46 protein-coding genes and 1 riboswitch (2 of these 47 cut by a window edge) are annotated in these 57,671 nt (G+C 73.5%); of the genes, 22 read left to right on the top strand and 24 right to left on the bottom strand.

Annotated features, from left to right (window positions below; genetic code table 11):
* Positions 1-384 carry the 3' portion of an NADPH-dependent FMN reductase gene (locus tag IGA62_RS04905; protein WP_176737974.1) on the top strand. Its footprint begins 210 nt before the window's first position, so only the last 384 of its 594 coding nucleotides appear in the window; the start codon falls outside the window, past its left edge; the stop codon is at positions 382-384.
* A 31-nt stretch (positions 385-415) separates the two neighbouring features.
* Positions 416-1,309 (top strand): methyltransferase domain-containing protein, encoded by an 894-nt coding sequence (locus IGA62_RS04900; protein ID WP_145816058.1) that lies wholly within the window; start codon positions 416-418, stop codon positions 1,307-1,309.
* 72 nt (positions 1,310-1,381) lie between these two features.
* Here the strand turns inward: IGA62_RS04900 and IGA62_RS04895 are convergent, their stop codons facing one another.
* From IGA62_RS04895 to IGA62_RS04865, 7 genes are all read right to left on the bottom strand, one after another.
* A complete protein-coding gene (locus tag IGA62_RS04895) occupies positions 1,382-3,313 on the bottom strand; it encodes a cytochrome c oxidase assembly protein (protein WP_145816059.1) in 1,932 nt (643 codons plus the stop codon).
* Entirely contained in the window at positions 3,310-3,879 is a 570-nt protein-coding gene (locus IGA62_RS04890) for a copper resistance CopC family protein (protein ID WP_145816060.1), read from the bottom strand. Before IGA62_RS04890 ends, IGA62_RS04895 begins: the two co-directional genes overlap by 4 nt.
* 15 nt (positions 3,880-3,894) lie before the next feature.
* Positions 3,895-5,001, bottom strand: a complete 1,107-nt coding sequence (locus IGA62_RS04885; RefSeq protein ID WP_222433299.1) for an HAD-IIA family hydrolase — start codon at positions 4,999-5,001, stop codon at positions 3,895-3,897.
* Complete coding sequence (locus IGA62_RS04880; RefSeq protein ID WP_145816061.1) at positions 4,998-5,963, bottom strand: L-tyrosine/L-tryptophan isonitrile synthase family protein; 966 nt, start codon at positions 5,961-5,963, stop codon at positions 4,998-5,000. The genes IGA62_RS04885 and IGA62_RS04880 overlap by 4 nt, the downstream gene beginning before the upstream one ends.
* A gap of 163 nt (positions 5,964-6,126) precedes the next feature.
* A complete protein-coding gene (locus IGA62_RS04875; RefSeq protein WP_145816062.1) occupies positions 6,127-7,353 on the bottom strand; it encodes a cytochrome P450 family protein in 1,227 nt (408 codons plus the stop codon).
* 1,658 nt (positions 7,354-9,011) lie between these two features.
* Entirely contained in the window at positions 9,012-9,662 is a 651-nt protein-coding gene (locus IGA62_RS04870; protein WP_145816063.1) for a sulfotransferase family protein, read from the bottom strand.
* A gap of 42 nt (positions 9,663-9,704) precedes the next feature.
* Positions 9,705-11,156, bottom strand: a complete 1,452-nt coding sequence (locus tag IGA62_RS04865; RefSeq protein WP_145816064.1) for an MFS transporter — start codon at positions 11,154-11,156, stop codon at positions 9,705-9,707.
* 334 nt (positions 11,157-11,490) lie between these two features.
* Here IGA62_RS04865 and IGA62_RS04860 point away from each other — a divergent pair, with 334 nt between their 5' ends.
* The 11 genes from IGA62_RS04860 (at position 11,491) to IGA62_RS04810 (ending at position 25,549) form a co-directional block, all read left to right on the top strand.
* Entirely contained in the window at positions 11,491-12,459 is a 969-nt protein-coding gene (locus IGA62_RS04860; protein WP_186499742.1) for an ABC transporter substrate-binding protein, read from the top strand.
* Complete coding sequence (locus tag IGA62_RS04855; RefSeq protein ID WP_198501202.1) at positions 12,456-13,547, top strand: FecCD family ABC transporter permease; 1,092 nt, start codon at positions 12,456-12,458, stop codon at positions 13,545-13,547. Before IGA62_RS04860 ends, IGA62_RS04855 begins: the two co-directional genes overlap by 4 nt.
* Positions 13,547-14,380: an ABC transporter ATP-binding protein gene (locus tag IGA62_RS04850; protein WP_145816066.1), complete on the top strand. Its 834-nt coding sequence runs from the start codon at positions 13,547-13,549 to the stop codon at positions 14,378-14,380. Before IGA62_RS04855 ends, IGA62_RS04850 begins: the two co-directional genes overlap by 1 nt.
* A gap of 373 nt (positions 14,381-14,753) precedes the next feature.
* Complete coding sequence (locus IGA62_RS04845) at positions 14,754-15,959, top strand: cytochrome P450 (RefSeq protein ID WP_145816067.1); 1,206 nt, start codon at positions 14,754-14,756, stop codon at positions 15,957-15,959.
* An 11-nt stretch (positions 15,960-15,970) separates the two neighbouring features.
* A complete protein-coding gene (locus IGA62_RS04840; protein WP_145816068.1) occupies positions 15,971-16,201 on the top strand; it encodes a ferredoxin in 231 nt (76 codons plus the stop codon).
* Positions 16,202-16,372: 171 nt separating this feature from the next.
* Positions 16,373-16,561, top strand: a complete 189-nt coding sequence (locus IGA62_RS04835; protein WP_145816069.1) for a hypothetical protein — start codon at positions 16,373-16,375, stop codon at positions 16,559-16,561.
* A complete protein-coding gene (locus IGA62_RS04830) occupies positions 16,561-18,816 on the top strand; it encodes a heavy metal translocating P-type ATPase (protein WP_145816070.1) in 2,256 nt (751 codons plus the stop codon). Before IGA62_RS04835 ends, IGA62_RS04830 begins: the two co-directional genes overlap by 1 nt.
* An 80-nt stretch (positions 18,817-18,896) precedes the next feature.
* Entirely contained in the window at positions 18,897-19,826 is a 930-nt protein-coding gene (locus IGA62_RS04825) for an LLM class F420-dependent oxidoreductase (RefSeq protein WP_145816071.1), read from the top strand.
* Positions 19,827-19,967: 141 nt separating this feature from the next.
* Entirely contained in the window at positions 19,968-21,236 is a 1,269-nt protein-coding gene (locus tag IGA62_RS04820) for a D-arabinono-1,4-lactone oxidase (RefSeq protein WP_186499743.1), read from the top strand.
* Positions 21,237-21,287: 51 nt separating this feature from the next.
* Entirely contained in the window at positions 21,288-24,605 is a 3,318-nt protein-coding gene (locus tag IGA62_RS29920; RefSeq protein WP_145816073.1) for a BTAD domain-containing putative transcriptional regulator, read from the top strand.
* Positions 24,606-24,763: 158 nt separating this feature from the next.
* Entirely contained in the window at positions 24,764-25,549 is a 786-nt protein-coding gene (locus IGA62_RS04810; RefSeq protein ID WP_232624876.1) for a DUF2306 domain-containing protein, read from the top strand.
* A gap of 108 nt (positions 25,550-25,657) precedes the next feature.
* Here the strand turns inward: IGA62_RS04810 and IGA62_RS04805 are convergent, their stop codons facing one another.
* A complete protein-coding gene (locus tag IGA62_RS04805) occupies positions 25,658-26,797 on the bottom strand; it encodes a site-2 protease family protein (protein WP_145816074.1) in 1,140 nt (379 codons plus the stop codon).
* 135 nt (positions 26,798-26,932) lie between these two features.
* A complete protein-coding gene (locus IGA62_RS04800; protein WP_145816075.1) occupies positions 26,933-28,381 on the bottom strand; it encodes an alpha-amylase in 1,449 nt (482 codons plus the stop codon).
* 399 nt (positions 28,382-28,780) lie between these two features.
* Here IGA62_RS04800 and IGA62_RS04795 point away from each other — a divergent pair, with 399 nt between their 5' ends.
* Positions 28,781-30,550, top strand: a complete 1,770-nt coding sequence (locus IGA62_RS04795) for an NAD(P)/FAD-dependent oxidoreductase (RefSeq protein WP_232624875.1) — start codon at positions 28,781-28,783, stop codon at positions 30,548-30,550.
* 58 nt (positions 30,551-30,608) lie between these two features.
* On the opposite strand, the gene IGA62_RS04790 is transcribed toward IGA62_RS04795, so the two are convergent.
* The 4 genes from IGA62_RS04790 to IGA62_RS04775 form a co-directional block, all read right to left on the bottom strand.
* Positions 30,609-31,682, bottom strand: coding sequence for a DNA polymerase III subunit beta family protein (locus IGA62_RS04790; RefSeq protein ID WP_377464347.1), 1,074 nt, complete (start codon positions 31,680-31,682; stop codon positions 30,609-30,611).
* Positions 31,683-31,717: 35 nt separating this feature from the next.
* Positions 31,718-32,923, bottom strand: coding sequence for a saccharopine dehydrogenase family protein (locus IGA62_RS04785; protein ID WP_190289257.1), 1,206 nt, complete (start codon positions 32,921-32,923; stop codon positions 31,718-31,720).
* 111 nt (positions 32,924-33,034) lie between these two features.
* Positions 33,035-34,177: an alcohol dehydrogenase catalytic domain-containing protein gene (locus IGA62_RS04780; RefSeq protein WP_145816076.1), complete on the bottom strand. Its 1,143-nt coding sequence runs from the start codon at positions 34,175-34,177 to the stop codon at positions 33,035-33,037.
* Positions 34,174-34,569, bottom strand: coding sequence for an SRPBCC family protein (locus IGA62_RS04775; RefSeq protein WP_232625041.1), 396 nt, complete (start codon positions 34,567-34,569; stop codon positions 34,174-34,176). Before IGA62_RS04775 ends, IGA62_RS04780 begins: the two co-directional genes overlap by 4 nt.
* A gap of 188 nt (positions 34,570-34,757) precedes the next feature.
* Between IGA62_RS04775 and IGA62_RS04770 the strand changes: the two genes are divergently transcribed.
* Positions 34,758-37,379, top strand: a complete 2,622-nt coding sequence (locus IGA62_RS04770; protein ID WP_145816078.1) for a LuxR C-terminal-related transcriptional regulator — start codon at positions 34,758-34,760, stop codon at positions 37,377-37,379.
* Between the two features lie 153 nt (positions 37,380-37,532).
* Here IGA62_RS04770 and IGA62_RS04765 read toward each other — a convergent pair whose 3' ends face one another.
* Both IGA62_RS04765 and IGA62_RS04760 read right to left on the bottom strand, forming a co-directional pair.
* The gene (locus IGA62_RS04765; protein ID WP_145816079.1) at positions 37,533-38,084 is read right to left on the bottom strand and encodes a DsbA family protein; all 552 of its coding nucleotides are present in this window, start codon (positions 38,082-38,084) and stop codon (positions 37,533-37,535) included.
* A 111-nt stretch (positions 38,085-38,195) separates the two neighbouring features.
* The gene (locus tag IGA62_RS04760) at positions 38,196-38,885 is read right to left on the bottom strand and encodes a BON domain-containing protein (RefSeq protein WP_145816080.1); all 690 of its coding nucleotides are present in this window, start codon (positions 38,883-38,885) and stop codon (positions 38,196-38,198) included.
* A 207-nt stretch (positions 38,886-39,092) separates the two neighbouring features.
* Here IGA62_RS04760 and IGA62_RS04755 point away from each other — a divergent pair, with 207 nt between their 5' ends.
* The 3 genes from IGA62_RS04755 to IGA62_RS04745 all read left to right on the top strand — a co-directional run bounded on the left by IGA62_RS04755 (position 39,093) and on the right by IGA62_RS04745 (position 44,594).
* Positions 39,093-40,928: a hypothetical protein gene (locus tag IGA62_RS04755; protein ID WP_186499744.1), complete on the top strand. Its 1,836-nt coding sequence runs from the start codon at positions 39,093-39,095 to the stop codon at positions 40,926-40,928.
* A 227-nt stretch (positions 40,929-41,155) separates the two neighbouring features.
* Entirely contained in the window at positions 41,156-43,870 is a 2,715-nt protein-coding gene (locus IGA62_RS04750) for a cellulose binding domain-containing protein (protein WP_190289256.1), read from the top strand.
* 85 nt (positions 43,871-43,955) lie between these two features.
* Positions 43,956-44,594 (top strand): maleylpyruvate isomerase N-terminal domain-containing protein, encoded by a 639-nt coding sequence (locus tag IGA62_RS04745; RefSeq protein WP_145816081.1) that lies wholly within the window; start codon positions 43,956-43,958, stop codon positions 44,592-44,594.
* A 57-nt stretch (positions 44,595-44,651) separates the two neighbouring features.
* Here the strand turns inward: IGA62_RS04745 and IGA62_RS04740 are convergent, their stop codons facing one another.
* A complete protein-coding gene (locus IGA62_RS04740) occupies positions 44,652-45,059 on the bottom strand; it encodes a hypothetical protein (protein ID WP_145816082.1) in 408 nt (135 codons plus the stop codon).
* A gap of 215 nt (positions 45,060-45,274) precedes the next feature.
* Entirely contained in the window at positions 45,275-45,421 is a 147-nt protein-coding gene (locus IGA62_RS04735) for a hypothetical protein (RefSeq protein ID WP_186499745.1), read from the bottom strand.
* A 333-nt stretch (positions 45,422-45,754) separates the two neighbouring features.
* On the opposite strand from IGA62_RS04735, the gene IGA62_RS04730 reads away from it, so the two are divergent.
* Positions 45,755-46,126 (top strand): STAS domain-containing protein, encoded by a 372-nt coding sequence (locus IGA62_RS04730; protein ID WP_091459581.1) that lies wholly within the window; start codon positions 45,755-45,757, stop codon positions 46,124-46,126.
* A gap of 62 nt (positions 46,127-46,188) precedes the next feature.
* On the opposite strand, the gene surE is transcribed toward IGA62_RS04730, so the two are convergent.
* From surE to IGA62_RS04695, 7 genes are all read right to left on the bottom strand, one after another.
* A complete protein-coding gene (gene surE / locus IGA62_RS04725; RefSeq protein WP_145816083.1) occupies positions 46,189-47,028 on the bottom strand; it encodes a 5'/3'-nucleotidase SurE in 840 nt (279 codons plus the stop codon).
* Complete coding sequence (locus tag IGA62_RS04720) at positions 47,025-48,011, bottom strand: PfkB family carbohydrate kinase (protein ID WP_232624874.1); 987 nt, start codon at positions 48,009-48,011, stop codon at positions 47,025-47,027. The genes surE and IGA62_RS04720 overlap by 4 nt, the downstream gene beginning before the upstream one ends.
* 167 nt (positions 48,012-48,178) lie before the next feature.
* Positions 48,179-49,252 (bottom strand): coiled-coil domain-containing protein, encoded by a 1,074-nt coding sequence (locus tag IGA62_RS04715; protein ID WP_145816084.1) that lies wholly within the window; start codon positions 49,250-49,252, stop codon positions 48,179-48,181.
* Between the two features lie 4 nt (positions 49,253-49,256).
* A riboswitch (cyclic di-AMP (ydaO/yuaA leader) is annotated at positions 49,257-49,388 on the bottom strand.
* Between the two features lie 153 nt (positions 49,389-49,541).
* Positions 49,542-50,456: a cation diffusion facilitator family transporter gene (locus IGA62_RS04710; protein WP_145816085.1), complete on the bottom strand. Its 915-nt coding sequence runs from the start codon at positions 50,454-50,456 to the stop codon at positions 49,542-49,544.
* Between the two features lie 141 nt (positions 50,457-50,597).
* Positions 50,598-52,715 carry a HelD family protein gene (locus tag IGA62_RS04705; protein ID WP_145816086.1) on the bottom strand — a complete coding sequence of 706 codons (2,118 nt, stop codon included), beginning with the start codon at positions 52,713-52,715 and terminating at the stop codon, positions 50,598-50,600.
* A 122-nt stretch (positions 52,716-52,837) separates the two neighbouring features.
* Entirely contained in the window at positions 52,838-53,764 is a 927-nt protein-coding gene (locus IGA62_RS04700; protein WP_145816087.1) for an alpha/beta fold hydrolase, read from the bottom strand.
* Between the two features lie 212 nt (positions 53,765-53,976).
* Positions 53,977-54,306 (bottom strand): hypothetical protein, encoded by a 330-nt coding sequence (locus tag IGA62_RS04695; RefSeq protein WP_145816088.1) that lies wholly within the window; start codon positions 54,304-54,306, stop codon positions 53,977-53,979.
* Between the two features lie 336 nt (positions 54,307-54,642).
* Between IGA62_RS04695 and IGA62_RS04690 the strand changes: the two genes are divergently transcribed.
* From IGA62_RS04690 to IGA62_RS04680, 3 genes are all read left to right on the top strand, one after another.
* Positions 54,643-55,134 (top strand): DUF3145 domain-containing protein, encoded by a 492-nt coding sequence (locus tag IGA62_RS04690; protein ID WP_145816089.1) that lies wholly within the window; start codon positions 54,643-54,645, stop codon positions 55,132-55,134.
* Positions 55,135-55,359: 225 nt separating this feature from the next.
* Entirely contained in the window at positions 55,360-57,087 is a 1,728-nt protein-coding gene (locus IGA62_RS04685; protein ID WP_145816090.1) for a glycoside hydrolase family 3 protein, read from the top strand.
* 114 nt (positions 57,088-57,201) lie between these two features.
* A protein-coding gene (locus IGA62_RS04680) for a glycosyltransferase family 2 protein (RefSeq protein ID WP_280526145.1) crosses the window boundary here: on the top strand, positions 57,202-57,671 show its 5' portion. 586 nt of this gene lie beyond the right edge of the window; 470 of the gene's 1,056 nt are visible here — the first part of the coding sequence; it begins with the start codon at positions 57,202-57,204; its stop codon lies beyond the right edge, outside the window.

The following is a 57,671-nucleotide window of genomic DNA, read 5'->3' as shown; positions in this document are numbered from 1 at the left end:
GCCGACGGCCTGATCGTCGTGACACCCACCTACCACGGTGGCATGTCCGGCCTGCTCAAGAACGCCCTGGACCACCTGGAGGACCTGGCCTCCGACCGGCCCGCCTACCTCGACGGGAAGGTGGTCGGATCGGTCGCCGTGGGTTGGAGCGAGCACGGCGCGGCCACCGCGGTCGCCGCGCTGCGCACCACCGTGACGTCGCTACGCGGCTGGGTCACGCCGATGGCCGTCGGCGTGAACTCGATCGAGCTGGCCGCCCTCGAGGACGTGGACGCGGGTATCCGCGCCGACGCCCGACTGATGCGCCGGCTGACGATCCTGGTCGGCCAGGTCACCGACTTCGCCGGCCGGGGCTCCGCCGCCCGCCTGGTTCCCAGCGCCTGACCCACCCCACTCGCGACAAGGAGAGCGCCACGTGAGCACCCAGACCACCGACACCGGCATGAGCCAGGAGGGCTCGGTCGAGGACCTGCACCGGGCCGTGCGCGACCACTACGACAAGCTGGTCGACCTCTACGAGGACCTGTGGGGCGAGCACATCCACCACGGCTACTGGGACCTCGACGCGCCGAACGTGTCCCGGGACGTCGCGCAGCGGCGTACCAGCCAGGAGCTGATGCGGTTCGGCGGCATCCCGCAGGGCGCGAGGGTGCTCGACTCGGGCTGCGGCATCGGCGCGTCGGCGGTGATGCTCGCCGCCGACCTCGGCTGCACCGTCGAGGGCATCACGCTCAGCCACGAGCAGGTCAAGCGGGCCACCGCGAAGGCCGCGGAGGCCGGCGTCGGCGACCGGACGTCGTTCCGGGTGCTGGACGCCATGCACACCGACTACCCGGACGACACCTTCGACGTGGTCTGGTCGATGGAGAGCTGCGAGCTGATGCCGGACAAGCGGGCCTACCTGGCGGAGAACCTGCGCATCCTCAAGCCGGGCGGCCGGCTCGTGGTGGCCACCTGGACCAGCCGCGACGACCGGCTGGACCCGAAGGAGGTCAAGCTGCTGCGCCGGCTCTACCGGGACTTCGCCATCTCGCACGTGCTGCCGCTGGAGCACTACGCCCGGCTCTGCGGTGAACTCGGCTACACCGACGTGCGGACCGCCGACTGGACCGAGAACGTCCGGGCCACCTGGGCGCTGTCGGCCGACATCGTCAAGCCGCTGATGCGCGACCCGTCGTACGTGTGGAAGCTGGTGCGGGCCAAGGGCGCCGACATCTTCCGCTTCCTCAACTCCGTCCCGCTGATGAAGCAGGCGTACGACAAGGACGTCATGCACTACGGCGTCTACACCGCCGTCAAGCCGGGCTGACCGGCACCGCCGCGCCATCGCACCGGCCTCCCGTCGGGACGCGCTCGCGTCGCCCGCGGGAGGCCGGTGTGGTCATCCCCGTTCGTCCGCCCCGCTCGCCCCGCCGCGCCCGCCGTCGGTCGGCGCGGCGGCGCCTCGCCCGAGCCGGGCGAGCCCGGCGGCCACCAGCACCACCGCCGCCACCAGCGCCGTCCAGGCCGCGTACCCGTGGTCGACGGACGTCACCGGCGCCCAGTCCGTCCGCACCAGGTCGAACCACTCGCCCGAGCGCAGCCGGTCGCTGCGCCGTACCAGGAGGGCGAAGAGCAGCAGCGCCGCCGTGTTGAGCGCCAGGACGATCCCGCCGACGCGGCGGGGCCGGTGGCGCAGCACCGTGGTGACCGCCCCACCGGCGAGCAGGAACGCGGTGAGCATTCCCAGGTGTCCCACGTGGCGTTGCATCAGCCAGCTCAACACCGGGGCGAAGTAGGGCAGGTAGAGGCAGGCCACGAAGGCGACCACCGCGGTGACCGGGTGACCCAGGCCCCGGGCCGGACCGCTGCGGCGCAGCGTCTCCCACCACTCGAGCGCCCCGTGGAGGTCGGGCGTGGGCCCGGACCGCAGCGTCGCCCCGGCCAGGGCACCGGGCGCGCCGCCGCCGACCAGCAGCGGGACGACCACCAGCAGGGCCAGGTGCTGGGCGATGTGGTGGGCGTGGGTCACCGCCGCGTACCGGGCGAAGCCCAGGCAGGTCGCCGCCACCAGGACCAGCATGCCGGCGAGGAAGCAGAGCGTACGGGCCGGTGGCCAGACCCGGCCGGTCCGCCGCAGCCGGCGCACGCCGGCGAGGTACAGGCCGCCGCCGATCACGGCGATGAGCAGGAAGTACGCGTCCGGGACGGGTTGCCCCAACAGCCGGGCCACGGTCGGCGCGGCCGGCAGCGGGAAGCCGAGGAGTTCGGTGTAGACGTCCGGCTCCGCCGGGTCGACGGTGACCGGCGACGGGGCCCGGGACATGGCGACCCCGACGGCGACGATCCCGGCGAGCACCAGGATCTCGACCGCGGCGAGCCGACGGAAGGCCCCCGCACCACCGGCGGCGAGCCGGGGCAGGGTGCGCCGGCGGTGCGCGGCCCCGAAGGCACCCAGCGCCACCAGCACGACGCTCTTGACCAGCACCAGCACGCCGTACCGGGTGCTCCACAGCTCGTCGGGCCGGTACAGCCGGATCACGGTGTTGGCGATCCCGCTCAATCCCATCAGCACGAAGCACCAGAGCGCCATCGTGCTGTAGCGCCGGGCCGCCCGGGGCAGGTCACGGGTGCCGGGAAGGGTGAGCAGCGCGGCCAGGCCCCCGACCCAGAGGGCCGCCGCCGCCGTGTGGACGCCGACGCTGCTGACCGCGATCGCGTGGTTGCCGGAGCCGGCCGAGTGGCCGGTCAGCACCACCGGGAGGGTCGCCGCCACGGCGAGCAGTGCGGTGACTGCGGCACCGGTACGGGTGATCGCCCAGCGGGTCGCGGCGAGCACCACGGCGATCATGGCCGCCGCGATGACCAGGCCCTGCCCCTGGGACACCGACATGGCGAGGCTGAGCACGGTGACCGCGGTGACCTGGTCGACCGGGTTACCGAGCAGGCTGGAGGCGGTGAGCGGCAGCGCGACCAGGGTCGCCGCCAGCCAGAGCGCCGCCGTCCAGGACGCCCGGCGCATCAGCCGGTACCCGGCCGGACCGACGAGCCGGTCCAGGCCGGGCAGGAGGAAGGCCGCGGCGACCGTCCAGCCGACGGTCAGGACCGCCCCCACGTAACTCAGGGCCCGGGCGACCGGCAGGGCCCAGGCGGTGAACGCGCCGCCGTCGGGCAGGCCGAGGATCTGCTCGCGGTCCGTGCCGCCGCCGAACCAGAGCGCGACGGCGAGGACCACGGAGGCGACGGCCGCCGTCGCGGCGACGAGGGTGCCGACGCCGGGGGCACGCCGGACGACGACCGGCGGGTCGGCCGGGCGCTGCTCGATCCGGGTCACCTCGGGAGCTTCCCGGTCCAGCGACGGGGACCCCGCGTACGGGAGGCCAGGGCCACGCCGACCGCCAGCAGCACCAGCCCGCCGCCGGCCACCAGCGGCCAGGGCGTGCCGGAGCGCGAGGTGCCGTCCTTCTCCGTCTCGGCGGGTGGCAGCACCGCCGGCTCCTGGCCGGGAGGCAGGGCCACCTGGAAGCGGAACTCGCCCTGGACCGGGTGCCCGTCGGAGCCGACCACGCGCCAGGCGACCCGGTACGAGCCCGAGCCGGTCGGGTAGACCGGCTGGCGCAGCCGGAACTGGTCGACCTCGACCGCGCCCCGCAGGTACGACCGCCCCTCCGGACCGGCCACCACGATCGTGACGAACCGTTCCCGGACGCGGTCGTCGAAGGTGAACTCCACCGTCTCCAGTGGAGTCGAGATGGTGGAGCCCTCGGCGGGGGAGGTGGTCACCAGGCGGGCATGCGCGCTGGCCGGGGTCGCGGAGACCGTCAGCACGACCGCCACGGCGGCCACCGCCGCTCCCACCTGTCGGATCACCAGGCCGGCCGGGCCGGACCATCGGGGCATTCGGAACTCCTCTACTCAGGCCATACGAGTAGGAGTCGTTCCTCGTGCCCCTCCGGTTCCATCGTGAGTCGAGATCACGTTCGCCAGGCTCTCCCGGTGTCGTGGTCGGAGCAGGTCCCGGGAGCCGGCCGCGACGACGGCGGGACGCCCCTCGCCCCGGGCGGTCCACACCGCGTGGCACAGCACCCGGACGCCGTCGGCGGGGTCCCCGGGGCCACCGGTCAGCACGATCTCGTCGCCCTGCCGGCGGGTGCGCCAGGGACCGCAGGCGTACCGGTCGTCCGCGCCCCGCACCGGCGGCGGTGCCCGGAAGAGACCGCGCAGGTCGGTGACGACGTGGGTCGGCCGCTGCGGGGGCGGCGCGTCGAGCAGGTCGTCGACGCGGGTGACCCCGGTCAGGACGAGCACGCTGTCCAGGCCGCTGCGCCGGGCGCCCTCGACGTCGGTGGTCAACCCGTCGCCGACCATCACGTGCGGGCCCGGCCCGCGGCGGCGGGCGTACCCGAAGATCGCCGGCTCCGGCTTGCCGGCGACCAGCGGCACCCGCCCGGTGGCCAACGTCACGGCGTGCACGAGCGCGCCGTTGCCCGGTGCCATCCCGCCCTCCCGGGGCACCGCGAGGTCCATGTTGGTGGCGATCCAGGGCAGCCCCCGGGCCACGGCGTAGGACGCCTCGGCCAGTTGCCGCCAGTCGACCTCGGGGGCCGACCCCTGGACCACCGCCACCGGGTCGTCGGCGGCGGTGCGGACCGGGGTCAGCCCCTCCTCGCGCAGGGCCGCCAGCACCGCCGCCCCGCCCACCGCGAGCACCCGGGACCCGGCCGGCACGGTGGCCGCCGCCATCGCCGCCGCGACCTGCGCCGAGGTGACCACCGACGAGGCCGGCACCGGGACGCCGAGCCGGCCCAGCAGGGCGGCCACCTCGGGTGGCGTCCGGGAGGGGTTGTTGGTGACGAAGATCCGCTCCCGTCCGCGCCCGGCCAGTTCGGCGATGGCCGACGGGGCGTGGTCCACGGCGAGGGCACCGCGGTAGACCACGCCGTCCAGGTCGAACAGCATCGTCCGGTAGCGCTCGACCAGCGGGCGGTCGTCACGCCACGGACCGGTCTCCACAGTGGTCACTCAGAGGAGTCAACCACGAAGTGGCTCGGCCGGCCGTCCTGGTGCACCAGCTTGCCGATCTTCTCGGCCTCGGCCCGGGGCATCAGCGCGAACCGGCCGTCGGTCCGCAGCACCGCCACCGAGTGCCAGGGGGTCAGCCACATGTCCCGGATCTCCAGCAACCGGATGCCGAACTTCGCCGCCCCGCAGGGCTGCGGGTGGATGGAGAGCCGGACCGACACCGGGTAGTGGTCGGCGATCAGGTCGCCCCAGGCGCGGCTGCGCTGGATCACGCCGTACGCGCGCTGGCGGCAGTCCCGCTGGAGGGCGGCCTTGCTGTCGTGCCACTCGCTGACGTCCTCGACCAGGAACCGGGTGATCCCCCGGTAGAGGCTCAACGTCTTGTCGTCGGAGCGGACCTCCTCGCGCAGGCTCTCCAGCGACTGGGCGTACTGCTCGGTGAGCAGCTTGCGCTTGCCGTCGTAGTCGTGCCCCGGGTAGACGTCCTGGAGGCTGAACGCCTCGATGTGGGACAGCCCGTGTCGCTCGACCATCGCCTGGATCTCGTCGCCGTACTCGGTGATGTGGTCGTCCGGCACGCGGATCAGGTCGCCGAAGACGTGCCCGTCGGAGCAGAGCAGCATCCGCGCCCCGGGGGTGTGCACCTTGGCGACCTGGTCGCAGAGCTGGTTGAGGAACTGCAGGGAGAGCAGTTCCCCCATGTCGGGCAGGTGACCGAGGACCTTGCGCCGGTTGGGCGATTTGCACGGGAAGGCCGGCAGGGTGAACAGGATCGGTTCCTGCCGGTCGACGAAGTGTCGGATGGCGGCGAGCTGCTCGGCGAAACAGTCGGTGTGCTCGTGCTCGCCGGCCTCGGACCGGCGGTGCGGCAGGAGGAACCGCAGGATGACGTTCGAGATCAGCTCGGCACTGTCGTTGCCGACGGTGTGGCCCTGCGGCACGGTGGGGGTGGAGCTTGGCATGGTCTTCTCCCAGCTGACATCACGCTATTGAAGGGGAGGGGCCCGAGCCGACGGTCGTCGGTGACCAGGCGTGGGTGGCCTGGTGGCTCGGGAACGCGCGCGTTCGCGCACGGCCGACCGGCGTCGGCCGCGTGGGATGGTCGTCGGACGGGATCCGGGTGGTTCAGGGCGTCGCGGTGAAGGTCACCGGCAGGCGTTCCACGCCCCGGCCGAGGACGGCCGGGATCCACCCCAGCTCGTCCGGGTCCGCGGCGAGCTTCAGGTGCGGCAGGCGCCGGAGGATCGTCTCCAGCGCGATCTGGAGTTCGGTACGGGCCAGACCGGCGCCCGGACAGAAGTGGATGCCGTGCCCGAAGGCGATGTGCGGGTTGGGCGAGCGGTCGAAGTCGAGTTCGTCCGCCCGCTCGAACCGCGCCGGATCCCGGTTGGCGGCGGCCAGGGACACGATGACCGAGTCACCGGCGGGGATCCGGGTGCCGAACAGGTCGCTGTCCTCCCGGAAGAACCGCCAGGTGGTCAACTCGAAGGCACTGTCGTATCGCATCAGCTCCTCGGAGGCGCGGGGCAGCAGTGCCGGATCGGCGGTCAGTTGTTCCAGCGCCTCCGGATGCGTCAGCAGGGCCACCATCGCGGTGTTGATCTGGTTGGTCATCGGCTCCTGACCGGCCACCAGGAGCTGGAAGATCATCGAGGAGAGTTCCTCGTTGCTCAGGCGGCCGTCGTCGTTGGCCTCGACCAGCTTGGAGAGGAGGTCGTCGCCGGGATTCGCCCGCCGGTCCGCCTCCACGTCGGCGATGTACGCCTGGAGGCCGTGCAGGAGGCCGATGTAGTGCGCCCGCTGGGGCGAGCGGGGGCCGACCGGCTGGACCACCCGGCACCACTCCCGCCGGAACCGGCGCGCGAGGTGGGGCGGCAGGCCGATCACCGTGCTCAGCACCAGGAACGGGAACCGGGCGCTGAAGCCCTCGACCAGGTCGCCGTGCCCGACCGGCGCCAGCTCGTCGAGGAGTTCGTCGGCCATCGCCTGGAACTGCGGCCGGAGCGCCTCGAGACGCCGTGGGTGGAGCGCCTCGGTGACCAACCGCCGCATCTCCGTGTGCTTGGGCGGATCCTGGTGCAGCAGGTGGACCTGGAGCTGCGAGTGCTGCGGCTCGGGCATGATGGCGGCGAGCCGGCGCCAGGCGTCGTTGCCCAGATCGTGGTTCTTGCCGAGCCGTGGGTCGGTCAGGGTGCGCACCGCCGCGTCGTATCCCGTGACGAGCCAGCCGGTCACCCCGCTGGGAAACTCGACGGGATGGACCTCGCCTTTGTCACGTAGCTGCTGGTAAGCGGTGTACGGGCAGCGTTTGAACTCCGGCCCGTAGAGCGGATACGGCTTTTCTGAGGTCATCGATGTCTCCAGGGAAGGAACTGGCGGCGCGGATGGTGTTCGTCCGGATCGCCCGTGGGTCACCGACGTCACGGGCGACGCCGGCCGCGATCGGCCCAGCTCGGGAAATGGTTTTTTCTGCGGCGTCGTCGGTGCGATGTGACATGCGGTACGTCACACCTGTTCCTGACTCCAGGAAGTAACCAGGCCTGCTTCGCAGATCGGTCCTCCGGGGAAGGAAGCAGCTGGCCGGACGGCGTTCGACCTCGGGCTGTCCTCAGCGATCACGCACCCTGACCTGCGGCGTTGTTGCTGCTTCGGCCTGCCCGTCCGCGCGCCGGAAGGGGTGTCGCCGCGTCGGACCGGTCGGATGTGCGAGCGCGGTCACGACCGCGGAAAGCCCCGTTCCTGTCGTCGCCGTGGTGGCGTCCCATCCGTTCGAAGTGCTGCCCCCGTGCGGCGGGCGACGCCTCGACCGGAGGCCGTGGCTGCACGACGTCCGCCGCTTGATTTTGTGCATCCGATCTCCTCTGATATCGGCGCAAGTCTATCTATTAGGTGGACTCCAACCGAACCGACGGATCATCTGTCGGGCGGAGCCGTCCCCCAGGGAATGTAACGCTCCATCACGAGTTAATCACTCACTTAATGACCTTGATCGAGGTGACGGAATCTTCACACGAGGGCTTGAGGTGAATGTTCATTCGGCAACGTTGCGCCCAGCGCGCCGTCTTTGCCGCATTTTGCACGCGTTTTTTGTCGTCCACCGGCGATGACTCGGCGCGGGCCGTGCGCGATTGTGTCTGTCGCGCCGGAGGGCGGAGTCTGTAGTGTCCGATGTTCCTATGGCGGAAGATGTGTGCGGGAACCTTTTGTAGGTCATCAACGACTGCCCGATATAAAATGAAATATGTGAATATGTAAAGAGATGCGGGCAGTGTCGGGAAATCTCGCCATCATCACCGTCAGGCGTCTGTGGGACGGCCTCCGGGACACGGGGAGACGTGCTCGGGGCTCCGTGGCGGGGCAGGGGCGTCACAGGCGGCAGCCGGCGGCCGGCCTGCGGCGTCCAGTTGGCCCTCGGTGTGGACCGACCGGCCGGGGCCGACAGGAAGCCCGGTCGAGTCGTCCGGTGCCGGACGGTGCCCAGTCTCGGGTGGACGCGTCGAGCGCGGCTCGCGCCCGGGTCGAGGGACATTCCGTGGCTGCGCGGGGACGCCGCCGGCTCCGACCGGAGCGGCCCCTGGTGATCACGGTACGGTCGCGCCGGCGGACGCGGTGGGCGGTGTTCCGCTGTCAGGGTGGCCGACGCGGGCGCCTGCCCGGGGTGTGTCCCGTCCCGCCGGCCGGGGGTCGCCCGTCATGGTCGGGGGTTCGGCAGCCCAGGGACGCTCACGCCGGTTCGGGTGACCCGGAGCCGAGGGTGACCGGCGGGGCGGGGTTCCCCTGTCCCCGGAGACCCTCCGGTCGCCGCCGGGAACGGGCGGCGATCGGCCGTGGACGCAGTGGCGGTGCGTCCCCCGGGCTTTCGGGGCCGAACCGGCGGACCGGTCGCCGGGGCGGAACCGGCGGCAGGCCGGCGGCGGGTGATCGTCCACCGCTCCGCCGGATGCCGGACGGCGCGGCCGGCGCGGATCCGTCGGACCCGCCGCCGGCTTCCCGCCGTCCGGCCCGGACGGTCAGCGGCCGGGACCGCGCAGGTCGCTCGGTCGTTCGTTGAGATGCGGGTACGGACTGTCCGGCACCTCGACGCCGAGGAAGCGGCAGAGTGGCTCCCAGCCCTGGCCCGCGCGGTACTCGAGGAGGCGGTCGGCCGGGACCTCCCGACGGACCGCCTCGTTGTGCCGTTCGTAGCAGGCGATGATGTGGTCGCGGTCGTCGATCCGGCCGTCGAAGCAGCGCGGCACGATGACCCGGTGCCCGACGAGGGTGGCGGTCTGGACGAGTGGTTCCGCGGGCCGGTCCGGGAAGTGGGTCGCCAACGCGGTGCTCCCCTCGCCCCGCCGCAGCACGTTCAGGATGGTCTTCTCCATCGACTCGTACCAGGCTGCGGAGTCCCGGGTGGTCAGGATGATCTTGGCGTGTGGGTACTCCTGCATCAGTTCACGCCAGAAGGCGGTCCCCGGCCACTCCACGCTCGCGCGGTAACCGTCGAGTGCCGTCCGGAGGGAACTGACGTCGTTCTCCGCCGCGGCCAGCCAGTACTTGGCATGATCCGGCTCCTCGAAGAGCGTGCTGAAGTGGTAGCACGGGTCGAAGCCGAGCTGCACGAGGGCTGCCTGTAGGGAGAGGGTGCCAGTCCGGCCGAAGCCGACCCCGATCACGTCCATTGAGATGTGTCCTTCCACGGTGGAAACAGGTGCCGGGCGGTGTCAGTCGAGCGCCTTCTCGGGCATCACCTCGATCGGGTTGGCCACGGCGGGCGCCACGGCGGGCCGGGTACGGCGGGCCGCCAGCCACAGGCCCACGGCGAGGACGACGGCGGTGAGCGTGGCGATGACGAGCGCGGTCGTCAGGGCGTTCCGCATGCCGGCTACCGAGTGGTCGGAGGCGGCCCAGACGGCCGTCGCGGCGGCCGGGCCGAGGGTGAAGCCGAGCATCCGCCCGGACTGGAGAGCACCCGCCGCGGTGGCGGCGAGGGCACGCGGGGCGGCCCGCATCGCCATGGCCTGGGCGGGCCCGCCGAACAGGGCGGTGCCGGCCCCACCCACCGCCAACCGCCATGCCAGGTCCGCCGGGGTCCAGTCGCTGTCGAGCGGCTGGACCAGCAGCACGGAGGCCGCCACCAGGAGCGCCCCGACGAGCGCCACCGGCCCGGGTGCCCAGCGGTCCGCCAGGGTGCCGCCGACCGGTGCGAACACCGCCATCGCCAGCGGGTACGCCAGCACCGTCAGGCCGGCGACGGCAGCGCTCGTGCCGAGCACCTGGAGCAGGAAGAACGGCACGATGAACGCCAGCATCGCGTACCCCAGCGAACCGGTGACGATCGCGAGCGTCGCCACCGAGATCTCCCGCGTCCGGAGCAGGTCCAGCACGGGCCGGTTGGTGCCGAGCCGGTGCCAGAGCACGAGGGCCGGCACAGCGAGCAGCGACAGCAGCACCCAGGCCGCGCCCCGGGTCGGCGCCAGCGAGATGCCGCCCAGGACGGCGCCGACCGACACGGCGATCAGCCCGGCGGCGAGCAGCCACTCCCGGTCCGGCAGCCGGAACGCCTTGTCGGTGGCGGGAATCGTCCGTAGGCCGATCGGCAGTACCACGGCGCAGACGGGCACGACCACCAGGAAGGCCGCACGCCAGCCGATCGTGTCGAGCAGGAACCCGCCGAGCGACGGGCCGGTGATCGCGCCGAGCGGCCCCATGGTGGCGATGACGCTCATCGCCCGGCCGTGCGCGTCGGCGCGTACCGCGAGGGCGGCCAGGGCGGGGGCCATGGCGAAGATCATCGAGGCGAAGACGCCCTGCAGGACCCGGGCGGTGATCAGGGCCTCGATCCCCGGGGCGGCACCGGCGGCGAGGCTGGTGAGCCCGAAACCGCCGACCGCGAAGGCGTACGCCGCCCGGCGGTCGATCTGGTCGAGCCAGCGTCCACAGGGCAGGACCAGGATCACCGCCGGCAGGAGGTAGCCGACCGCGACCCACTGGGTCACGCCCTGGGTGGTCCCGAGTTCCTGCTGGATGACGGGGAGCGCGACGTGTACGACGTTGATCTCCAACATCACGAGGAAGGAGATCAGACCCGCGGTGAGCACGACCGCCCAACTGTTGCGTTGACGCGGTTCGGCTGGTCCGTTCGGCGGAGGTGTGATCTCCCGGCTCTGCGTCACGTTCCTGCTCCATCCACGCGGTCGTCGGGGCGCTTGTGTCTGAAGGTAGTCGCTCCGCTACCGGATTTGGTTCACGTGGATCACGAGATTCTTGAATGTCCCCGCCACCTGCGGCGGGACCGGTATGTCCGATGCTGATCGCACAACCGTCGGGAACTTCCCGGGTACGGAGCGCGACTAACGGAACATGACTGAGATGTTGGCGGGGAGGCGGGCCGCCCGAGCTGCGCGGACAGCCTGTCCTTTCCATCGCGTGGGACGGGCGCGTCGGTCTCGGCCATCCGGTGCCGACCGGCGGCACCGGTTTCCGAGGACCGCCTCCTGGCTGGCCGTCATGGTGAGCGGCGTGGTGGTGCTGGCCGGCTGCGGTGGCACCGGCCCGGACAGCGGCAACAGCGCGACCGGCACGGTGACCATCAAGGACTGTCAGGGCAGGGACGTGACCGTGCCCGCGTCGCCGCGCCGGGTGGTCACGCTGGACGGCTACGCCGCCCAGGCCATGGCGAGACTGGGACTGGCCGACCGGATCGTGGGAACGGGTTACCCCGCCCCGTTCGGCTCCGACCAGCAGCCCTTCCGTGGTGAGCTGGAGAAGCTCCCCGTGCTCGGGCGGAACGTGGCGACCACGGAGGTGGTGGCCGCCGCCAATCCCGACCTCGTGCTGACCGGTTTCTCCAGCTTCGGCCAGGCGCCCGGCAGCCCGAGCGACGCCGACCTGGAGACGATGAGGGCCAAGGGCCTGGCCGCCTGCCTGGGTGACGAGAAGAAGGGCGCCCCGGCGAGCCTCGCCTCGACGTACGACTTCCTCACCCGCCTCGGCCAGGTGTTCCAGGTGGAGGCGCGGGCCGAGCAGGTCGTCGGGGAACTGCGCGCCCGGGAACAGGCCGTGGCCGCGAAACGGCGCTCGGACCGACCGCGGGTGCTGATCCTCCAGGACAACCCGGTGGCCGGGCAGCCGTTGAAGACCTCCGGCACGGTGACGATCGCCCACGCCCTGATCGAGGCGGCCGGCGGCCAGAACGCCTTCACCGACGTGACGTCGATGCACGCGGACGTCTCACCCGAGGAGGTCCTCAAGCGGGACCCGCAGGTCATCTGGGTGATCAGTGACTATCCGTTCGCCAAGGTGAAGGGTGAGGAACTGCTGCGGCAGGTGAAGGCGAACCCGCTGCTGGCCAACACGAGCGCGGTCCGGCAGGGCCGGGTCGTCGGCACCTCACAGTTCCTGGTCTCCTTCCCGACCCCGCTCAACCTGGACGGCCTGGAGCAACTCGCGGCCGGGCTGTGGACGGGGCGGCCGTGACGGTCGCGGAGGCGCCCGCCGCCCCCGGCAGGGAGGCGAAGCGGCGGATCGGCCGGCGTCCGGAACGCGTCCCGTACGCCGTGGTGCTCGGTGGACTGTTCGCCATGCTGCTGGTGTCGCTGGTCGCGGCCACCGGCATCGGGCCGGTCCGGGTGCCGGCCGACGAGGTGGGCCGGATCCTTCTGCACCACCTGACCGGCGGCGGGGACAGCGCGTCGACCTCGGATCTGATCGTGTGGCGGATCCGGTTCCCCCGGGTGCTGCTCGGTGCCGTGGTCGGCGCCGGGCTCGCGCTCTCCGGCGCGGTGGTGCAGAGCGTGGTGCGCAACCCGATCGCCGATCCGTACCTTCTCGGGTTGTCCTCCGGCGCGTCGGTCGGTGCGGTGGTCGTGCTGACCACCGGCCTGGCCGTGCTGGGTGCCCTGACGCTGCCCACGGCGGCCTTTCTCGGCGCGGCCGCCGCCATGGCCGTGGTGCTGACCCTGGCGCGGCAGCACGGCCGGCTGCTGCCCCTGCGGCTGGTGCTCGTGGGGGTGGCGTGCGCGCACCTGCTCGGTGGGGTGACCTCCTTTCTGCTGACCCGCTCGGACAGCGCGGCGGTCCAGCAGCAGATCATCTTCTGGTTGCTCGGCGGCCTCTCCGGAGCGCGCTGGGAGTCGCTGGCGGTCCCCGCCGTGGTGGTCCTGGTCGGCACGGCGTTGCTGATGCTGGTGAGCCGGCGGCTGAACGTCCTCGTGCTCGGCGAGGAGGCGTGCGCGGCCCTCGGGGTCTCCGCCACCGTCCTGCGGCGTCAGCTGCTGATCCTGGTCACGCTCCTGACCGGCACGGTGGTCGCCGTCTCCGGCGGGATCGGGTTCGTCGGCCTGATCGTGCCGCACCTGGCCCGCATGCTCGTCGGGGCCGACCACCAGCGGATGCTGCCGGTGACCGTCACGCTGGGGGCGCTGTTCCTCATCTGGTCCGACGTCGCCGCCCGGATGCTGATCTCGCCGACGGAGCTGCCGATCGGCATCCTCACCGCGTTCCTGGGCGTGCCGTTCTTCCTGCTGGTCATGCGGGCCCGGGGCCTGGCCGGAGAGGAGATGTGATGGACCTGTCCGTCGACGGGGTGTCGGTGACGCGGGGTGGCCGGAAGATCCTCAGCGAGGTGAGCCTGTCGACCCGGGCGGGTGACTTCACCGCGCTCGTGGGGCCGAACGGCAGTGGCAAGAGTTCCCTGCTGCGCACGGTCTACCGGGCCTACCGCCCCGACGCCGGGACGGTGCTGATCGGTGGCCGTGACGTCTGGAAGATGACCGCGGCGGAGGCGGCCCGGCACACCGGCGTGCTGGCCCAGGAGCAGCACTCCGGTTTCGAGTTCACCGTCTTCGAGACCGTCTGCCTGGGGCGCTCGCCGCACCTGGGTACGTTCGACCGCTTCCGCGCCGTGGACCGTCAGGTGGTGGAGGAGGCTCTCGAGCAGACCGGGTTGGTGGACCTGGCGCACCGCCGGGTCGGGCAGCTGTCCGGAGGGGAACGGCAACGGGTCCTCCTCGCCCGCGCCCTGGCACAGGAACCGCGGCTGCTGGTGCTCGACGAGCCGACCAACCACCTCGACATCCGTCACCAGCTGGAGTTGATGGAGCTGGTCCGGGGTCTCGGGGTGACCACGGTGGCCGCGCTGCACAGCCTCGACCTCGCCGCGACCTACGCGGATTCGGTCGTCGTGCTCCAGGAGGGGCGGGTCGTGGCGACCGGCGCGGCGGAGAGCACGATCACCCCCGAGATCCTCCGGACGGTCTTCGGGGTCGACGGCCGGATCGACACGGACGCCGACACCGGCCGGGCACTGCTGAACACCCGTCCGCTGTGTGTCTGCCCGGCCCGGTCCTGTCACTGGAGCTGCAAGCCGTCGGACGCGTCGCGGGTGAGTCAGATGTAACGCCGAAAACCCGTCGGGGTCGTCACGCCCGTCCTGTCGCGGGCGTATCGAGCATGCCCGAAGATGGTCGAACAAAGGCGGCCGAAACGCCGGCAGATTGGGTCAAAGGCCGTGCTCACATCGAGCCAACAAATAGTCCGTGATGATTGGAATGGCATGTCGGCAATCTCGCTGTCACGGTCTTTACCCTGGGATGTTCATCGATGTTGCTGGTAGATTGCTGCGGTACCTGGGGACGCGCGGATGCACGTCGGCGCAAGGCCGTGTCACTCGACCGTGTCGACGTTGACCGGCCACCGGCAATCCATGTTCGTCCTCGTTCCCGCCGGGGTCGGCGCGGGCCGACCCCGCTGATTGCTGCTAGAGGGGCACGATGACGGCTGACCACACCACCGAAGCGCCCACCTACCCTTTCGGGCCGGTTAACAAGCTCGATCTCCACCCCCGATACGCGGAGCTGCGCCGTACCGAACCGATCACCCGCGTCCGCATGCCCTACGGGGGCGAGGCGTGGTTGATCACGGGCTACACCGAGTTGAAGCAGTTCCTCGCCGACCGCCGATTCAGCTCGCTGCGGGCCACCGAACCGGACACCGCCCGGGTGACCCCGTTGCCCCTGCGCAAGGGGAACCTGCTCTCGATGGATCCGCCCGAGCACACCCGGATCAGGCGGGTCGTCGCCGGTGCCTTCACCAAACGTCGGATCGACGCCCTCGCGCCGCGCATCAAAGAGGTGGTGCACGAGCAGCTCGACGCGATGGCGAAGCACGGTGCCCCGGTCGACGCGGTCGAATACCTCGCCGTTCCGGTGCCGGTGACGATGATCTGCGAACTCTTCGGCATCTCGTACGAAGACCGGGACCGGTTCCGGCAATTCTCGGACATCTTCGTCGCCACCAGCGGGGCGCCGCCGGAGGAGATCGAGCGGTCGCGCAACGAGTTGGAGGCGTACCTGGGCGAGCTCGCCGAGCAGCGCCGACGGGAGCCCCGGGAGGACCTCGTCACGACCCTGCTCGAGGCGTTCGAGCAGAAGGACCGGCTCAGCGAGACGGAGATGCTGCGGACCGGCATCGGCATCCTGATGGCGGGCCACGAGACGTCGCTCAGCATGATCGCGAACGTGCTCTACCTGCTGTTGGCCCAGCCCGAACTCTGGGCCCAACTGCGCGACGACCCGCGCCTGGTGCACAGCACCATCGAGGAGATGTTGCGGGTCATCCCGCTCCGCTCGGTGGGCAGTTTCCCCCGGGTGGCGATCGAGGACGTCGAGATCGCCGGGGTCACCATTCGCGCCGGTGAGACCGTGGTCTTCCAGCGGGCTTCGGCGGACCGTGACGAGAGGATCTTCGACAATCCGGAGGAGATCGACCTGACCCGGTCGCACAATCCCCACCTGGGGTTCGGGCACGGGGCGCACCACTGCCTCGGTGCGTCGATCGCGAGACTGGAACTCCAACTCGTCCTGGAGGGCCTCATCGAGCGTTTTCCGCAGCTCCGGTTGGCCGTGCCCGCGGACGAGGTGCCGTGGAAGCCCGGTCTGATCGCCCGTTGCCCCTCGGCCCTGCCGGTCGAGTGGTAGGAGGGCCGGCGATGACTGCGCGACAGTGGAAGGTGGAGGTCGGTTCCTCGTGCATCGGCTCCGGGGTGTGTCTGGCCACCGCGCCCGACCGCTTCCGGCTGGTGGACGGATGGTCGGAGCCGGTGGAGAAGGTGGTTCCGGAGGGCGATCCGTTGGTCGTCGCGGCGGCGGAGGTCTGCCCCGTCAGCGCGATCGGCGTACGTGACGCCGAGACCGGATCCGAGCTGCGGATTATCAGTTAGGAATGTAACGGTAATGGGTCGGGGGTGCCGTGTCGTCGGGATCGGCCGGATGTGGCGGGGGCGTTACGCCCCGGCCACCGGAGCCCGCTGGGCTGGAGTGTGGAACATGATGTGCCGTCCATATCCGAGGGTGGTCGCCACCGTGTCGGGCTCTCCCGGAAAGGATCTGTCATGAACGCGATCTGGCGACTCGGCACCTACCTGCTCGTCCTGCTCGTGATCTTTTCGGTGATGCTGATCATCGGCCGGCTCATCGGTCCGATCAGTTCACCGGCGGAGAGCGGTGAGGGCCACGACATGATGATGTCCACCGGGCAGGTCGCCGTGGCTACCGCCGGGCAACCGGGGGAGGTGGCGTGATGAGCGTCGCCACGCCTCCCGAGGTGTCCCCCGCGACCAACCGGATCGACCTCGTCATCGGTGGCATGACCTGCGCGGCGTGCGCGAGCCGGATCGAGAAGAAGCTCAACCGGCTGCCCGGGGTCCACGCCACGGTCAACTACGCGACGGAGAAGGCCAGCGTGGCGTTCCCCGACGACCTCACCCCGGCGGACCTCATCGCCACCGTGGTGAAGGCCGGCTACACCGCCGAGGTGCCGCCCCCGCCGGAGGAGGTGGAACGCGGCGTCGCACCGGCGGATCCACTGGACGACCTGCGGAAGCGGCTGCTGGTCTCGATCGCGCTCTCCGTACCGGTGATCGCGCTGGCCATGGTGCCGGCCTGGCAGTTCACCTACTGGCAGTGGCTGTCACTGACCCTGGCCGCCCCGGTGGTGGTCTACGGCGGCTGGCCGATGCACCGCGCGGCCTTCGTCAACCTGCGCCACGGCGCGGCCAGCATGGACACCCTGGTCTCGCTCGGGACGCTGGCCGCGTTCGGCTGGTCGGTCTGGGCGCTGTTCCTCGGCACCGCGGGCACGCCGGGCATGCGGCACGAGTTCTCACTCAGCGTGTCGCAGACCGACGGGGCGGCCAGCATCTACCTGGAGGTCGCCGCCGGGGTCACCATGTTCATCCTCAGCGGCCGCTACTTCGAGGCCCGGGCGAAGCGTCGCGCCGGGGACGCGCTGCGTGCCCTGCTCCAGATGGGCGCGAAGGAGGCGTCCGTCCTGCAGAACGGGGCGGAGGTCCGGCTGCCCATCGACCGGGTGGTGGTGGGGCACCGGTTCGTGGTCCGGCCCGGCGAGAAGATCGCCACCGACGGGGTGGTCGAGGAGGGCAACGGCACCGTCGACGTGTCGATGCTCACCGGGGAGTCCGTACCGGTGGAGGTCGCACCGGGCGACGAGGTCGCCGGGGCGACGGTCAACCGCAGCGGACGGCTCGTGGTCCGCGCCACCCGGGTCGGTGCCGAGACGCAGCTCGCGCAGATGGCCAAGCTCGTCGAGGAGGCGCAGTCGGGCAAGGCGCCGGTGCAGCGGCTGGCCGATCAGGTGGCCGGGGTGTTCGTACCGGTGGTGATCGGGCTGGCCGTCGGGACGCTGGGCTTCTGGCTGGGCACCGGGATGGGCTCGCCGTCCTTCGCCTTCGCCGTGGCCGTTCTGATCATCGCCTGTCCGTGCGCGCTCGGCCTGGCCACGCCCACCGCCCTGCTGGTCGGGACTAACCGGGGTGCCCAGCTGGGGGTGCTGATCAAGGGACCGCAGATCCTGGAGAACAGCCGTCAGGTGGACACCGTCGTGCTGGACAAGACCGGCACCGTCACCACCGGCCGGATGAGCCTGCTGGACGTGGTCGTCGCCGACGCCGAACGGGACGAGGTGCTGCGGGTCGCCGCGTCGCTGGAGTCCGCCTCCGACCACCCGGTGGCCCGGGCGATCGTGGCCGGGGCCGGCGACCCGGCGCTGCTGCTGCCGGTCACCGACTTCGCCGACCTTCCCGGGCTCGGCGTCCGGGGCACGGTCGCCGACCGGCCGACCCTGGTCGGGCGGTCCCGGCTGCTCACCGAGGCCGGGCTGGAGATCCCGCCCGCGCTCGACGAGGCCCGACAGGCGGCCGAGGCGGCCGGTCGCACCGCCGTGCTGGTCGGTTGGGCGGGCGCCGTCCGGGGTGTCTTCGTGGTGGCCGACACCGTCCGGGAGACCAGCGTCCGGGCGGTCGCCGAGCTGAAGGCCCTGCGCCTGGTGCCGGTGCTGCTCACCGGGGACAACGAGAAGGTGGCCCGGGCGGTGGCCGCCGAGGTCGGCATCGCCGACGTCATCGCCGACGTGCTGCCCGCCGAGAAGGTGCAGATCATCAAGGAGTTGCAGGCCGAAGGGCGGACGGTCGCCATGGTCGGCGACGGGGTCAACGACGCGGCGGCGCTGGCCCAGGCCGACCTGGGGATCGCGATGGGCAGCGGCACCGACGTGGCCATCGAGGCGTCGGACCTGACCCTGGTCCGGGAGGACCTGCTCGCGGTGGTGGACGCCCTGCACCTCTCCCGGGGCACCCTTCGGGTGATCAGGGGCAACCTGTTCTGGGCGTTCGCCTACAACCTCTGCGCCCTGCCGCTGGCCATGGTGGGCATGCTCAACCCGATGATCGCCGGTGCCGCGATGGCGCTCTCCTCGGTCTTCGTGGTCTCCAACAGCCTGCGACTGCGGACGTTCCAGCCAGCGAGAGCGTCGTCGTGACACCGGTGGGCGGGCGCGGCCCGGCGCCCGCCCACCGGGACCCCGTTCGGTGTGCCCGCCGGTTCCCTATGCTCGGGTCCATGGAACTGCGCGTCTTCACCGAACCCCAGCAGGGGGCCAGCTACGACCAGCTGCTCGCCGTGGCGCGCTGCGCGGAGGACGCCGGTTACGCTGCCTTCTTCCGCTCCGACCACTACCTGAGGATGGGCGGGGTCAGCGGGGAACCCGGCCCCACCGACGCCTGGACGACCCTGGCCGGACTGGCCCGGGAGACCAGCCGGATCCGTCTCGGCACACTGATGACCGCCGCCACCTTCCGGCTTCCCGGCCCGCTCGCCATCACGGTGGCCCAGGTGGACGCGATGAGTGGCGGCCGGGTCGAGTTCGGCGTCGGCACCGGCTGGTTCGAGGCGGAGCACCAGGCGTACGGCATCCCGTTCCCGCCGCTCGCCGAGCGGTTCGACCGGCTCGAGGAGCAGCTCGCCGTCATCACCGGCCTGTGGCAGACGCCGGCAGGGGAGACCTTCGACTTCTCCGGGAAGTACTACACCCTCACCGGTTCCCCGGCACTGCCGAAGCCGGTGCAGTCGCCCCGGCCACCGGTCCTGCTCGGCGGGATGGGTGCGAAGCGTACGCCCCGGCTCGCCGCCCGCTTCGCCGACGAGTTCAACCTGCCGTTCGTCGCGGTCGACGACACCGCCGCGCAGTTCGGCCGGGTCCGCGACGCCTGCGCGGCGATCGGCCGGGACCCGGCGGAGCTGTGCTGGTCCAACGCGCTGGTGCTGTGCTGCGGCCGGAACGACGCGGAGGTCCGGCGGCGGGCCGAGGCGATCGGCCGGGACCCGGACGAGCTGCGCGAGAACGGACTCGCCGGCTCGCCCGCCGAGATCGTCGACAAGATCGGCCGGTACGCGACCGTCGGCAGCCAGCGGATCTACCTCCAGGCGCTGGATCTGGCCGACCTCGACCACCTGGACCTGGTCGCCGCCGAGGTCATGCCGCACGTCTGAGCCGGCTGCCGCGGTGGCCGACCCGGCGTCGACGCCGACGGCAGCGGCAACCACCGGTGCCGCCGGCAGCGGCGGTCGCGGCTCCGGGCACGCACGCCGGCAGCGGCGGTCCGGGCACGCCGGCGACCGAGGGGAGAGGTCATGGCAGCGGACGGGCGCGGCACACCGGACACCGGGGTGCCCCCGCGGAACTGGGCCGGCAACGTCACCTGGTCGGCGGCCCGCCGGCACCGGCCCACCTCGGTCGACGAGCTGCGCGATCTGGTGGCGGCGAGCCGGCGGGTCCGGGCGGTCGGCAGCCGGCACTCCTTCAACCGCCTCGCCGACACCAGCGGCGACCTGGTCGCGGTGGACGGCCTGCCGCCCACCGTCGAGGTCGACCCGGCCGCGGGCACCGCGACGGTGGCGGCCGGCCTCCGCTACGGCGAGGTCGCGACGCGCCTGCACGAGCAGGGGTACGCCTGCGCGAACCTGGCCTCCCTGCCGCACATCTCGGTCGCCGGGGCGGTCGCCACCGCCACCCACGGCTCCGGCGTGCGCAACGGCAACCTGGCCACGTCGGTCGTCGCGGTGGAACTGGTCACCGCCGACGGTGACCTGGTCCGGGTGGACTCCTCCGACGGACGTTTCGCCGCCCTGGTGGTCGGTCTCGGCGCGTTCGGGGTGGTCACCCGGCTCACCCTGGCGTTGGTGCCGGCTTTCGAGATGCGCCAGTACGTCCACCTGGACCTGCCCCGTGAGGCGATGGACGAGGCGTTCGCCTCGGCGTACAGCGTCAGCCTCTTCACCAGCTGGCGGGGGCCCGGGTTCGACCAGGTGTGGCGCAAACAGCTGGTTGACCAGGAGCCGCCACCGGCCCGGTGGCTCGGCGCGACGGCGGCCGACACGCCCCGGCATCCGGTGCCGGGCATGTCCGCCGACCCCTGCACCGTGCAACTCGGGGTGCCCGGACCCTGGTACGAGCGGCTGCCGCACTTCCGGCCCGGCTTCACCCCGAGCAGTGGCGCGGAGTTGCAGTCGGAGTACCACGTGCCGAGGGCGGCGGCGGTCGAGGCACTGGCCGCGCTGGACGGCGTCCGCGACCGGATCGCGTCGGTGTTGCAGATCTGCGAGCTGCGGACGGTCGCCGCCGACCGGCTCTGGCTGAGCCCGCAGTACGACCGGGACACGTGCTCGATCCACTTCACCTGGATCGCCGACGCCGGGGCGGTCGCCCCGGTGGTGGCAGCCGTCGAGGAGCGGCTGGCCACGTTCGCGCCCCGTCCGCACTGGGGGAAGGTCTTCGGGCTCACCCCGACGGCGGTGGCCGCCGCCTATCCCCGGTTCGCCGACGCGGTCGCCGCGACCGTCGCCGCCGACCCGACCGGCAAGTTCCGCAACGACCTGCTGGAGCGCTACCTCCCGCGCTGAGGCCGTACGACGTCGCCGCCGTCCGGGACCGGGTACGCCAGAATCGGGGCCGTGTTCTTCGGCATCCTGGGCCCGGTCGAGGCGCGTACCGTCGACGGGACGTCCGTGCCCCTGGGCGGGCGGCAGCTGCGGGCCCTGCTCGCCCTGCTCCTGCTCGACGCCGACCGGGTGGTCACCACCGACCGCCTGATCGACGGGCTGCACGGCGAACACCCGCCGGTCGGCGCGGCGAACGCGCTCCAGTCCCAGGTGTCCCGGCTGCGTCGGGCGCTGCGCGCCGCCGGGACCGGGCCGCTGGTCGAGGCGCACCCGACCGGGTACCGGCTCGCCGTCGACCCGGAGGACGTGGACGTGCACCGGGTCGTCCGGCTCGGCCGGGCCGGACGCCAGGACCTCGCCGCCGGAGCCCCGGCGCGGGCGGTCGCCCTGCTCGGCGAGGCGCTCACGCTCTGGCGGGGGGAGCCACTCACCGACGTGGCCGCCGCGCCGTTCGCCACCGCACAGGTCACCCGCCTGACCGAGCTGCGGCTGGGCATCGTGGAGGAGTACGCCGAGGCGGCCCTCGCCGCCGGGAACCCCGACGCACCGATCGTCGCACTGGGCGAGGTGGTCGCCCGCCACCCGCTGCGGGAACGCCCCCGTGGGCAGCTCATGCGGGCGCTGCACGCCACCGGCCGGTCCGCCGAGGCGCTGCGGGTCTACGCCGACCTACGCCGTACGCTCGCCGGGGAACTCGGCGTCGAACCCTCCGCCGAGCTGGCCGCGGTGCACCTGGCGGTGCTGCGCGACGAGCGCGACGACCGGGTGTCCCCGCCGCCGGCCCGGCTTCCCGCGCAGCTGAGCAGCTTCGTCGGCCGGGAGGACGAACTGGCCCGGGTGGCGGGACTGCTCGACGCCGGGCGGTTGGTCACCGTCACCGGACCGGGTGGGGTCGGCAAGACCCGGCTCGCGGTCGCGGCGGCCGGCCGGCGTACCGGTGAAACCTGCTTCGTCGATCTCGCTCCGCTGCCGTCCGGCGCGCGGGTCGCGCCCGTCCTGCTCGACGCGTTGGGCCTGCGCGAGTCCGGGCTCGGCCTGCCCGGCGTGAACCGTGCCCCGATCTCCGGCCCACCCGACGCCGGCCGCCCTACTGCCGGCCCACCCGCTGCCGGCCCGGTCGGCGGCCTGTCCGGTGCCGGCGGGTCGTCCGCCGTCGGTGTGCCCTCCGGCGGCGCCGATCCGGCGCTGGCCCGCCTGGTCACCGCGCTGTCGGACCGGCGGATGCTGCTCGTGCTCGACAACTGCGAGCACGTCGTCGGCGACGCCGCGCCGGTCGTACGCCGTCTCCTCGCCGCCTGCCCCGACCTGCGGGTCCTGGCCACCAGCAGGGAGCCGCTCGGCCTCACCGGGGAACTGCTCTGCCCGCTGGCCCCGCTGCCCGTGCCGAACCGGGAGGCGCCGGTCGGGACCGCCGTCACCGCCCCGGCGTTGCGCCTCTTCGCCGACCGGGCCGCCGCGGTACGTCCGGACTTCGTCCTCGACAGCGGCACCGTCGACACGGTACGGCGTATCTGCGCCGCGCTGGACGGCCTGCCCCTGGCGATCGAGCTGGCGGCGGTACGGGTACGCGCCCTGCCGCTGGCCGAGGTGGCGTCCCGGCTGGACGACCGCTTCCGGCTGCTCTCCCGGGGTGACCGGACCGCCGCGCCCCGGCACCAGACGCTGCACGCCGTGGTCCGCTGGAGCTGGGACCTGCTCAACGACGCGGAACGGCGACTCCTGCGCCGGCTGACCGTCTTCGCGGGCGGGGCGACGGTCTCCGCGGCCGAGCAGGTCTGCGGTGGTAGCAGGGGTCCCCTGCTACCGCTTTTTGAGGAGGAAGGGCCCCCTGCAACCACCCGGCGCGGGCCGGACACCGCCGAACTGCTCGCCGCGTTGGTGGACCGGTCGCTGCTCGAACACACCGCCGGCCGGTACCGGATGCTGGAGACGGTGCGGAGTTTCGGTGCCGAGCGGCTCGTCGAGGCCGGCGAAGACGATCTCCTCCGTCGGGCGCACGCCGCGTACTTCCTCCGCCTGGCCGCGACGGCGGACGGCTACCTGCGCCGGGAGGAGCAGGTCGACTGGCTGCACCGGCTCCGCGCCGAACACCGTAACCTGGACGCCGCCCTGCGCTGGGCGGTCACCGCCGACCTGCCGCTGGCGATGCGGCTGGTCGGCGCGCTGAGCGCCTACTGGTACCTGCGTGGCCTGCGCGGCGAGATCGCGCCGCTGGCGGAGCGGCTGCTGCGCGCGGTCGGCGCGGAACCTCCCGACGGGCTGGCCGAGGAGTACGTGATCTGCGTGGTGTACGCCGTGTCCGGTGGTGCCGGTGCCGGGCTGTCCGACCACGTACGACGGGCGACCGCCCTGATGGACGCGATGGACCACCCGCCCCGGCAGCCGTTCCTCAACGTCCTCTGGGCGCAGTTCGCCGGACCGCCCGGCGCGGAACTGCCCCGGCGCAGGCGGCTGATCGGCGCGGACCCGTGGTCGCAGGCGCTCGGCCACTTCGGCAACGGCTTCCTCGCCCTGTTCCAGGGCATCGTCGACACGGCCGAGTCGGAGCTACGGCAGGCGCTGGCCGGGTTCCGGTCGGTGGGCGACCGGTGGGGCGTGTCGCAGGCGCTGGACGGGCTGGCGACCATCGCCGCCTGGCGCGGCGCGGACGACGAGGGCCTCGCCCTGCGTGATGAGGCTTTGGAGCTGGTCCGGCAACTCGACGCCTACGAGGAGGTGGCGGACCTGCACTGCCGGCGGGCCGAGCGACTGCTGCGGGCCGGTGACGCCGACGCCGCCCGGGCCGAGTACGAGCGGGCCGCCGATCTCGCCCGCCGTGGCGGCATGTCGACGACGGCGGCGCAGGTCACCTGGGGCCTCGGCGAGGTGGCCCGATTGACCGGTGACCTGGCGGAGGCGCGCCGCCGGCAGGCGGAGGCGCTGGCCCGGGTCTCGGAGGGATGGACGGACGCCGCGATCCGGGTCGCCGCGTTGACCGCGCTGGGCCGGGTGGCGCAGGCCGGGGACGAGCCCGCCGAGGCCCGCCGCCGGCACCGGGAGGCGCTCGACGCGGCCCTCCGCCGGCACAACGGGGCGACCATCGCCGACGCGGCCGAGGGGCTGGCCGGGGTGCTGCTGGCGGAGGGGGCAGCCGAGCGGGCGGCGTGGCTGCTCGGGGTGGCCACGGCGGTACGCGGCCTGCGGGTGACCGCCTGCCGGGACGTGGCCGTGGTGGTCGGCGGGGCGCGGGCGGCGCTCGGCGAGGCCGGCTACGTCGCCGCCTTTGCCCGGGGTGCCGCGCTCAGTCACACCGAGGGCCGCGCCGCCCTGCGGGAGCTGATCCGCACCTGACCCACCACGTGCGACCCGTCCGTCGGGCAGCGGCCGTCCCGGTGTGCGCCGCGCTGACCGGCGACAGCGCTTCCGGTCAGCGTCCGGTGCGCGTCCGGTCAGCGTGGACGGACACCCTCGACGGCAGCACACCGTTCCCTGTCGACGAGGAGCCCGCCGTGGCCGAGACCGGTACGACGCAGACCGCCCCGCCCGCCGTCCCGACGCCGTCCGGACCGGACCCCGGTCCAGGACGGAGCAGACGCACCCCGGCCACCGGAACCCGTCCGGAGCCGGCCCGCCGGTGGTGGCGTCGCCCCTGGATGGCGCCCCTGGGGGTGGTGCTGGTGCTGTTCGTGGCCTTCTCCCTGCCCCCGTACCTGAGCCTCGACCCGGAGCAGTCGCGGATCACGCCGCCGGAGGGGGTGCCCCTCTACCACCCGCTGCTGGTCGCGCACGTCCTCTTCGCCTCGGTCGCCACGCTGACCTGCTGGTTCCAGGTGTGGCCGTGGTTCCGGCAGCGCTTCCCGGCCGCCCACCGCCGGATCGGCCGGATCTACGTCTTCGCCGGGGTGCTCCCCGCCGGGGTGATCGGTTTCTACCTCGGCGCGGTGACCCCGTTCGGGCCGGTGGCGCGGGTCAGCGGTGTGGTGCTGGCCCCCCTCTGGCTGATCTGCACGATGGTCGGCTGGCGGCGGGCCCGGCAGCGCCGGTTCGCCGACCACCGCCGGTGGATGGTCCGGAGCTTCGCGCTGACCGTGTCGATAATCACGAACCGGATCTGGGGCGTGGTCTTCTTCCTGCTGCTGCACCCGCAACTGGAGACCACCTTCCACGGTGACGAGAAGCTGATGAGCTGGATGGTCGCGGGGGCGACCGCCTGGCTCGGCTGGACGCTTCCGCTGCTGGCCGCGCAGTGGTGGCTGGACCGCCACCCCTCCCGCCGCCCCACCCGCACCGGCTGACCGCCCCGTCCCGGCCCGGCTGACCGCCCCACCGGCACCGGCTGACCGCCCCGCCCGGCTGACCGTCCCGGCCCGGCTGACCGCCCCGTCCCGGCCCGGCGGGCGGTGTCACCGCTGGACGGCGAGCTGCTCGCGCATGCTGCTGCGCTGCACCGCCCGGCTGATGTCGCTGGGGGAGACGATCCCGACCAGTCGCCCGTCGACCACCACCAGCGCCCGGCCGTCGGCGCACTCGCTCAGCCGGGGGAGCAGGTCGGTCAACTGTTCCTCCGGCCGGGCCAGCACCAGCTCGTCGGCGCGGCAGGCCACCTCGGCGAGGGTGGTCGCGCCGCGCCGATCGGCCGCGACGTGCCGGACCCGGTCCAGGGTGACCAGGCCGACCGGTTGCCCGTCCTCGGTCAGCGGCAGCGCCGAGTGCCGGTACGCGAAGAGGTAGTGGTCGACGAAGTCGCCGACGGTCATCTCCGCCGAGGCGGTCTGCGGTTGCGGGGTCATCACGTCGGCGACCCGTACGCCGCGCAGCGCCGAGCCGACCCGGGCCTGCCGTTCCTCCATGCTCGCGGCCCCGATCAGGAACCAGCCGATCAGCACCAGCCAGAGCCCGCCGATGCCGGCCCCGACCAGGAACTGCCAGAGGCCCAGCCCGATCAGCAGCACGCCCAGCACCCAACCGGCGCGGGCCGCCACCACCGAGGCGCGGGTCCGGTCCCCGGTGGCCTTCCACACCGCGGCCCGCAGCAGCCGTCCGCCGTCGAGTGGGGCGGCCGGCAGCACGTTGAAGATGGCGAGCAGGAGGTTGATCCCGGCCAGCCAGGAGAGCGCGCCGACCGCCAGCCCTCGCTGCCCGGCGAGGGCGAGCGCGACGGCGGCCCCGCCGAAGAGGACACCGATGATCAGGCTGACCAGCGGTCCGATGCCGGCGATGCGCAGCTCCGCGCCCGGATTCGGCGCTTCGCCCTTCAGTTCGGAGACCCCGCCGAACAGCCAGAGCGTGATGCCCTCGACCCCCAGGCCGTTGCGGCGGGCCACCACCGCGTGGGCGACCTCGTGGGCGAGCAGGCCGGCGAAGAAGACCACCGCCGCGGCGAGCCCGGCGAGCACGTACGCCCAGAGCGGCTCCCCCGGGTAGGCGCGCGGAAACTGTCGCGCGGCCAACCCCCAGGCGATCAGCGCGAAGATGACCAGGACGCTCCAGTTGACGCCGACGGGCACGCCGGCGACCCGGCCGAGCCGGAAACTCGCCCTCATGGGCGGACGGATACCCCACCGGGCGCGGAACATGCCGGCGGCGGACGACACCGGTTGGTCAGAGGTGGGATCCCCTCCCCGCAGGGCTGCCGGGGAGGGGATCCTGGGATGACGGTGATCCGCGAGCCGGTGGCGCTACGACAGGCGGGCGCCCACGTGGATGGCGATCGCGTCGTGGGCCGCGACGTTCGCGGCGAACCAGCCGCCGGAGTCGACGGTGACCACCGGGCCGCTGCACGAGCCGTTGCTCAGGGTGCCGTGGATGACGTCGCAGTACCGGCCGGCGGGCAGGCCGGTCTGGTAGGAGCGGCCGTTGACCGCGAAGTCCTCGTCGTTGATGGTGATGAAGCCCTTACCGGTCCGGCTGAACGCGATGTGCTGGTAGCCGTTGTCCCACCAGTTGGAGACGCCGGCGCCCTCGGTGGCGTTGCGGAAGCCGACCATGTTGGCGATGACCGGCCAGCGGTGCTCGCACTCCCAGCCGGAGTAGCAGGTGGTGTTCAGGGTCTTGTTGCTGCCGTCCGAGGGCGGCCCGGCGTCGCGGTCGGTGAAGGTGTAGCTGGACATCACCGACGGCGACCCGTACGGCCAGGCCAGCATGAAGGCGTTGGCCAGCGCGTAGATGCCCCGGTCCTTGTACGTCAGCACGCCGCCGACGTCCCGCTGGGTGTCGTGGTTGTCCACGAAGACCGACGCCACGCCGCCGGGCAGGTGCCCCCAGCCCTCGCCGAAGTTCCGCAGGTACGCCAGCCGCTCGGAGCGGAACACCCGGGCCAGGTCCTTGCCGTAGCGGAACTCGTGCACGTCGCCGTTGCCGGTGTACTCGCCGGGCTGAATCGGCTCACCCGCGCCGTAGATGACCTCCTGCACGATGTACGCCGAGCGGGAGAGCTTGCCCTTGATCGCGGCGATGTCGGCGGCCGGCATGTGCTTGCTGGCGTCCATCCGGAAGCCGTCCACACCGAGGGAGAGCAGGTCGTTGAGGTACCCGGCGATCCTCGTCCGGACGTAGTCCGACTCGGTCCTCAGGTCGGCGAGGTTGACCAGCTCGCAGTTCTGCACCTCGTACCGGTCGCCGTAGTTGGCGATGTCGTCGTTGCCGTTGCGCCCGCAGTGGTGGAAGTCCTGCGACTGGTAGATGCCCGGGTAGTCGTAGTGCTGGTACGACGAGCCGGCCCATCCGGTGCCGCCGGCGTCCTGGCCGGACATGTGGTTGACCACCGCGTCCACGATCACCTTCACGCCGGCGGCGTGACAGGTGTTCACCATGGACTGGAACTGCGCGCGGGTGCCCTTGCGGGACTCGATGCGGTAGCTGACCGGCTGGTAGGCCAGCCACCACTGGTTGCCCCGCACGTGCTCCTGCGGGGGCGAGACCTGGACGTAGCCGTAGCCCTTGGGGCCGAGCACGGTGGTGCACTCGTTGGCCACCGAGGGCCAGTTCCACTCGAACAGGTTGGCGATGACCTTCTTGGTGCCGGAGGGGGCCGCGGCGGCCGGGGGAGCCGCCACGGTGACGGGTGCGAGCAGGCCGGCGAGCAGGCCCACGGCCAGCAGTGCGGAGCCGCGTCGACGTCGAAGCATCTCAACTCCTGACGGGGGTGGGGACGGGGGTGGGGACGCGCCAGGGACAGCCTCGGTGCTGCCTTCTTGCAGTAGCAGCTGAAACTTGCTGAAAGGTTACGAGCGCTTTGCAGTGACTGTCAACGCATTGGCGTGTATCACTGCTGGCCGCGTCCACTGTGGAGGGCTTGCAACGATTTCCCGTGGTCGCCGGACGTGCGCGAGTGGCGCCGTCGCGCCCACAGTCCGGAATCGGATCGACACGTAAAGTGAATAATCCTTACCATTGAGGCTCGTCGAACTGTCGATCACGGGGCAGCCGTGTCCGCCCGCCAGGTCGGCCGCTCTTCCACATCCCTCGCTGTCCGGCTCCGCGATGCCCGGCTCATCCCGTGTACCAACGAACGAGAGGTCAGACACGTGCGGGAGTACTACGACGTCGTGATCATGGGCGGTGGCCCGGCCGGGTCCACCCTCGGCGCCCTGCTCGCCCAACGCACCGACCTGCGGATTGCGATCTTCGACAAGGAGGTCTTCCCCCGTGAGCACATCGGTGAGTCCTTCGCCCATCCCGTCGTTCCCGCGTTGCAGGAGAGCGGAGCGCTGGCCAAGGTCCTCGCCAGCCCGTGCTGGGTGAAGAAGTTCGGCGGCATCTTCGCCTGGGATCCGGAGCGGCCCAGCGTCGCCCTGTTCGACCAGGTGCTGTTCGAGCGGGACGGCGTGCTGCGGTGGACGATGCACGTCAACCGGGCGGAGTTCGACCACATCCTGCTGGACCACGCCGCGGACGTGGGCGTGGACGTCTTCCAGGGCGTGGCGGTGACGGCGTACGAGCCGGACGGGCACGGGGGGCTGGTGCGGCTGGACGGTGGTCGGGCGGTGCGCGCCGGGTACTTCGTGGACGCGTCGGGGCGGCAGAGCAGCGTCTCGGCGGCCCGTAACAGGCGCGGCTGGCTCTCCAACTTCAAGAACATCGCGATCTGGCAGCACTTCACGAACTGTGGCCAGACCCAGAACCTCGCCGCCGACTGGAACATCTTCACCGCGGACAACCTCTCCCCGATCGGCTGCTTCGCCTTCCGCGACGGCTGGTGCTGGTACATCCCGGTGCCGAAGATCATCGACGGGCGGCGGGTCCTGACCCACTCGATCGGCATCGTGACGAACCCGGCCGTGCTCCGGGAGCCGGGCCGCGACTTCACCGACCAGAAGACCTTCCTGGAGACGGTGCGTCAGGTGCCGTACCTGAAGGACCTGATCGGCGAGGCCGTCCCGGTCGCCGACGGCATGCTGACCGCCACCAACTACTCGCGCGTCAGCGAGGAGTTCGCCGACTACGACGAGCGGCACCTGCTCGTGGGCGACGCCGCGTTCTTCGTCGACCCGCTCTTCTCCTCCGGTGTCGCGGTGGCCCTGACCCAGGCGGCCTCCGCCGCGCTCCTGATCCGCAAGACCGTCGACGGCAGCCTCGACGAGACCGACCAGCGCCACCTGTGGCAGGACTACAACACCAAGTGGCACGGCACCGCCGAGACGTTCGCGCTGATGATCGACCAGTGGTACCACGCCATCGCGAAGAACAATCCGGGCAGCGTCTACTGGAACACCCGCGGCACCGGTGCCGACCTCGGCATCCGCGAGCAGACCTTCGACGCGTTGCTCAACACCGCCTTCCAGCCGGCGTTGCTGGAGGTCATGACGCACGGCAGCCGGAAGGTCGAGGACCTGGACGCGGCGGGCCCGTACCTGGCGGCGACCGCCCTGGCCGAACCGGCGCAGCTCACCGACGACGCGGTCATCGCGCTGGCCCCCACCGCCGCCATCCGCGACAGCGTCACGTTCGCGGCGCCGGGCTTCAAGGCGACCAATCCGCCCGCGAACGTCCAGCTGCCACCCGCGATCGTGGACGGGATGACGGACTACTGGCGCAACCCCCTCACCAACGCCACCGCGTCACCGTCACCGCTGCGCGACACCGTCCCGTGCCGGCGGATCCACTCCACCGACGACCCCCACGGTCCCACCATCGACGCCGACCCCCACCGGGACGGGGTGGACGAGCTGTGGACCCTGCTGGCCGCCGGACCGGTCAAGTACGGCGAGATCGCCGCACGCCTCACCCCGCCGCAGACGCGTCTGGTCAAGCGGATGTGCGTCACCGGCTTCCTCCAGGTCAACCCGGCATCCTGAGAGCGGGTGGCCCCACGACGGCCGGGCCGGGGGCGGTCCGGCCCGGCCGTCACGGGCGTCAGAGCCGGATCGGCATCAGCAGCGAGTAGGTCAGCTCGTCGTCCGGGCGGCGCACGGCCAGCGGGCTGATCGGCCCGTCCAACTCCAGCACGAGCTGCCCCCGGCCTGCCGCGTCCAGGGCGTCGAGCAGGAACTCCCGGTTCACCCCGATCCGCAGGTCGTCCCCGGTCGGAGCGTCGTCGCCGACCACGCGCAGGCCGCCCCGGTCGTCCACGCTCAGCACGGTCACCTCGTACCGGATGCCGTCGTGCTCGCGCAGGACGGTCGGCGCACCGCCCAGCGTGGCCCGCAGCGCGGGCACGTCCACCGTGGCCCGGCGGGCCGGCGCGGCGGACACCCGGTCGCGCAGCAGTCGCCGATGGTCGGGGTAGTCGACGTCCACGGCCCGGCCGGTGATCCGCTGGTCGCCGACGCCGACGGTGATCCCCTCGGCGTCCACGGTCAACGACGCCTCCCCGGCTCCGGCGGCGGCGAGCAGCTCGCGTACCCGGTCGGCGACGTCGACCGGCACCGGCACCCGCACCGGCGGGCCGGTGACGGCGGCGGACGCGCCGGCCACCGCCAACCGGAACCGGTCGGTGGCGACCAGGGTCAGCGTGTCCGGCCCCACGTCCAGCAGGACGGTGGCGAGCTGCGGCAGCTGCGGATCGTTGCCCACGGCGAAGCGGACCGCGTCGAACGCGGCAGCCAGGGCGGTGCGGGGCAGGGTGAGTCGGGTGGTCATGACGGTCTCCTCGTGATCGAGCAGGGCACGGATCCGGGAGAGTTCACGGCGGGCGTCGGCGAGCCCGTCCTCCAGCCTGCGCAGGTGCGCGTCGAGCAGCCTGTGCACCACCGCCGGTTCGGCGGCCGCGACGGCGGCGGTGATGCCGGCCAACGGCATCCCCACCCGGCGCAGCCCGGCCACCAGCCGGGCCGTCCGCACCTGGTCGACGGTGTACCAGCGATACCCGGTGTGCGCGTCCACCCACGCCGGGGTCAACACCCGGCCCCGGTCGTAGAAGCGCAGCGCGCTCACCGTCAGGCCGCTGGCCCGGGCCAGCTCGCCGATGCTGAGCAGTTCCCTCTCCACGGGTACCGATGCTGGTCCCTCGACCTTGTCGAGGGTCAAACCGTCCCGCCGGCCCCACCCGGTGCGGCCGGGTCGACGACCCGGAAGGTGATTCCGGCCCGGACCAGTCGCTCCAGCAGCGCGTCCCCCATCGCGGTCACCGGGGTCACCTGCCCGGCGGTGGCCGGCAGGTCGTCGTACGCCAGGCAGAGCGCCGACTCGGCGAGCATCTTGGCGGTCTCGTCGTAACCGGGGTCGCCGCCGGCGACCTCGGTGACCACCCGCTGGCCGCCACCGGTGCCCACGAACCGCACCCGGAACCAGGATCTCGCCCGCTGCTCGGGCGTCGGCCCCTGCCCGGAGGCGAGCCGGCCGTGCAGCCACCGCCGGGTGGGCGGCAGCTTCACCAGCCCCGTCACGGCACCGAGGCCGACCGCCCCGGCCAGCACCGTGGGCAGCCGCCGCACCGCCGCGAAGTGCCGGTAGGTGAAGTCCGGGCCGTACTCCGGCCGGGCCGCCGCCGAGCGGCGGACCACCTGCGGGTCGATGGTCGGCAGCGGCACCGCCCAGAAGCCCAGCTCCGCGCGGCGACCGAGCCGCCCCGGTACGGCCCGCACCCGGCGTCCCGCCGGCCGGGGCTCGGCGGCCCGGCGCTGGCGCGCCGTGCGGCTCATCTGCGTCGACCGCTCGAACGCGGTCAGCGCCGAGTGGTACGTCCCGGCCGAGAACCGGCCACCGGCCCGGACGAACCCGTCCACGCCGACCGGCCCGTCCGTCGGCAGGTGTTTGAGGGTGAACCAGACCCCCAGGTCGTACGGGATCGAGTCGAAGCCGCAGGTGTGCACCAGTCGGGCCCCGGTCCGCACCGCCTCGGCGTGGTGCCGCAGGTACATCAGGTCGACGAACTCCGGCTCACCGGTGATGTCCACGTAGTCGGTGCCGGCGCGGGCGCAGGCGGCGACCAGCGGCTCCCCGTACCGCAGGTACGGGCCGACGGTGGTGACCACCACCCGGCTGCTCTCCGCCACCGCGCGCAGCGACTCCGGATCGGTCACGTCGGCGGTCAGCAGCGGTAGCCCGGCCAGCGCCGGGTCGACGGCGGCGAGCCGGTCGCGTACCCCGGCCAGCTTCTCCGGGTTCCGCCCGGCCAGCGCCCAGCGGAGCCCGGCCGGGGCGGTGCGGGCCAGGTAGGTGGCGGTCAGCGCGCCGGTGAAACCGGTCGCGCCGAACAGGACGAGGTCGTACGGGCGGTCGTCGGGCACCCGACGAGTCTCCCACCCGGGCGAGGGTCGGGTCGCGTGGTAGCAGGGGTCCCCTGTTACCGCATTCTGTGTAGCAGGGGACCCCTGCAACCACCTCAGCCCGGGGGAGGGTCACCCGGGCGTGAACACCACCCGGACGCAGCCGTCCGCCCGCTCGCGGAACAGGGCGTACCCCGCCGCCCCCTCCGCCAGCGGGAACCGGTGCGTGGCGAGGTGCTCGGTGCGCAGCTCGTCCCGGGCCATCCGGTCCAGCAGCTCCGGGATGTGCCGGGGGCCGTGCGGGCGTGCCCCGCGTACGGTCAGCTCCTTCTGCACCACCGCGCCGACCGGGAAGGTGTCCACGAAGCCGGTGACGTCGCCCAGGACGACCACGGTGCCGCCCTTGCGGCAGGCGTGCACGGCCTCCCGCAGCGCCAACGGGGTCCGGGGAGCGCGGCGCAGCCGCTCGGCCAGGGAACGGGAGCCGTCCACCGCGCCGGCCGCCTCGACGCACACGTCCGGGCCCCGCCCGCCGCTGCGTTCGCGCAGCTCGGCGGTGACGTCGGCGCGGTGGTAGTGCACCGTCTCCGCGCCGGTGTGCCGTTCGACCATGCGTAGCCGCTCGTCGTACCGGTCGATCACGACGACCCGCGCCGCGCCCCGCAGCACCGCCGCGCGGGCCACCAGCTGCCCGACCGCGCCGGCACCCCAGACCGCGACGACGTCCCCCGGGCGCACCCCGCCGACGTCCACTCCGGTCCAGCCGGCCGGTGCGGCGTCCGAGGCGAACACCGCCCGTTCGTCGGGTACGCCGTCCGGCACGGTGAACGCCCCGACGTCGGCGTACGGCACCCGCACGTACTCGGCGTGGCTGCCGGGGAAGCCGCCATCGGCCGACGGGTGGCCGTAGCAGCCGGCCGGCGCCTGCCCCCAGGCCAGCTCGCCGGCGACCGGGTCGACGCTGCCGTTGTCGCAGCAGGAGTGCCGCCCCTGCCGGCAGTACCGGCACCGGCCGCAGGCCACCACGGAGGCGACCACCACCCGGTCGCCGACCCGGTGCCGGCGTACCCGTGGCCCAACCTCCACCACCTCGCCGAGGAACTCGTGCCCGAGCACGTCCCCGGGGGCCAGCCCGCCGCCGTCGATCAGGTGCAGGTCGGTGCCGCAGGCGGCGCTGCGCCGGACCCGCACGATGGCGTCGTGCCCGTTGCGCAGCTCCGGGTCGGGGACCTCGGCGACGGCAAGGCGGTCGCCCTGCCAGCACAGCGCCCTCATCCGGGCATCGCCCGCCCTCCCGACCAGCGGCTGCCGCGCCCCGGGAACCGCTCGACGCGGGGACGGTCCGGGCGGAGCGGTTCGCCGGTCTCGGCGAGCTGGCGCACCTCGCGCAGTGCGGCCCGGAGCACCTGGTCCGGGTCGTCGCCGACCAGGTGCGCGGCCAGCCCCGCGAAGCGGCCGTCCGGGGCGCGGACGGCCAGCTCGGTGCCCTGGTCACCGGGGGCGGGGCGCACCCGCACCTGCACGCCGTCGCCGAGCCGGGCCAGCGGCTCCGGCAGCCGACCGCCGGGCAGCACCTCGTCCGCCGGACGGCCCACGGTCACCACCTGCCACCGTCCGGCCGGCACGGGGCGTCTTCCGCGTGCCACCTGCCACCGTCCGGCCGGCACCGGGCGCCTCGCGCGTACCACGGTCGTCACCCGCCTTCGTCGTCCGTCCCGGCGTCGCGGCGCGGCCCGGGGTTCCCTCCCCGCACCCTGCGGACGGAGCGGGTGAAGCAGGTTCCCCCGGAAGGGGTGAACGGCGTGTGGCCGGGTAACCGGCGGCCGCGACCGGGGACCATGGGGGAGGCCGACCGATGCCGGAGGAGTCGAGCGGGGTGTGTCCGCCCGTGCCACTGCTGGCGTCCCGGCTGACCGCACCGCCGTCGCCGGAGCCGGTGGTGCTCCGCCCCCGGCTGCTGCGCCGGCTGGACTCCGGAACCGACGGACCGGTCACCCTGGTCCGGGCACCCGCCGGCTGGGGTAAGACCACCCTGCTCGCCGCCTGGGCGCGGGCCGCCGGGGCGGTGCCGGCCTGGGTCTCCGTGGAGACCGGCGACACCGCCGCGCGGCTCTGGTCGTACCTGGCCGCCGCGCTGGATGCGGCGGACCTGCCGGCCGACCGACCCGACCACCTCGCCGCCGCCCTCGCCGGCCGGGACCGGCCGGTCGTCCTCATCCTGGACGACCTGCACCGGGTGACCGAACCGGCGGCCCTGGCCGGGCTGGAGTTCCTGCTCCGGCACGCCGGGCAGCGGCTGCGTCTGCTGGTCGCGGCGCGCAGCGACCCCGCGCTGCCGCTGCACCGGTGGCGGCTGCGCGGGGAGCTGACCGAGATCGACGCCGACGAGCTGGCCTTCACCACCGACGAGGTCGCCGACCTGCTGGCCACGCACGGGGTGGTGGTGCCCCCCGCCTCCGTGCCGACGCTGCGGGAGCGCACCGGCGGCTGGCCGGCCGGGGTGTGCTTCGCCGCGCTGGCCGCCCGGGCCGCCGCCGACCCGGCCGCCGTGGTCACCGGCTTCGGCGGGGACCAGCCGGACGTCGCCGGTTACCTGCGCGACGAGGTCCTCGCCGAGCTGTCGTGCGACGACGTCGACCTGCTGCGCCGGCTCGCCGTGACCGGGACGGTCTGCGGCGACCTGGCCGCCGCGCTGGCCGGGCCGGCCGCCGACGACGGCCGCCTCGCCGGCCTCGCCCGGTCCACCGGGTTCCTGCGCCCCGACGGGTTGCGCCCTGGCTGGTACCGCTGCCAACCGCTCCTGGCCGACCTGCTCCGCGCCGACCTGTCTTCCGACGGGCAGCTGCGCGGACTGCACTCCCGGGCCGCCGGCTGGTACGCCGGGCATGGCCGGTCGGGGGAGGCGCTGCGGCACGCGCTCGCCGCCGGCGACTGGGACCGCGCCACCGAGCTGGTGCTCGTCGGCTGGCCGGAGCTGGTCCCGTACGACCCGGAACCGGCCGGACCACCGCCGGCCGCCCCGCCGGCCGACCGGGTCGGCCGGGACCCGGAACTGGCCCTGGCCCTGGCCGTCGACCAGGCCCGGTCCGCCGATCCCTCCGCCGCCGCCGACCACCTGCGCGGTGCGGTCGCCGCCGCCCGTGACCTGCCCGCACCGCGCCGCGACCGCCTCCGGTGGCTGGTCGCCGCGGTGGAGGTCGCCCTGGCCCGCCTGGCCGGTGACCCCGCCGGGGTACGCGGTGCCGCCGCCCGGCTGCGCGCGCTGACCGGCTCGCCGGCCGGCCCCGCCGACGACCCCCGCTCCGGTGCCGGTGACCGGGCCGACGGGCACCTGGTCGCCGGCACCGCCGACGCGCTCGCCGACCTGACCGAGGGGGACCTGCCCGGGGCCGGGGCCGCCTTCGCCCGGCTGGCCGCCGAGGCCCGGCAGGCGGGACGGGCCGGCACCGAGCTGCTCTGTCGCAGCCGGGCCGCCCTGGCGGCAGCCTGGCACGGTCGGCTCCGCGAGGCGGAGCAGGATGCCCGGGAGACGCTCGGCGGACCTATCACCCCGGCCGACCGCAGCCACGCGTACCTGGCCCTGGCGGTGGTGGCGCTCCACCGCGACCGGCCCGGCGAGGCCGAGGTGCACCTGGCCCGGGCCGACGGCCCCGGCTACGACCCGACGGTGGCGGCGGTGGCCGCGTTCTGCCGGGCGCAGCTCGGACGTGACCCGGCGACCGCGCAGCGCACCCTGGCCGGGGCACGTCACCGGCTGGCCGACCGCGCCCGCGCCGGTGCGCTGGCCGACCGGCTGCTCGCCGCCGAGGCCGACCACTGCGCGGCACGCGGCGGCCCGGCGGCGGCCCGGGAGCTGCTGGACGCCGCCGCCGGTCCGGCGCCGCCCGGTCCGGAGCTGGCCGTGGCGCGTGCCCGGGTCGAGCTGTACGCCGGTGACCCGGCGGCGGCCGGCCGCGCCCTGCCCCGGTGGGACACGTCGGACGCCGACCGGTGGCCGGTGCCGGTACGTCTCGACGCCGGCCTGCTCGACGCCCTGCTCGCCCGGCACGGCGGCGACCCCCGCCGGGCCGGCCGGGTGGTGGAACGGGTGCTGGAACTGGCCGCGCAGGACGGGCACCGACGGGTGCTCACCCGGGCCGTGCCCGGGGTGCGAGACCTGCTCGCCGAGCATCTGGACTCCGGCACCGCGCACTGGCCGTTCGTCGCCGACCTGCTCCGCGACGGTGAACCGGCCGGTGCCGGCGAGCCGGTGCGGGGCGGCGGGGAACCCGAGCGGGGACTGGACGAGCCGCTGACCGAGCGGGAACTGACCATTCTGCGGTATCTCCAGAGCATCCTGTCCAATGTGGAGATAGCCAGCGAGCTGTGCCTGTCGGTGAACACCGTCAAGACGCACGTCCGCAACATCTATCGCAAGCTCGACGCCACCCGACGCCGGGAGGCGGTTCGCCGGGCCCGCGAACTCCACCTGATCTGATCGCTCGGGTGGTAGGTGGTAGCAGGGGTCCCCTGCAGTCGTTTTCTGAGGAGCAGGGGTCCCCTGCAGTCACCAGGTGGTAGCAGGGGTCCCCTGCACACGGCCTGCACACGGCGGGCGTGGACGGGGCACGGGTGCGGACGGGCCGGGACGTCAGTCCTCGGCCACCTGGTCGACGGCGGCGAGCAGGTCCGCGACGGCGTACCCGCCCTCGTGGCAGACGCCGTTGACGAACAGGGTCGGCACGCCGGTCACCCCGCTGTGGATCCCGCCGACGAAGTCCCGCCGGACCCGGTCGGCGTGCACCCGCTGCTCCACCTCGACGCTCACCTCGTCGGGGGAGACGCCGAGCTGCTCGACGCCGACCGTCAGGTGCACCGGGTCGAGCTGGTCCTGGTGCTCGTACAACCAGTCGTGCATCTCCCAGAACCGGCCGCGCCGGCCGACCGCCTCGGCGACCTGTGCCGCGTGCTCCGCGTACGGGTGGATGTTGGCGATCGGGAAGTGCCGGTGGACGAGCCGGACCAGGTCGCCGCGCTGGCGTAGCACGTCGCGCAGGTTCCGGTACGCCGCGCCGCAGTGGCGGCACTGGAAGTCGGCGTACTCGACGAGGGTCACCGGCGCGTCCACCGGCCCCCGGACGTGGTCGGCCTCGGTGACCGGCACCCGCAGTCGGGCGACGGTGACCTGGAGCGGCGTGGTCATCGGCGCCGCTCACCTCCTCCCGGTCGGCCCGGCCCGGGGTTCGCGCCGGTCGGCGCGGCCGACCGGACCGGTCACGCGTTCCAGCCTGGTGACCCGCCGGGTGAGGGCGGTTCACCCCGCCGGGGTGGTTCGCACCACGAGCCGGTTGTGCACCTCGGTCACGCCCGGCGCGGACCAGGCGGCCCGCTCCGCGTCCTCCCGCTGCGCCGTCGACCGGACCACCCCGTCCAGGACGACCGTGTCGCCGGACACGTCGACCGAGACGCGGGCGGTGTCCGCGGCGACGCCGCGCTCCAGCGCCCGCAGGATGCCGGCGGCGACCTCCGGTCCCGGGGGAGTGGTCCGGGGCCGTACGGCGATGCCGTCACTGACCCCGCGCACGCCGGTGAGCCGCCCCACCGCACGCTCGGCGGCCCGTCGCTGGTACTCCCACTCGACCTGGCCGCGCAGCGTCACCCAGCCGTCGGCGACGGTCACATCCAGCTCCTCCACCGGCACGAAGGCGTCCCATTCCAGGGCCCGGACGGCGGCGATGGCGATCTCCTGGTCGGTGCGCCGGGCGGAGGTGGGCAGCCGCACCGTCAGGTCGTTGGCGACCGCCCGCACCCGGGCGACCCGGTGGGCGGCCCGTTCGGCGGCCCACTTCTTGGCGTAGCCGTCGACCCAACCGGTGAGGGTCACCACGCCCTCGGTGACGGTCACGCCGATCTCGTGCGGCTGGACCCGTGGTTCCCAGGTCAGCTCGTCCAGCACGTCGGCCTGGATGTCCTGGTCGGTACGGGTGATCGTCGCGCTGCCCATCGGAAGGCTCCTCTCCGCGGGCGGTGGTGTCCTCGGTCCACCGGCGGCGACGCTGCCCACGGTGGTGTCCCTGCCCGCCGGCCGCGATGCTGCCCGGGGGGAGGGTGAGCCGCCCTCACCCGGGTCGGGTGGGACGGGGGTGACAGTCGGGCCGTGGTACGGCACGATCTGGATCGATCGGGTCACAGTCGGCGACGAGGGCGGGCGATGAGCACCGAACGGGAGACGGCACCCACCCCGGCCCGCGTCCGGGACCGGGTCGGGTGGACGCTGTGGCGGCTGGCCCGGCACGAGTGGACCCTCGTGGTGCTCGGCTCGCTGCTGCTGGCGGCGGTGCTGACCTGGCCCACGCTGCGGGACCTCACCGGGACGATCCCACAGGACACTGGTGACCCGACCCTTCAGGCCTGGCAGGTCGCCTGGGGTGGGCACGCCCTGCTGTCCGACCCGGGCAACCTCTGGCACTCGAACACCTTCCACCCCGAGCCGTACACCTACGCGTACTCGGACACCCTGCTCGGGTACGCGCCGTTCGGCATGGTCGGGGACGGCCCGGTGGCCGCGGTGGTCCGGTACAACCTGCTCTATGTGCTGGTGCACGCCCTGGCGTTCGTCGGGGCGTACGCGCTGGCCCGGCAGGTGGGGGCGGGGCGGGCCGGGTCGGCGGTGGCGGGGGCGGCGTTCGCGTACGCCCCGTGGAAGCTCGCGCAGGCCGGGCACCTGCACGTGCTCTCCGTGGGCGGCATCGCGCTGTCGCTGGCCATGCTGGCCCGGGGGCACGGCTGGTCGCTGCGGCACGGATACCGGCCGGAGCGGGTCCGCCCGGGCTGGGCGGCGGCCGGGTGGCTGGTCGCCGCCTGGCAGATCAGCCTGGGCTTCGGCATCGGCCTGCCCTTCGCGTACGTGCTGGCGCTGGTCTGCCTGGCCGCGGCGGTCCGGTACGCGTGGTCGGCCTGGCGGCGGGCACGGCCGCCCTTCCCGCGCGGCCTGCTCCTGGCCGACCTGGCCGGTGGAGTGTTCTTCGCCGGGGTGGCCCTGCTGATGGCGGCCCCCTACTTCGAGGTGGTGGAACGCCACCCGGAGGGGCGGCGCACGGTCGAGCACATCGCGATGTTCTCCCCGCCGCTGCGCGGGTTCCTGACCGCGCCGCCGGAGAACTGGCTCTGGGGTGAGCGGCACGCCGCCGCCCGCGAGGCGCTCGGTTTCCCGGGCGAGATGACCCTGCTGCCCGGGGTGGTGCTGCTCGGGCTGGCCTTCTCCGGGCTCTTCCTCTCCGCCTGGCGGCTGCGGCACCGGCTGGTGCTCCTGGCCGGGGTGCTGGTCAGCGTGGCGCTGGCCTCGGGCACCGCGTTCCTCGGCGACGGGGATCCGGGCTACGCCACCCTGGTCGAGCACGCTCCGGGCTGGGACGGCATCCGGACCCCCGGTCGGTTGGTGCTCTGGAGCACCCTGCTCCTCGGCATCCTGGCCGCCGGAGCGCTCACCCGCGAACCGTCCGGCGGCGGCCCCGGGGCAGAGGAACCGACCGGGCGGGCCGACCGGTCCGCGCCGGACGCGCCGACCGGGGCGGAGCCGTCCGTACCGGACGCGCCGGCCGGTGGGCGCTTCGCCCGCTGGGGGCGGCTGGTGCTGGTCGTACCGCTGGCGCTGGTGCTGCTGGAGGGGGTGAACCGGACCCCGCACGTGCCGGTGCCGGAGCAGCCGGCGGCGCTGCGTGGGGTGTCGGGGCCGCTGCTGGTGCTGCCCAGCGACGGCATCCGGGAACTGCACGTGATGCTCTGGTCGACCGACGGGTTCCCCCGGATGGTCAACGGACTCGCCTCGTTCACCCCGGCGAGCCAGGCCGAGACCCGGGCGGCCAGCCTCAGCTTCCCGGATGCGAGTTCGGTGGCGTACCTGCGGCAGCGGGGGATCCGGACGGTGGTCCTGCTGCCCGGGTACGCGGCCGGCACCCCGTGGCAGGACGCGGCGTCCCGGCCGGTGGACGGGCTCGGGATCCGGCGGGAGCAGATCGGCGACGGGTTCGTGTACCACCTGGGGTGACCGGACCTGCTCCGGGGTGGGACGACTTAGTTGGGAGCGTTTCCAAACCCGGGTCGGACCGGTTAGGGTGAGGTCCTTCCTCGGCTGCGGGAGCCAGCGCGCCGGTGGGGGGAGCCAGGGCAGCTCCCCGGACCAGTCACCCGCCCGGTACGGCCCACGACGGCCGGCGCACCGGGCGCCCCGGAGCCCTGCCCCGGGGTGCGTATCCTGCGAGAGGAACCCCGCTGATGCGGAGAAGTGTCGCCGGCGTGGCCGCGTCCGTGCTGGCAGCCGCAGCTGCCGTGCTGGCCGTCCAGGTCACCGTCGCCCCCTCCGGCTCGGCCGCCGCCGCGGCGGCCGAGCCCTACTCCTGGAAGAACGTCCGGATCGACGGGGGCGGTTTCGTCCCCGGCATCGTCTTCAACCCGACCGAGAAGAACCTGATCTACGCCCGCACCGACATCGGCGGGGCGTACCGCTGGGAACAGTCCACCCAGTCCTGGACACCGCTGCTCGACTGGGTCGGCAACGACAGGTGGGGCTGGAACGGCGTGGTCAGCCTCGCCACGGACCCGGTGCAGACCAACCGGCTGTACGCGGCGGTGGGCATGTACACCAACAGCTGGGACCCGAACAACGGCGCGATCCTGCGCTCGACCGACAAGGGCGCGACCTGGCAGGCCACCGCGCTGCCGTTCAAGAACGGCGGCAACATGCCCGGCCGGGGCATGGGGGAGCGGCTCGCCGTCGACCCGAACCGGAACAGCATCGTCTACTACGGTGCCGAGGGCGGCAACGGCCTGTGGCGCAGCACCGACCACGGGGTCACCTGGGCCAGGGTGACGAACTTCCCGAACGTCGGCAACTACGTGGCCGACCCCAACGACTCCAGCGGCTACCAGAGCCAGAACCAGGGCCTGACCTGGGTCAGCTTCGACAAGAGCACCGGTACGGCCGGCGCCGCGACGCAGACCATCTACGTCGGGGTGGCGGACAAGCAGAACCCGGTGTACCGGAGCACCGACGGCGGGGCCACCTGGGAGCGGATTCCCGGCCAGCCCACCGGCTACCTCGCCCACAAGGGGGTGGTGGACCACGTCGGCGGCCACCTCTACATCGCCACCAGCGACACCGGCGGCCCGTACGACGGCGCCAAGGGGGACGTCTGGAAGTTCAGCCGGGCCACCGGCGCGTGGACGCGGATCAGCCCGATCCCGTCGAGCAGCACCGACGCGTACTTCGGCTACTCCGGCCTGACCATCGACCGGCAGAAGCCGAACACGCTGATGGTGGCGACGCAGATCTCCTGGTGGCCGGACGCGATCTTCTGGCGCAGCACCGACGGCGGCGCGACGTGGAGCCGGATCTGGGACTGGAGCAGCTACCCGAACCGCACCAAGAAGTACACCATGGACATCAGCACCGTGCCGTGGCTGGACTTCGGGGCGAACCCGAACCCGCCGGAGGAGACCCCGAAGCTGGGCTGGATGAACGAGTCGGTGGAGATCGACCCGCACGACTCCAACCGCTTCCTGTACGGCACCGGCGCGACCGTCTACGGCAGCACCGACCTGACGAAGTGGGACACCGGTGGCACGTTCACCATCCGGCCGATGGTGAAGGGGCTGGAGGAGACCGCCGTCCTCGACCTGGTCAGCCCGCCGACCGGCGCGCCGCTGGTCAGCGCCCTGGGCGACATCGGTGGGTTCCGGCACACCGACCTGACCGCCGTACCGGCGAAGATGTTCACCCAGCCGGTCTTCACCAGCACCACCAGCCTGGACTACGCCGAGGCCAACCCGTCGGTGCTGGTCCGGGCCGGCAACTTCGCCGACGCCGACCGTCCGGGCGACAGTCACGTCGCCTTCTCCACCGACGGCGGCGCGAACTGGTTCCAGGGCAGCGAGCCGGGCGGGATCAACAGCGGCGGTACGGTCGCCGCGGCGGCCGACGGCAGCCGGTTCGTCTGGGCCCCGGGCGACGCCGGCCAGCAGGTCGTCCACTCGGTCGGCTTCGGGAACTCCTGGACCGCCTCGACCGGCATCCCGGCGAACGCGGTCGTCGAGTCCGACCGGGTCGACCCGAACAGGTTCTACGGCTTCAGCGGCGGCCGGTTCTACGTCAGCACCAACGGCGGGGCCAGCTTCACCGCCACGGCCGCGACCGGGCTGCCCAGCACCGGCAACGTGAAGTTCAAGGCGTTGCCCGGCAAGGCGGGTGAACTGTGGCTGGCCGGTGAGGGTGGCCTGTGGCGTTCCACCGACTCCGGGGCCAGCTTCACGAAGTCCGCCGGGGTCGGCACCGCCGGCAACGTCGGCTTCGGCAAGGCGGCCCCCGGGCAGACGTACCCGGCGCTCTACCTGTTCGGCACGGTCGACGGCCAGCACGGCGTCTTCCGCTCCGACAACGTCGGCACCACCTGGGTCCGGATCAACGACGACCGGCACCAGTACGGCAACGCGGGCGAGGCGCTGACCGGTGACCCGCGCGTGTACGGCCGGGTCTACCTCGGCACCAACGGCCGGGGCATCCTGGTCGCCGACCGGCTCGGCGGGGACCCGACCACCCCGCCGCCCACCAGCACCCCGCCGCCGACCACGCCCCCGCCGACCACGCCGCCGCCCACCACGCCCCCGCCGACCACCCCACCGCCGGGCACCGGCTGCGCGGCGACGTACCGGGTGACCGGGTCCTGGCAGGGCGGTTTCCAGGGCGAGGTGACCGTCCGCAACGCCGGGACCACGTCGATCTCCGGCTGGGCGGTGGCCTGGACGTTCCCGGACGGCCAGCAGATCAGCCAGCTCTGGGGCGGGCAGCACACCCAGACCGGCGCCTCGGTCTCCGTCCGGGACCTCGGCTGGAACGGCGCGCTCGGTGCCGGTGCCAGCACCGGGTTCGGCTTCCTCGCCAGCTCGACCGGGGCGAACGGGGTGCCGGCGACGCTCACCTGCACCGCCCGCTGACGCCACCGACGGCGGACGGCCCCGGCGCGGGCGTGCCGGGGCCGTCCGCCGGTACGATCAGCCCCGGAGGCAGAGGGGGATGTCGATGAATCAGACCAGGGTGGCGTACCTGACCGCGGCCCGAACGGCCGTGGCCCTGATCGCCGATCCGGAGGTCGCGCGGTGCTGGGCCGAGCCGAGCGCGCTGGACGGGCTCCGGGTGGGTGGACTCGCGGCGCACCTCGGCGTGCAGGTCCTCCGGGTCCCGACGGTGCTCGACCAGCCCGCCCCGCCGGGGGAGCCGCTCGACCTGCTGACCCACTTCGGCCGGGTGCCGTGGGTCCACGCCGATCCGGACGCCGAGGTCAACGTCTTCGTCCGCCGGATCGGGGCGGAGATGGCCGAGGCCGGGCCGGAGGCGCTGCTGGCGCAGGTCACGGCGACGCTGGACGGGGTGGCCCCGGCGGTGGCCGACGCCCCGGCCGACCGGGTGGTGGCCGTGCCGCCGGGCGGGTGGGGGTTGACCCTCGACGACTACCTGGTCACCCGGCTGCTGGAGATCGCCGTGCACTGCGACGACCTGGCGGTCAGCGTCGGTATCGACACCCCCGAGCTGCCCGCCGAGGTGATCGACCCGGTGCTCGGCCTGCTCACCCGGCTCGCCGTCCGGCGGCACGGCCAGCCGGCGGTGCTGCGGGCGCTGTCCCGGGCGGAGCGGGCCCCGGCCGACATCACCGCCATCTGAGACAGCACGAACCCCTGGTCACCACGGTGGTGGCCAGGGGTTCGACGTCGGGCCGGCTCAGGTGTCCAGGCCGGCCGGCGAGTTGGGGCGGTCGACGTCGACGAACTCGATGTCGTCGGGGTCCCGGTCGCTCCGGCTGCCGACGGCCCGCGCCGCCGAGCCGGCCGCCCACCCGATCGCCGCACCGGCCAGGGCGGCGCCGATGAGCAGCGCCCAGGGCAGGGCGGGTCGGCGTCCGGCGAGCGCGTCGAAGGCGAGCACCGCCCGGCGGCGGGCCTCCTCGGCGGCACCGCCGACCAGGTCGCCCGCGTCGTCGGCGAAGGTGAGACCGTTCAGTCGGGCGGACCGGGCGGTGTCGCGCACGCTGTCGCCGGCCGAGTTGACCGCGGACGTCAGGTGCCGCCACGCCTGGTCGGCGATCCGCTCGGGTTTGCTGCGGCGTTCCAGCAGGTTGGATCCGATCATCCTGGTTACCTCCTCGGGGTACCGAAGCCGGCGTCACGGCGGACCCACGGCGTCGGGTCGGCGCGGTTCGCGCCTACCCGCCCGTGACGTACCGGTCGGGTGAACGCGAACACCTCGTGCCCCGTCCGTCGCGCGGGCAAACCCGTCCGGTGATGTCGATCACCGACGGTGAGGACTGCCCCCGGCCGTGATCGACATCTGTCGGCGTCCCCGGGTCAGCGCAGGGTCACCACGGCGGCGCCGCGGGCGAAGTCGTCGTCGCCGTCGTCATCGTCGTCGTCGCCCGCGCCGCCGAAGCCGCAGGCCAGCACCAGGGCGAGCAGGGCACCCACACCCGCCAGTCCGAGCAGTCTCTTGATCATTCTTGGCTCCTTCGTCGACGCCGTCGGTTCCGTGGGGCTGATGCTAGGCAGGTCGGTCAATGGCCGGTCGGCGGGTGGCCCCGCTGGTGGGCGCGCCCGGACGGATGGTTGCGCACCGCCCCGAAAGGCGACCGCTACCCTTGGTCCTGGTGCGTGGGAACCCCGGACCGGGTGTTCGAGGAGGGGAGGAGAGTCGGAAATGGGCGACTTGTCGCTCCTGATCCGCGAATTACTCACCCCCGGGGGTGGCGACCGAGGCCGTCGGAGGAATACTCTCGGTCGCGGCCCGCGTACTGATGAGGCGCCCGGACACGGGCGAGTGGAGGTGCTCGCGTGAGCCTGTCGATTGTCAAGTCGGTCCTGACCGGTGGCGTCGTCGAGATCGTCCCGCGCGGTGAGATCGACGTCGACACCGCGTACGAGGTGCGCGAAGCCGTTGTCGAGGTGCTCGCCAAGAGTCGCCCGACGCGGATCGAACTCAACATGAGGCTGGTGACCTTCATCGACTCGGTCGGCATCAGCGCGATGGTGGCCGGGTTCCAGACCGCCGAGGTGAGCGGGGTCAAGCTGGTCGTCACCGAGCCCAGCCGGTTCGTCCACCGGCAGCTCTGGGTGACCGGCCTGCTCGGCCTCTTCGGCGCGCCGGAGCCGTACTTCGCCGGTGCCGCCGTCGCGCCCGAGCCCGAGGTGCTGCCCGGCGCCTGACCGGCCCGTCCGCGGACCGTGGCCGGTCCCGCCGCGTCGCGCCCCCGGCCGTGGCCGGTGGCTCAGGCCGGTCGCCATTCCTCGCCACTCAGTCCCGACAGGTCCACGTCGGCCACCTCGATGACCGCCCGGATCGCGGTCACGCAGGCGTACTCCTCGGCGAGCCAGAACAGGTCGGTGCCCGGCTGCACCGCCTGTCCCGGCTCCTCCAGCGAGGTGCGGACGAACCCGTGGCCGGCCTCGGCGACCGTCATCTGCACCTGACCGAAGCTGGCCAGGGACGCCCGGCGCACCCCTCGCAGCCGCTCGTACGGTAGGTCCGGGGCGTTGACGTTGAGCACGCTCTCCGCCGGTCCGGCGGTCAGCCGGGGCAGCAGGTCCAGGGCCACCCGGGCAGCCGTGGACCAGTGCCGTTCGGTGTCGCGTACCCGCACGGCGGGGTGCACCGCCGCGCCGCCGCTGCCGGGGGTGACGTCCGCGGCCGAGAGCACGTCCAGGGAGACCGCCATCGCCCGGCAGCCGTTGGCGGCGGCGGTGAACGCCGCGCCGACCGTGCCCGAGTGCAGCACCGCCCGGCCGGCGTTCGCCCCCCGGTTGACGCCGGAGAGGACCACCGTCGGCGGTGGTCCGAACGCGCCGTGTACGGCGATCAGGACGATGAAGCCGGGGGAGCCGCCGACCCCGTACACCGGCACGTCCGGCAGTTCCGGCAGCGGGTGGGCCCGGACCACCACGTGTCCCTCGCGCTCCAGCGCGGTCATCGAGGCACTGGTGCCGCTCGCCTCCTCCAGCGGAGCCGCGACCACCACGTCCAGCCCTCGCGCGACCGCCGCCTGGGCGAGCCGCGCCAGTCCCGGCGCGGCCACGCCGTCGTCGTTGGTGACCAGCACCCGCAGGCTCATCGTCCGGCCGCCCGGTCGGCCAGTTCCTCCGGGGTGGTCCGTTCCTGCGGGCGGTTGCCCGCCGGGACCAGCCGCACCCGGTCCACCAGCCCGGCGATCGAGTCGAGACGTCCGGTGCCCAGGCCGTGCCGGGTGACGTTCAGCGCCCCGGCCGCCGCGCCGGTGCGGATCGCGGTCCGGATGTCGCCGTCGCGGGCGATGACGGCGGCCACCCCGGCGGTCATCGAGTCCCCCGCGCCACGCGGGTCGGCCGCCTCCAACCGGGGCATGACGACCTCGAGGACCTCCCCGTCGACCAGGGCGAACGCCGGCTGCTCGGCCCGGCTCACCACCACCGTCTCGGCCCCGGCCGCGTGCAGGTCGTACATGGCGCGGGTCAGCTCGTCCTCGTCCGCCGAGCGGGCCCGTCCGTCGCGGAGCAGCTCCTCGTGGCTGACCTTGAGGAAGAACAACCCGCTGGCGAGCACCGCGTCGAGGTGCTCGCCGGAGAGGTCGGCGACCACCCGGCCACCGTTCGCGCCGAGGTCGGCGGCGAACCGGCGGTAGAGGTCGGGCGGGACGAGGGACGGCTCGCCGGGCCCGCTGAGCACGCTGACCGGCGCGCGCAGCCCTTCACCGAGCGCCAGGTTGTACAGCTCGTCCAGCTCGTGCCGGCGGAGCGGATGGCCGGGGACGTCGGCGACCTCCTGCCGGGCACCGTTGCGGCGGTCGTGCACGTATCCGCCGCTGGCGGTGTCCCGCAGCACCCGCTTCAGCTGCACCCCCTCGGTGATCAGCAACGGCTCCAGCACCTGGCCGATCTCGCCACCGAGGCTGGCGCAGAGCACCACGGGAACCCCGAGCGACATGATCATCCGGGCCTGCCAGACCCCCTGCCCGCCCGGGTGCAGGTGGAGTTCGGTCTCCTCGCTCGGCTGGTCGATGGTGACCGTCAGCACGGGTGCCGGCGCGAAGACCATCACGTACCCGTCGGGACCGTCCATGGGTGCCCGCCTCTCGTCCGCTCGCGCGGCCCGGGTTCCCCGCCCGGGGCCGCTCATGCGACCCCTTCAGGGGGTTGTGGAGGAGGGTGTCCGGGTCGTCCCGCCGGGGCGGTACGGCACGCGGCCCGCCACCCCCGGGTGGGGGACGACGGGCCGCGCCGGGTGGCTCAGTAGACCGACAGGTGGACGTGGTTGGTGTGGTCGCTCGACGGATCGCCGTTGGCCCCGCTGTACGACTTCCACCCGCTGCTGGGCAGCCAGATCTGCCGGTACCAGATGACGTAGAGCACCCCGAGCCGGCTGGCGTTGTTCTTGAAGTACGCCGCCAGGTTGTCGCCGTACGTCTTGTCGCCGCCGGTGGCGTCGCCGCCGAAGCCGCTCTTCTGTGCGGCGAAGTCGCAGGCCCGCCCCTTGGGGTGCTCACCCGAACCGCCGGGGCGGTAGCAGGAGACGTACCGGGTGAAGCCGGCGGCCTTGGCCTGGTTGAGCGCGTGCAGCGTACGCGGGGTGATGCAGCCGTCGGCGGGCGTCGGGTCGTTGACGCTGCACGACTCGGGTGGCCAGGACCCGTCGGGGTTGCGCGGCGCCGGCTTCGCGGTGGCGGACCGGGTCGAGTCGCTGCCCCCGCTGGGGCGGGTGGCCGCGGTCTTCCGGTTGGCGACCACCAGGGCCTGCTCGGCCTGCTGCTTGCGCTTTTCCATCACCGAGACCTGCTTGCGCTGCTCGGTGATCTCCCGGTTCAGTGCCGTCTTCGCCCGGTTGGCCTGCTCCCGGGTGGTCAGCAGGCCGCGTAGCTCGCGGTCCTCGTTGGCGGCGACCGCGTCCAGCGCGACGAGCCGGTCCATGAAGTTGTCCGGCGAGTCGCTGGACAGCAGTGCCGAGGCCGGTCCGAGTCGGCCGGTCCGGTACGCCAGCCCGGCGATCACGCCGACCTTCTGGTCCCGGACCGCCAGGTCCTTCTCGATGGTGGTGAGCTGTTCGTTGATCTTCTGCTGGCGGGCGACCGACTTCGCGAGCGCGTCCTTCGCGTCGAGCCAGCCCTTGCTGGCCGCCTCGAGTTGGGCGCGCAGGGCGGGGGTGCCTCCCTCGGGGTCGTCGCCGGGGGCCTTGGCCGCCAGCGGGGGCGCCGCCGCGGCGGGGACCACGCCGACCGGCGTGGCCGCGACGCCGAGGGCGAGCGTCGCGGCGATCAGGGCCGCCATCCGGGCGGCGGTACGTCGTACGGGTGCCACTACTGGCATGCACATGTCCTTCCGTCAGCCGCCGACCGGGTTAGCTGACGGGTTCGGGACGGAAGATCCCTACCGCTCACGCGGATGCACCCCAAGGACGTGGTTCCCCGGCTCGCCGTCATCGGCGATTAGGCGGCGGTCACCGCAGGCGCCGGAGGGCGCCGCCTGGCGTTGACCGGGTCCGAGACTACCGAAGCCGGTGTCCCAGGGGCAGCGTTGGCCACACCACTCCCAGGGGTCCTCACCGGCATATCCGACATAGGCGGACAATACACGCCGAGATTTAAGTTTGCCCTAATTACCACTCGACCCGGTCACAGACGCCGGGCGACTGGCCGGGCTCGAGCTGGAGCGTGGCGTGCTCGATGTGGAAGTCCTCGTGCAGCGCGGTCCGCGCGGCGGCGAGCACGGTGCCGACCTCGGCCGTCGGGTCCGTGGTCAGGTGGGCCGAGACGACCTCCATCCCCGAGGTGAGCGTCCAGAGGTGCAGGTCGTGCACCTCGACCACGCCGGGGACGGCGCCCAGCCGGTCGCGCACCGCGCCCACCTGGAGGTGCTCCGGCGCGGCCTGGACCAGGATGCGCAGCGCCGCCCGGCCCAGCCGCCAGGTGCGCGGCAGGATGAAGACCCCGATCGCCACCGCGACCAGCGGGTCGGCCCACCACCAGTCGGTCAGCGCGATGACCACCGCAGCGGTGATCACACCGACGGAGCCGAGCAGGTCGCCCAGCACCTCCAGGTAGGCCCCGCGCAGGTTGATGCTCTCCTTCGCGCCCTCGCGCAGCAGCCCGAAGGCGACCAGGTTCGCCAGCAGGCCGAGCACCGCCACCACCAGCATCGGGCCGGTGGTCACCTCCGGCGGGTCGCCGAACCGGCGGACCGCCTCGACGAGCACGTAGACCGCGACCCCGGAGAGGAGGACGGCGTTGGCCAGCGCGGCGAGCACCTCCAGCCGGTAGAGGCCGAAGGTGTGCTGCGGATCCCGGCCGGCCCGTCGGGCGGCGGTGATCGCCGCCAGCGCCATGCCGATGCCGAGCACGTCGGTGAACATGTGGCCGGCGTCGGAGAGCAGGGCCAGCGACCCGGTGCCGAGCGCGGTCACCGCCTCGACCGCCATCAGGACGGCGAGCAGCCCGAACGCGGCCCAGAGGCGGCCGGTGTGCCGCTGTGCGGCGTGTGCGATCCCGCCGTGGTGGTCATGACCTGCGCCCACGCCCCCACCCTCCGTTCCCCGTTCGGCCCGGACCCAATGTATGTTCACATCGCTATGTATGCAAGTAAGGGCGGGTCACCCGCCCGGAACGGAAGCGGCCGGCCGCCTGGAGAGGCAGCCGGCCGGGGCGGGGCGGACGGGTCAGCCGACCGGATCGATGGTGGTGAGCCGCTGGGTGGCCCGGGAGAGCGCCACGTAGAGGGTCCGTACGCCGGAACCCGGCTCCGCCCGGATCTCACCCGGCGCGACCAGTGCCACCCCGTCGTACTCCATGCCCTTGGCCTGGAGGCTGGTCACCACCTGGAGGCGCGGCGAGTCCAGGTGGGCCAGCCAGCCGGCCACCTCGTCCCGGCGGGGCACCGGCGTGATCACGCCCACCGTCCCGGCCACCTGGGCCAGCAGCGCGGTGACCGCCTCGACCGTCCGCGCCGGCAGCTGCGCCATCGGCACGGTCAGCGCCACCGGGTGCACGCCGGTGGACCGGACCGCCGTCGGCAGCGGGAGGTCCGGGTGGATGGTGCGGATCTCGGCCGCCGCCACCGCGAAGATCTCCGCCGAGTTGCGGTAGTTCGTGGTCAGGGTGAACTCGTGCCGCTTACGCCGGCCGAGCGCCTGGTCGCGGGCCCGGGCCAGCTCCTCCGGGTCGCCGGTCCAGGCGGTCTGCGCCGGGTCGCCGACCACCGTCCAGGACGCCAGCCGGCCCCGCCGGCCGAGCATCCGCCACTGCATCGGCGACACGTCCTGCGCCTCGTCGACCACCACGTGGGCGTAGTCGCGGTAGTCGGCCGGGCGTTCCCGCGCCGCCGCCCGCTGCGCGCGCTGCCGGTCGCCGAAGGTGCTCAGCTCGCGGACCCCGCCGGCCAGCTGGAACGGGTCGCGCCGGCGGCGGGCCGGCTTCACCGGCTGGCCGAGCAGCGCGTCCAGCTCGTCCAGGAGCGCGATGTCGGCGATGGTCAGCCCGTCGCGGTCCAGCGTCCGCCAGGCCGCCGTCAGCGTGCGGATCTCCGCTCCGGAGAGGATCCCCCCGGCGTACGCGCGCAGCCGGTCCGGCCGGGCCAGCCACCCGAGCACGTGGCGCGGGTGCAGGCGCGGCCACCACGCCTTGAGGAACTCCCGGAACTCCGTCCGGTCGGCCAGCTCGTCCTCGAAGGCCCGCTGCTCGGGCAGGCCGGGTACGCCCAGCCGGCGGACCTGCGCCCAGAGCGCGGCGAAGATCCCGTCGAAGCCGGCCCGGCGCACCTCGTTGCGGCGGGCCCCCCGGGGCAGCGCCCGGGTGCGGATCGCGTCCAACTCCGGCCGGGTCAGCCGGAGCAGCTGCCCCCGGTAGAGCAGGCGCAGCTCGTCCGGGCCGTCGGGGACCGCGTCCCGGACCGCGCGCTCCAGCACCCGGCGCATCCGTAGCGAGCCCTTGACCGCCGCCACCTCCGGCGGGTCGGTGCGGGTGGCGGACATGCCGGGGAAGAGGGAACCGAGGGAGTGCAGGGTGGCCGTCTCCTCACCGAGGGACGGCAGCACCGAGGCGATGTACTCGACGAAGACCGCCGACGGGCCGACCACCAGGATGCCGCCCCCGGCGTACCGGCTGCGGTCGGAGTAGAGCAGGTACGCCGCCCGGTGCAGGGCCACCGCCGTCTTGCCGGTGCCCGGTCCGCCGGAGACGATCGTGACGCCCGAGCCGGGGGAGCGGATCGCCTCGTCCTGCTCACGCTGGATGGTGGCGACGATGTCCCGCATGCCGCGCCCGGTGGCCCGGGAGAGGGTGGCCAGCAGCGCGCCGTCGCCGACCACCGGCATCTCCGGCGGGGCCGCCGCCGGGTCGAGCAGGTCGTCCTCGATGCGGGTCACCCGCTCGGCCGAGGACCCGATGGTGCGGCGGCGGACCACGCCCAGCGGCTGCGCCGGGGTGGCCTGGTAGAACGCCGCCGCGGCGGGGGCCCGCCAGTCCACCACCAGGGTCTCGGCGTTCTCGCCGCGCACCCCGAGTCGTCCCACGTGTAGCACCGAACGGTCCCGCAGGTCGAGCCGGCCGAAGACCAGCCCCTCGTGTTCGGCGTCGAGCGCGTACCGGCGCTGGGCGGCGTGGAAGACCATCGCGTCCCGCTCGACCAGCGCCCCGAAGTTGCCCACCCGGGCCAGGCGGTAGCCGTCGCGTTCGGCCCGGGCGGCCGACCGCCGCAGCTCGGCCAGCCGGGCGTACACCCGGTCGAGATGCCGCTGCTCGGCGGCCATCTCCTGCGCGAGGGTGCTCTGGTCGGTCACGCACGGGCTCCTGTGCTGTCGGTGGCGGACGGCGCGGACCCGCGCCAACCTGACCCGGCCGAGGGTACGGGCAGTGGCTCGACCGGCGGTCGGGCATCCCGATCCCGACGTGATAAGTCCCGTTATGACCCTGTGGATGCGGTGGCGTCGGGGGTGGCCAGTGCCTGCCGGAGTACGGTGACGATCGCCGTGGTGACCTCGTCCGGGCGCTCCATCATCAGCATGTGGCCGGCACCGGGGCAGACGGTCAGCTCGGTGGTCGGCAGCACCTGCGCGATCGACTCCGCGCACGGTGGCGGGGTGAGCCGGTCCCGGTCGCCGACCAGCGCCGCGGCCGGCACGTCCCCCAGCTCGGCGAGGGTGTCCAGGCGGTGCTGCGTGCCGATCGAGGCCCGGAAGCCGCCGATCGAGCGGAGCGACGCGCGCGCCACCGCCGAGGTGACCAGCCGGATGTCGGTCGGGTCGCACCGGTCGCCGAAGAGCAGCCAGCGCAGGGACGGCCGCAGGGCGCGCAGCAGCGCCCGGGGTGGCCGCCACGAGCCGCACCGGGCGAGCACTCCGGCCCCGGTGGTCTCGGCCAGCCGGATCAGCCGGGCGATCCGGGGCGAGAGCCCGTACGCGGTGTGGGTGTGTCCCTCGGCGGTGGTGGCCACGAAGACCAGGCCCGCCGTACGGGCGGCGAAGTGCCCGGGGTGGCGGTGGGCGTACTCCATGACGGTCATGCCGCCCATGGAGTGCCCGACCAGCACCACCGGCCCGGTCGGCGCGACGTGGTCCAGCACGGCCGACAGGTCGTCGCCGAGCTGGGCCAGGGTCGCCGTGCGCAGCGCCATGCAGCTCGACCGCCCGTGCCCCCGGGCGTCGTAGGTGACCACGCGCACCCGGTCGCCGAGCTGCCGACCGATCCCGTCGAGCTGCCGGTGCCAGCTGCGCCCGTCCAGCGTCCAGCCGTGCACCATGACCACGGTGACCTCGGCGTCGGTCGGCCCGGCCGTCTCCACGTGCAGCCGTACGCCGTCCGGAAGCGGCACCTCGAACCCCTCCGGCATCACTACCTCCCACCAGCCGGCCGACCCGCGCGGGGGGTACCCGGCGGTAACCCAACGGCTACCCGCCATGGCACCACGCGAATCGTCCGACGGGAAGAATCGCCGTCCCGGGTTCGCGCCCCGAGGGAAATCTACCGATGCGAATGCCGTTCACGACAGAGCCGCCCGCCGGATCTCCGGCGGGCGGCTCTCGGTGTCGCGTGCGGGGCGGCTCAGGCCTCGAAGACGCCGGCCTCGACCAGGCGCTTCTCGGTCGCGTCCCAGCCGTCGCCCGGGTGGGAGGCGTTCAGGTTGTTGATCTCCGCCCGGATCTTGGCGGCGTGGCCGGCGGCGGCCAGCACCCGGATCTCCTCGACGAAGGCCTCGGAGTCGGTGCGCAGGTGCGCGGTCTTGCCGTTGGTCAGGTTCCGCACGTAGGCGTGCTTGCCGCCGTTGAGCGGGATGAGGTACTTGAACTCGCCCAGCACGCTGAGGGCGCCACCCTGGCCAGCCTGGCCGGCCCGGACTGACGCGCGCGCGGTCTTAGAGGTGTTGCTCGCCACGGAGGTACTCCTTGCAAGACGTACGGGAGGACGGAACGCCCGGGGGCGGTGCGGACGACCCCCGGGAAGGAGGCGAGCCCGCGTTCACCTGCGGCGACGAGCCGCGAGGTGATGCACGGCGGCACAGACCGCCGAGTGAACTGTACACGACCACGCCATCCGGCTGTGCCGGTGTGCCAGGCCGGTGACGGGAGGTGTCCGCCCGGCTATTCCGGTGGCGAATTTTCCGATTCCCTGGCGCACCATCCGCCACACCAGTCATCATGTGTGTCCTGGTACCACTTGGTGATCGAGGTCGTAGGGGAAGACGCACCTCGCTCTCCGGGAGGTTCCACCGTGCCTACGCGTGGCGTCGTATACGTCCACTCGACCCCGCTCGCCGTGTGCCCGCACGTCGAGTGGGCGATCGCGCGCGTCCTCGCTGCGCCGGTCAATCTCCAGTGGACGGCCCAGCCCGTCGAGCCCGGCGCCCGTCGGGCCGAGTGCGGGTGGACCGGCCGTCCCGGTACGGGCGCCGAACTGGCCGCTGCCCTCCGGCAGTGGCCCATGATCCGTTACGAGGTGACGGAGGAGCCCAGTCCGGGCGTCGACGGCGAACGGTTCATGTACGTGCCCGGACGGGGACTGTTCCGGGCCACGGTCGGCGCGGCCGGGGACATCCAGCTCGGCGAGGACCGGCTGCGCAGCCTCATGGCCGCCGCCCGGGGCCCGGAGGCGCTCGCCCACGCCCTGGACAAGGCCCTCGGCACCGCCTGGGACGCCGAGCTGGAGCCGTACCGCTACGCCGGTGACGGCGCGCCGGTGACCCTGCTCACCCGGGTCGGCTGACCCGCCCCACCACCCGTGCGGTCGCGTACGTCGTCCGGCGGGCCCTCACCGGGGCTTCCGCCTCCAGACGGCCGACCTCGGTCGCGTCGGTGCCGGGGCACGGGTCGGTCCGGGTGGTCCCCCGGGCCGGTGACGGCACGGACTTCCACCCCGGCAGCGGTTGCCGGTGGGGTAGGTACGGGGGGAGTGGGACGGATTTGGTGGGTGCGGAGGGAGTTTGATGGGATGGGGCGCGTGCCGAGTCTCCTCCGACGCGTCGGCGTCACGTCCGTCCTGCTGGCCGTCCTGACCGCTGCCGGGTGCACGGGCACGGCGGAACGCCCCGCCGCCCCGGCGACCCCGGGCGCCGCGAGCCCGTCGGCCGCACCGGCACCGGCCGGCGACCCCGCCGCCCGGGCCGCCGCGCTGGTCGCCACGCTCGGCGACGAGGACCTGGTCGGCCAGGTGCTCATGCCGTACGCCTACGGCAGCTCGGCCACGGACGTCTCCGCCGGGTCGGCGCAGGGCAACAAGGCCCTGGCCGGGGTCGCCACGCCGGCCGAGATGATCGCGAAGTACCGGCTCGGCGGGCTGATCCTGGTCGGGTTCTCCGCCGACGACCCGACCTCGGGCAACCAGGAGACCACCAACGTCGACAACCCGAAACAGGTCCACGGGCTGACCACCGGACTGCGCGCCGCCGCCGGCAAGCTCCCCGCCGGCACGGCACCCTTCCTGATCGGCACCGACCAGGAGTACGGCGTGGTCACCCGGATCACCGACGGGGTGACCCAACTGCCCAGCGCCCTCGCCGCCGGGGCCGCCGACGACCCGGCGCTCACCGAGGCCGCCTGGCGGGCCGCCGGCACCGAACTCGCCGCCATGGGGATCAACCTCGACTTCGCCCCGGTCGCCGACGTGCTCGCCACCCGCAGCACGGTGATCGGCTCCCGCTCCTTCGGAGCCGACCCGAAGCGGGTCTCCGCCCAGGTCGGCGGGGCGGTCCGGGGACTACAGGGCGCAGGCGTGGCGGCCACCCTCAAGCACTTCCCCGGGCACGGGCACAGCTCCGCCGACTCGCACGCCGAGCTGCCGGTGCTCACCCAGTCCCGGAAGGTCCTCGACACCGGGGCGCTGCCCCCGTTCGCCGCCGGCATCGACGCGGGAGCCTGGGCGGTCATGTCCGCCCACCTCGACGTCCGGGCCGTCGACCCGGGCACCCCGGGCACCTTCTCCCGCAAGCTCCTCACCGACGTGCTCCGCGGCCAGCTCGGGTTCCAGGGCGTGGTGATCACCGACGGCATGAACATGGCCCCCGCGAAGCGCTACCCGCCGGGCGAGGCGGCGGTGCGGGCGCTCAACGCCGGCAACGACCTGATCCTCATGCCGCCCAACGTGACCCAGGCCTACGACGGGCTGCTCGCCGCCCTGCGGGACGGTTCGCTGCCCCGTACCCGGCTGGTCGAGGCGGTCACCCGGGTGCTGACCCTGAAGTTCCGGCTGGCCGACCGGCCCACCCCGGAGATGTCCACCCTGACCGACGACGTCCACGACAAGGCCGCCCGTGACCTGGCAGCCGCCGCGGTGACCGTGCTGCGCGGCTCGTGCACCGCCGCGAGGGTCACCGGGCCGGTCACCGTCACCGCCTCCGGCGGGCGGGAGCGGACCCGCGCCGCGCTCACCGAGGCGCTGACCGCGGCCGGAGTGCGGGTGGTGCCCAGCGGCGGCACGGTGGTGCACCTGGTCGGCTACGGCGACGGGGCCGGTGACCTGCGCGCCGACGCCGACGTGACGGTCGCCATGGACACCCCGTACGTGCTGGCGAAGGCGACCTCACCGACGCTGCTGGCCACCTGGTCGTCGAGTCGCGTGTCGATGGTCGGGCTCGCCGCCGTGCTGGCCGGCAAGGCCCGCCCGACCGGTCGCGCCCCGATGCCGGTGACCGGCCTGCGCGCCCCGACCTGCCCCCGCTGACCTGCGTGTGCGCCGTCGGGTGGGAGCTCGCGCGCACTCGGCCCGGCGGCCGGGTCCCGGCTGGTAGCGTTCGCTCCGAGCACCGGCGGAGCGGGTGAACGGGGGGCGAGTGCGGTGACGCGACCGGAGCCCGCCCTCTCCGTGGTGGTGCCGATGTACAACGAGGAGAGCGTGCTGCCGGCACTGGCCGGACGCCTCCGTGCCGTGCTCGACGACCTCGGCGAGGCGTACGAGGTGGTGGCGGTCGACGACGGCAGCGACGACGGCACCGCCACCGGCCTGACCGTGCTGCGGGCCGGCTGGCCGCAGCTGCGGGTGCTGCGACTGCGACGCAACAGCGGACACCAGGCCGCCCTGGTCGCCGGGGTGCTCCGGGCCCGGGGCCGGCATGTGGTCAGCATCGACGCCGACCTCCAGGATCCGCCCGAGACGATCGTCGAGATGCTCCGCGTCGCCCGTGCCGACGACCTCGACGTGGTCTACGGCGTCCGGGTCGACCGGAGCACCGACGGTCCGTTCAAGCGGTGGACCGCCGCCGGCTACTACCGGCTGATGCGTCGCCTGGTCGGCAAGCAGGTCCCCGC

It is taken from the genome of Micromonospora sagamiensis (assembly GCF_014680085.1).
In the GTDB taxonomy this organism is placed as follows: Bacteria; Actinomycetota; Actinomycetes; order Mycobacteriales; family Micromonosporaceae; genus Micromonospora; species Micromonospora inyonensis.
The sequence above is the reverse complement of the archived record's forward strand: the minus strand, read 5'-3'. Positions and strand labels throughout refer to the sequence as shown.

What these genes read in the sequence shown, in the direction of transcription:
- IGA62_RS04890 (WP_145816060.1), bottom strand. Translation starts at nt 3,879, where the DNA reads ATGCCCCGATGGTCCGGCCCGGCCGGCCTGGTGATCCGACAGGTGGGA.
- IGA62_RS04880 (WP_145816061.1), bottom strand. Translation starts at nt 5,963, where the DNA reads ATGCCAAGCTCCACCCCCACCGTGCCGCAGGGCCACACCGTCGGCAAC.
- IGA62_RS04875 (WP_145816062.1), bottom strand. Translation starts at nt 7,353, where the DNA reads ATGACCTCAGAAAAGCCGTATCCGCTCTACGGGCCGGAGTTCAAACGC.
- IGA62_RS04870 (WP_145816063.1), bottom strand. Translation starts at nt 9,662, where the DNA reads ATGGACGTGATCGGGGTCGGCTTCGGCCGGACTGGCACCCTCTCCCTA.
- IGA62_RS04860 (WP_186499742.1), top strand. Translation starts at nt 11,491, where the DNA reads ATGGTGAGCGGCGTGGTGGTGCTGGCCGGCTGCGGTGGCACCGGCCCG.
- IGA62_RS04850 (WP_145816066.1), top strand. Translation starts at nt 13,547, where the DNA reads ATGGACCTGTCCGTCGACGGGGTGTCGGTGACGCGGGGTGGCCGGAAG.
- IGA62_RS04845 (WP_145816067.1), top strand. Translation starts at nt 14,754, where the DNA reads ATGACGGCTGACCACACCACCGAAGCGCCCACCTACCCTTTCGGGCCG.
- IGA62_RS04840 (WP_145816068.1), top strand. Translation starts at nt 15,971, where the DNA reads ATGACTGCGCGACAGTGGAAGGTGGAGGTCGGTTCCTCGTGCATCGGC.
- IGA62_RS04835 (WP_145816069.1), top strand. Translation starts at nt 16,373, where the DNA reads ATGAACGCGATCTGGCGACTCGGCACCTACCTGCTCGTCCTGCTCGTG.
- IGA62_RS04830 (WP_145816070.1), top strand. Translation starts at nt 16,561, where the DNA reads ATGAGCGTCGCCACGCCTCCCGAGGTGTCCCCCGCGACCAACCGGATC.
- IGA62_RS04825 (WP_145816071.1), top strand. Translation starts at nt 18,897, where the DNA reads ATGGAACTGCGCGTCTTCACCGAACCCCAGCAGGGGGCCAGCTACGAC.
- IGA62_RS04820 (WP_186499743.1), top strand. Translation starts at nt 19,968, where the DNA reads ATGGCAGCGGACGGGCGCGGCACACCGGACACCGGGGTGCCCCCGCGG.
- IGA62_RS04805 (WP_145816074.1), bottom strand. Translation starts at nt 26,797, where the DNA reads ATGAGGGCGAGTTTCCGGCTCGGCCGGGTCGCCGGCGTGCCCGTCGGC.
- IGA62_RS04800 (WP_145816075.1), bottom strand. Translation starts at nt 28,381, where the DNA reads ATGCTTCGACGTCGACGCGGCTCCGCACTGCTGGCCGTGGGCCTGCTC.
- IGA62_RS04780 (WP_145816076.1), bottom strand. Translation starts at nt 34,177, where the DNA reads ATGAGGGCGCTGTGCTGGCAGGGCGACCGCCTTGCCGTCGCCGAGGTC.
- IGA62_RS04770 (WP_145816078.1), top strand. Translation starts at nt 34,758, where the DNA reads ATGCCGGAGGAGTCGAGCGGGGTGTGTCCGCCCGTGCCACTGCTGGCG.
- IGA62_RS04765 (WP_145816079.1), bottom strand. Translation starts at nt 38,084, where the DNA reads ATGACCACGCCGCTCCAGGTCACCGTCGCCCGACTGCGGGTGCCGGTC.
- IGA62_RS04760 (WP_145816080.1), bottom strand. Translation starts at nt 38,885, where the DNA reads ATGGGCAGCGCGACGATCACCCGTACCGACCAGGACATCCAGGCCGAC.
- IGA62_RS04755 (WP_186499744.1), top strand. Translation starts at nt 39,093, where the DNA reads ATGAGCACCGAACGGGAGACGGCACCCACCCCGGCCCGCGTCCGGGAC.
- IGA62_RS04750 (WP_190289256.1), top strand. Translation starts at nt 41,156, where the DNA reads ATGCGGAGAAGTGTCGCCGGCGTGGCCGCGTCCGTGCTGGCAGCCGCA.
- IGA62_RS04745 (WP_145816081.1), top strand. Translation starts at nt 43,956, where the DNA reads ATGAATCAGACCAGGGTGGCGTACCTGACCGCGGCCCGAACGGCCGTG.
- IGA62_RS04740 (WP_145816082.1), bottom strand. Translation starts at nt 45,059, where the DNA reads ATGATCGGATCCAACCTGCTGGAACGCCGCAGCAAACCCGAGCGGATC.
- IGA62_RS04735 (WP_186499745.1), bottom strand. Translation starts at nt 45,421, where the DNA reads ATGATCAAGAGACTGCTCGGACTGGCGGGTGTGGGTGCCCTGCTCGCC.
- surE (WP_145816083.1), bottom strand. Translation starts at nt 47,028, where the DNA reads ATGAGCCTGCGGGTGCTGGTCACCAACGACGACGGCGTGGCCGCGCCG.
- IGA62_RS04720 (WP_232624874.1), bottom strand. Translation starts at nt 48,011, where the DNA reads ATGGACGGTCCCGACGGGTACGTGATGGTCTTCGCGCCGGCACCCGTG.
- IGA62_RS04715 (WP_145816084.1), bottom strand. Translation starts at nt 49,252, where the DNA reads ATGCCAGTAGTGGCACCCGTACGACGTACCGCCGCCCGGATGGCGGCC.
- IGA62_RS04700 (WP_145816087.1), bottom strand. Translation starts at nt 53,764, where the DNA reads ATGCCGGAGGGGTTCGAGGTGCCGCTTCCGGACGGCGTACGGCTGCAC.
- IGA62_RS04685 (WP_145816090.1), top strand. Translation starts at nt 55,360, where the DNA reads ATGGGGCGCGTGCCGAGTCTCCTCCGACGCGTCGGCGTCACGTCCGTC.